Origin of the sequence: Phocaeicola sp. RTP21198st1_B8_RTP21198_201120 (assembly GCF_040929485.1) — a bacterium.
In the GTDB taxonomy this organism is placed as follows: Bacteria; Bacteroidota; Bacteroidia; order Bacteroidales; family Bacteroidaceae; genus Phocaeicola; species Phocaeicola dorei.
The window spans coordinates 1-54468 of sequence record NZ_JBCOCI010000009.1 but is presented as its reverse complement, the minus strand read 5'-3'; the positions used below and the strand labels follow the sequence as shown (position 1 = coordinate 54468).

The window sequence follows — 54468 nt, the reverse complement described above, 5'->3', positions numbered from 1 at the left end:
CTCTGAGGCCAGATGCAGTTTTATCGGACCGCTATAGGTGGCTTGAAGTTCAGCGTAACGCTCCCGGAGGTGCAGTGTGGTGTTGGGCATATCTTCCATGATATGCGGTGTAAGCCATACGGATTTTATGCCCAACTCTTCATACAGGCGCAGTATTTCCAATGCTTCTTCCATCGTCTGCACACCGTCGTCCACACCCGGCAGAATGTGCGAGTGACAGTCGGTAAAATTCTTGAATATACCGCTATCTTTCAGCGATATACGTTTCCTGAATGGCCACACAATGATACGAGTATTTTTATATAAAACATTTTATTTTTTTTAATTAATAATCATCCATTTATCCCCACCCTGTTTTCCGTCGGAACCTTAGTGGTATCCTGAGCCGTAACCGTAGTGATAACCATATCGATAGCCATAACGGTATCCATAGCGACCGCCACTTCCCTCGGTCCCGTTCAAGATCAGGGACATGTTCTTGTATTTTTTCTCCTCGTAGATTTTCTCCAATTCAGCAAGCATACTCCGTTCAAGTAATCCTGCACGAACTACGAAAACGGTACGGTCGGCCAGTTTCTCAATAATTTGCGTGTCGGCCACCAGTTCAACGGGCGGACAGTCGATCAGCACATAGTCATATTGCTCCCTTACAGTATCGATTGTCTGCTTTAACCGCTCGTCGAACAATAATTCCGTTGGGTTAGGAGGAATCGTTCCCACGGGTAGTATATCCATAGATTTATGTTTCGGATCGGGTACGATGATCTCATCCAGATTATCGATACGACCTCCCAGATAGTCGCTCAATCCCTTGTCAGGAGAGTCGATATAGGATGATACAGAGGCGTGGCGCAGGTCTCCGTCGATTACCAGCACTTTTTTTCCTTTGATGGCAAGGCTCACGGCGATGTTCATGGTCAGAAACGATTTGCCGCTGCCCGGATTGAATGAGGTCATGATGATGACATTCGAAGTCTTGTCCTTGCCGGTCATAAATTCCAGGTTGGTACGCAATACGCGGAATGCCTCGTTGATGATGTCACGGTTGCCCTCCTTGACGATAACGGCCTTGACTTCCTGCGGTTTCTTTCCTAATATCCCTTTTTTCTTTCTTGTGAACAGCGGAATTTCACCGATGAACGGTATAGTCAGGTTTTCCAGGTCTTTCCTTCCCCGTACACGGGTATTCATATTCTCGCGCATGAAGATAATGACTATCGGAATGAGCAGCCCCAGAGCGAATGCGACCATAAAGATATTTTTATGCACAGGGGATGTCGGCAACATGCTGCCGTGTGGCGGGGTAACAATGCGGGTATTATAAGCCGTGAACGCCTGTGAGAGTTCGTTCTCTTCACGCTTTTGCAACAGGAATAGGTAAAGAGCTTCCTTTACCTTCTGTTGGCGCTCCACCGAAAGCAGGTACTTGGCCTGTGTTGGGTTGGCCGCTATACGTGATGTCGTCTGTTGCTCCGTCTGCCGCAAACTTTTTATCTGCGAATTCAAGGTCACTATCTGATTGTCGATAGATCTGATTATCGCCCCACGCATGGATGCCAGAGCCTGATCCATATCCACGACCAGCGGATTTTCCGTGCTGCTGTTCGCAACCAGACTGTTGCGCTGCAACAGTTGCTTGTTGTATTCGGCAATCTGCGATTCAATATTGGCGCTTTCAATGCCGGAGTTGGCCGGAAGCAGTTGGGTACGGTTGGCATCGTTGGCTAAATAGTTCCGGATGTAACGGGTCATATAAAGCTGGTTGTTCAGGGACAGGATCTGCGCGTTGGCCGCACTGCTTTGAGCCATATACATACTCGATGCCGCCTGCACGTCGGGCAACAGATGTTCTGACTTGTAAGAGGAGATATCCTCGTCCACATTTCCCAGTTCCCGTTCGATTACGCCCAGACGCTCGTTGATGAACATTGAGGTGCTGACAGCGATCTGGTTTTTGTCCTTCACCCAATTCTCGTTATAAACGGAAATCAACATGCTCAATACATCTTCTGCCCGCTGTGTGGAGTTATCCTTGAATGACAAGTCTATGACTGACGCTTTCTCGCTGTTCAATGAAACGGACAGATTGGACGAGCAGGAGTTGACGGCGTTATACAGACTGGATTTGCCTACATATAATGTATATGCCTCGCCTTTCACGTAATTGGGTGTTGTATGGATAATGATTTTTCCCAATGGCGTAGTGATGGAGTCGAGCAAGCTTCCCTTTACGTCCTTTTCTTCAAGATCTGTCCCGTTACGTATAAAGTCGGATAGGTATAACGTACCGTCCGGCTGTATTTCCAACGTAAAACCGGCTGATTCATTCTCAGGCAAGTCATTTATCGTTACATCCACCGGTAATGTCAGTCCATAGGCTACCTGACGGTGGAATTTTCCCCGAACGAAGTAATTCATATCCAGACGCAACCGTTTAACCACTTCGGTCATTAAAGACGGTGATCGAAAGGTGATGAGTTCGTTATTCACATTTGTACCGGATTGAAACAGCCCGAACTCCGAGAAGGATTCCAAATCCGAGGAGACCGACTTGCCTTTGGAATCCTCTTTGATCAATACCGAAGCGGTACGTGTATATACGGCAGGAGTGCGTAACAGATAGGCAGTAGCGGCACCGATCGTTACCGCTAAAGACAAGACGAACCACTTCCATCTTGCGAGGTACAGGTATAACAGGTCCTGTATTCGCAGGAAATCATCCTGCTGCCCCGGTTTTATATTCTTTTGATTTACGGTCATCATATCTGATTCTATATTATTTTACAATCAACACGGTAATGGTCGTCAGCAACGAGGCCAATGACATCCAGAAAGAGGCTGAGCGGACGTTATTGCCGTTGACGGTCGCCTGCCGTGCTTTCATTGAGTTGGGTTCCACATAAACGATATCGTTCTGCTGCAAATAATACACAGGAGAGGCATAAAGGTCATATCCCGAATTCAGGTTGACCTGATACAGGGTTTTTTTCCCGTTTTCCTCCCGTTGTACCAGCACGTTTTCCCGTTTCCCATAGACGGTAAGGTCCCCGGCCATGCTTAAGGCCTCCAAAAGTGTCAGCTTGTCCTTTTCGATATTGAAACGTCCGGGGGTGGCAACCTCGCCCAACACTGAAACGGTCAGGTTCATAAACTCCACTGTAACAACGGGGTCTTTCACGAGATTCTTTGAAACCAATTCCTCTTTTATATACGAGGCGATCTCCGCGCGTGTCATTCCTGCCACATGGATATGTCCCAGCACAGGAAAATCAATATCCCCATCCTTATTTATTGTATATCCTGATATTCCCTGACTATTGGATGTACCTGATGTCGTACCAATCTGTCGGGATATGATCGGAAGGTTGAAAAGGTTCATTAATAAGGGGTCTTTGCTGTTGACCTGTATGGAAATCTTGTCTTCTGGACGTATCCGGATTTCCAGCGGGTTCAAGACTTGCTCTGCGGTACCCCGTTTCAGGTCCGTGAAATAAGCGACTTTCGGTGTGGCACATGATCCCAATAGAAAGGCCACGGTTAATAAGGATAAAATGTATCTGATTTTCATATTTATTGATTTTTATTTGTTGGTTTTCTGTTCCGATTGAAGTTGTGCGATAGATTTTGTCAGCCTGATGTTGGCGAGAGTCCATATCAATATATCACCCAAAACGATCCAGTTCACATTGAGATAAAGGGACAGAAGAATATTGAGCAGTATGAATATAGTTGACACGGAAACAATGATGATCATGGTATTGCGCTGCTTTATTCCGAGAGCAAGCAGCTTATGGTGGATATGGTTCTTGTCCGGCAGGAACGGGTTCTTTCCGTTGCGTACCCGATGCAGGTAAACCCTGACCACGTCACAGCATGGAACCAGCAAGGGTGAGAAGGCCAGCACCATCGGATGTACATTTCCTGTATTATCGTCTAGTCCGCACATGGTCAGTTTGAGACTGAGGAAACAGAGCATCATGCCGATGGTCAAACTGCCTGTGTCGCCCATGAAGATCTTCCTTCCGTGTTTGGCGTTCCCGAAAACATTGTAATAGAAGAATGGTACCAACACTCCCAATGTGGCAAACGCCAGCATGGCATAAACATACTGATGGAGCATAAAGAAAGTCAGTCCATAAAATAGGCAGGCGATACTGCATAGCCCGGAAGCCAGCCCGTCAATGCCGTCAATCAGGTTGATGGCATTGATGATGAAGACCACGATCAGGATGGTCAGGGGATATCCTAACCATAACGGCACCGCATGGATGCCCAGAACACCGTATAGGTTGTTGATATATACCCCACCGGCAATAAGCATCACGCCGCACAGAATCTGGATGACAAACTTGGCACGATAACGGATACCGATCAGGTCATCGGCCATGCCAACCAGATATAGTACCATGATGGAGCAGAAAGCAAAAGCCAAAGAGCACACGTCGTTCCCGATTTCGGACAATATCTCCGAATGTCCCAGCACCATATTGATTCCTAGCAACAGGGCTATGGTGAAAAACACTACCGGCTTGAATGCGATACCACCCAATCGGGGCACCGCACAATGATGTACCTTCCGCTCATCGGGAAAGTCGAACAATTTCTTACGGAAAGCGATTAGCAGAATCTGGGGAATGACGATACCCGCACAGAGAACACAAAGCAAAAATGCCAGTGAACAATTTACAATCCAAAAATACATATATTCAAATATTATTTTATTTGTGTAAGGCCACGAGGAAGGGGAACTTCATCATCTCCTTTTTGTGTCATCTCTCAAAATTTGTCACAATCGGAATCATTGATGACTTCAATCAAATCGGGATGAACTTCTACCGATATACCCATAATCCCTTCAAGCATCACAACCACCCGGCGGCGACGTTTTCCTTTCACCCGCATGAATACGCCCTTTACTCCATTGAACTTGCCACCGTAAATACATATGTGGGTACCTTTCCGTATGTCAATCTCTTCCGGTTTATAATAAATAGTGTTTTCTTCATACTGCGAGGCAATCTTGATAAAGCTCTCCATTTGCTTATCCGGCACCACGATATATTTCAGTCCCGTGCTTTTCTCCCACATCATGAATTGTAAGAAATTATATTTTTTTTTGAAATCCGTGATCTGTTTTCGGGAAGCATGCACGAAGACGAGATTCGGGATGACTGGTACAAGCCTTTTGGATTTCACTCCGTGATAGACCCTTACGGCATAGTGTTTCGGTATGAAATACTCTAGACCATCCTTGCCTTTGAGCATCTCTTCCGCCTTTTTCTCGTTTTTATAAGCGCTCATGGCGAACCATTGGATTCTAGTTAGATCTTCCCTTGTGGTTATGGGAGTACTCATTCGTCGTGTGTTTTTTAGTTATTACGGCAGGTCAAGATATACCCATAGTTCATCCCAACTTATGTATTGGTCTGTATTATAGTAATTTATGTCTTTTTTGGCTGTCATATCAACCATTCATGCCGTCTTTTATCTTGCCGCATTCCTATTTTTCTCCATAAGAGAAATAGAGGACATAAATATTTAACATATATAATTGATTTACAGGGATTATTCGCTGTAAATACAATCTAGTTTACTCAACATTTGTTATGTAACCACGACATTTAACGAGGTGGCTATTAAGGTTTTTCTTTGTTTTATGCTATTATGTTCAATAATTTATGTATTTTTGCATATTCAAAACATTTCTCTTATGGAGAAAACCGTCATTTATTCAATCTTTTTCAAGCAAGAATTTTGTACTTTCACGGGGCTTTTTCCTTTCTGAATCCATCTTGTCATACAACTGAAAGTATAGGGTATATACTTGTTCATTATATTCCTATGGCATTCGTATAGGAAATTTCTCCTATTTTCGGTGTTTCTCTTTCTGAGAGAAATGGGGTGATTGGTATTTTGATGTATATCAAATATTTATAAGATTGGTATAATCAATTTGCTCAACAAATAATCAGTTTTTTCTAATCATACCTCTTATTTTTTATGGTATGACTAATATTTTTCTTCTGATTTTTAGTGTTTTTTGTGTTATCTTTTGTACTTTTGCATTTACAAATCTTTCTCTCAGAAAGAAAACTTCAATTTGTATAACATAATTCCAACTTATTTTTTGTCAGATAAATAAAAATAATAATTGCCATAGAATAACAGCGGGCCGATTGGGCACGTATGCTGAAACCTATGGCGTAAACTGTTTTATAATGTGAATTAAAGTGTATTTAAAATAATACTGTTCGCTTTATCCACTACGGAGGTGTCTAACGATGCAAGATAAATCCGTGTAGTGCTTTCTGAATCATGTCCCATAGCTTCGCTGATGGTAGCCAACGGAATGTTTTTGCTTCTGGCGATAGAAGCCCAGGCGTGACGTGCCACATAACTCGTCAGCGGAATAGGAAGGCCGATTTGTTTTCCCAATTTCTTTAGTTTTGAATTCACCAGCTGGGCTGCATTCTTGTATTGTTTCCGTTCATCCGTTTTTGCGTCGAGAATGATCGGCAATAGATAAGAAGAACCTATGGTATCGTATTTATCTATGATTTCTTGCATGGGCTTTTCCCATTTGATTACTAGCTGTTGGTTGGTCTTTTTTCTGCGATATGATAAAAAACCGTTTTGCAAATTACTTTTCTTTAGATAAGCCATGTCTATAAATGACATCCCTCGGGTATAAAAACTGAACATAAATAGGTCTCTTGCATATTCCAAAGAGGAGTCGTGACTTAAATCCATATCGCGTATCTGTCGGATAATTTTGGCCGGAACTGCCCGTTTTACAGTTTTATCTATGCCCGTATATACATGTTTAAACGGATATCGCTGTATAACCAATTCTTTTTCTACGGCACGATTATACATGGCTCTGAGGTTTCTCATGTAATAGGAAGTACTGTTCGGACAAATGTCATTAGATTTTAGATATTGTTCATATTCCATCATCAGGTTGGAGTCTATATTGTCGAAAGGGATGTCTCTGCCTTTCTTTCTGAAATTCATGAATCGCTTGAAGCTATTGAGCGTAGTGGTATAAGTTTCTGTGGTGCGTATTTTACCTATTTGTCTCAATTCTTCAATGAGATTCTCACAAAATGACACAAAGTACTCGTTCACAGGAGGAGCGGAATAATATTCAATGATTTCGTCTGCCGTATATTTGTATCCAAGATTCTCAAATCTTATCATAATATCTTTTAGACGTGAGGTGTCTTCCTCAATACATTTTTTTAAAGAAACCAAATACCGATGCCGGTTTTCTCCTGTCTTTGCTGGTATGATTATTTGGGAATTGAAAATATCCCACTCGTCAGGATAAATCTTGTATCCTGAATTTATCTGCCTTGCTACACGATTATGAATTACTTGATAGAACAATGTTCCCGCTTTTCCTTCTATAGAGGAATGTCGATACTTTATTTTTAATGATGCCATTTTTTTGTTTAATTAATATTATATTCTCCAAAATAAATGTTTTGGCGTATTATATGTTTAATAACCAATAAATTAGATAACTGTTTGATTTTGATTATAGTTGGATTTATATTGATATGGCGAAATACTTGGCTATTATATATCAATGTGAATAATGTTGGATTTTATTCTTCTTTTATTTCCGTACTGCCCTTTTCCTTGTTTTCTGCCTCCCCTAATGTACGTTTTTTCATAGCCCCGTCTGAGAGCCTTTGTTTTTGAACGGCAAATTTATTTCGGTGGATGGATACGAAAGAGTTCCGGTCTTCGCCCTTTGTACCGAAAAAAATAACGCCGGACGGCTTCGCTGTCCCCAACATTTTTTGTCGTCCAAAACTTTTCTCAATCCCTCCTTCCTTCTTGTTGTGTGCCGTAAAAAAAAGGCTTATAAACTCAGATGGGGCATGAAAGCTCAAAAAAAAAGTCGGCAGAAAGAAAAGGTCATCCCGGAAAGGGGTTTTAAAAAAAGGTCTTTAAATCTAGCTGAAGCATAAAATTAGAAGTTTAACCCTTTAAAAATGTGACATATGATTACAGTGACGGAACAACTAAAGAATGTGTTTGAAGCCAACCCTTTGTACTCAAAAGAGGGGCAGGGGCTTAATGCGGAAGTCATCGCAAGGTTTTTCCTTCCTTTTTCTTCGGTGGTATGGTTGGTAACGGAAGCCGAACAGCAGGAAGACGGTGACTGGCTTTTTTTCGGTTATTGCCATATTCAAGAATGGGAATGGGGTTATGTGCTTCTTTCTCAAATTCAAGAGGTGAATGTTCGTGGGTTGACCGTGCAGCTGGATAAAGGACTGAAAACCGGTATAACGGTAAAAGCTTGCCTGAATTGATTAGAGAATAAACGGAGAGGGAACAACCCCTTTCCGCTTTCCAACCGGAATATTGAACTTAAAAACGGAAGTTATGGTTTACGAGACGAATTGCACGGAAATAACACAGGACAAATGGCGTGAGCTGATGAAGTACGGTAGAAAATGCTCCTATCGGCTGCTTACGGCGAGAATCAAGCGGGAATTGCCGGAATTATACCATGCGCTGGCTCTCCAGTTCTATAATCCTTATGCGGAACAGTGCAGGCAGACACCCACACATTATATATTGGTTCATTCGGCCATTGAATATTTTATCAGAAAACAATAAAGGACAAATGGTTATGAAAACAAAAAAGGTTGATAAAAAGAAAACGCTGGCTTATGCGGTGGCATTTTACTTTACGGATGTTTCCGTAAAGTTCATGATGGGGAATGCGATGTATGAGTATGTACATACCGTTTATGACAGGCGGTATGATAACGGTGGCTTTAATACGCTTGCCGTAGTCTATAATTACAAGAGGATGAAGTACGAGGTATTGGTCGTATCGGACGAGAAGGTAGGTGATAAGGAGATTCATATATTATAAGTTTCACAAACAGGGCTTTTGCCATATAAAAACGGCTTTTGAGATGAAAAAGTTATCGGCTTATACGGTTGCATCCAACTGCACCGACTTGACGGATATACGTGACGGCATCGCTGAAATACATGAAGCGATGAAGACTTGCGTTGAATCCGGGAAACATATCCCTTCATTCTATGTTTCCCGGTTGGCCAAACTGGAAACTAAAAAGAAGAAACTGGAGAAACGGACGCAGGTACACATGACCGTCACCATCCGTTTCTTTATAGATGATGATACCCTTACAATGGCAGTCAGGCATTGCCTTTTCTTCAAGCTGGAACCGACTCGGCAGAATGTGATGAAAGCCATCCGTGATGCGGTTCTTAATAACGGACGTTCCATTCTTGACTTTCCGGAAGCATGGGGAGAAGATCTTATGGATGTGTCTTTCTTTGATGTGGAGAATGCCATGAAGAAGCTGCGTTCCTCATTCGGCCTATAAACTTCATTGCATATTTTTCCGAAAGTAAAGTAACCGTTGGATTTTTGGCCAGCGGTTCTTTTTTCAAAAAAGAACCAAAAACTTTGAATACAATCTTTTTTCATCTTCTAACTTATGTATTCGGAAAAAATTCCATGGCATTCAGAAAAGGGATGATAGCGGTTTGGGGATTATAGGGTAGATTTGTGGGGTAAGCTTACAGAGACAGTTTTTATAGGCAGGTTCCGAAAAGCCTTTGAGAGAGTAGGAGAACATGAGTTATAATATATGGCTATAAGTATAAATGATAGACAATTGATTACACAATTTATTACTAATACTCAGAATTTGAATGTTAATTTACCTACAAATGGTGGAGGGTGTGCTAATTTAGTTAGAGGAATTATAGAACAGGCAACAGGAAAAAGAATTTCAGTTAATCCTTTTGGAGCTTCTTTAGAAAGTATGATACAAAAAATAAATACCTATCATGATTTAGCTAAATGTAATAATGGAGATATATTATATTTTGTGCATCTTCCTAATGCTGCTGTAAATTTACATCAAACTATTCATTATGCAATTTTTTGTAATGTTAATAATGCTGGTGTACAGAAAAATGTTATTGGGATAAATGGATTAGCAGATCTTTCTTTTTCTCCCACAGCTTATCATGGTGTTGTAGCATCTGTAATATCTCCGGGTAATTTTAATGGAGTAGGGCAGGTGATATATGATACTGTAGCATTCCCTAATATTCTTGGTGAATTGTATGTTATTGATTATGAATTGATATAGGAATAAGTTTCTTCGTTATTTTATGGCGTACAGTAGTATAGAAATAGAAAAAAACTGAAAATTGAATAGTAAATTTGTTTGCTCCATGTTACGTTTATTACCGCTTGTAATCGGGCTTTGCGCAGACTTTATGTCCTGAAGGCTTTTTAGTACCCCTTCCATTTGGAAGATTTTGACAGCAGCGATGAAGGTGGTGGAGGATATATCCGGCTGGAGGCTTTTCAGTGTGTTCTCCGATGGCTGATATCCTCTCATCTTCAGTTCCAGAATGGTATTGAAAAGTCATCATTTCGCATAGCCTTCATGAAAGCCTCCTCTTGTTCGTTGGCAATGTCCGGATTTGGATCGTATGCAGTTGCTTGCCGAACAAGAACAGACTTTTTATTAATGTAATAGTGTCGCTATTCGTCTGTTTTTATCTTCTAGCTAAAGGCAGTAACAACCGTTCCACAAGTTCTTTCTTGTTCTCAACGGGCATCTTGTTTCTGCCTTTGGCAATGACTTCAGCAGCCAAATCGCTTTTACGCCCGGCAATGTATTTCTGTCGCTTTCCGTTTATGAAGGCCTCGATACGGAAATCATGCCGGGTGTTTTCGATGATGTTGATTTCTGATACCAAAAAGCCATCCTCTGTCTCGTAGGGTTCGACAATGGTGGGCAGGTAGTGTTTCATGGTTTTCCCTATGATCGGAGATACCAAACCGGAAAGATGCTCTTCGATGCGGTCTTTCCAATAGTCATCGATTTGATGATTGGTGGCATAATCGTAAAAATGGCTGATGGCAAGGCTGACTTCTTCGATTATCCTTTTCGCATTCTTTATTCCGTTCTGTTTGGCAAATTGCATCAGGTCATCTTCCGTGATGTCGTTATCTTTTCCTGCAATGCTCATGGAGTGTGCGTTTTCGTATGCCGCACCGTCCAAATTGGTGGTGAATGTCATGTCGTAGGCTGGGGTGATGTGCCATGTGCCGTTTCTTTCCATCAGGAAAGAGAAATTCTTGATGTGGTCATCCACATTGCCGCCCATGATATTGAATACCGTCCTACGGTAGAGTTCGGACTGTTCGCTTGCCGGGATGTTCAGTTTTCGGCAGACTTCAAACAAATCCTCATAGCTCGTTGCATCCGGATTCATGGCAGCAAGTGTCTGTGTATGTATCTTCTCTCCGTTTATCCTATCGTAACGCTCCGTCAGGAAGTGATGTTTTCCCTCAATTTGAATGAGTCGGGAAGGCATCATCGTAATCCCGGCTTCCTTTGCCATCTCATAATATACCATTTCCATTTGCGTGAACGGAAAATCGTCCCCTTCTGCAAACTTCAATATGTAGTAGGTATAGCCCTCCGGTAAAGGGACTTGGCCGGAACGTATATCATGTGTCGTTTCATTGATGGCGATGATGGCTTTCGGGTGCTGCCCTCCGGCTGATGTACCTATCTCATAGATACTTTGCAGTTGCAGTGCTTCGTCATCTTGCACGGATATTTCCTCCCGTTCCTCAAAGATACGGCGTGCCAGTTGGTATAAACTCTCTATCTGGAGAGTGGAAGAGGATTCCAATCCAGGAGTGGCCGGGATGAACTCAAAGGCTCCCATTCCCCGTTTCCCGATGAAAGACAGTTTATCTACCGGTGTGAGTTTGCGCTTGGGGATATGGTTTTGTGCCGCCCATTGGTCGAAGACCATGTTACCCCACCGATCAGGCAATGAATCTGCCAAAAACGGTGGGAGACCTTGATAAGTCTTTTCTTTGTTTCCGAGTATGGGCATACCCTTTGCCGCCGGTCCTTTGACAGAAGCGGTCAGTGGGGCGATTTCCACTCCTTTCTTGATGAAATCCGGATGATAGTTGAAGACGGCTCTTTTGTTTCTTTCGTCCCAATAGAGCTTTCCGACTTCTTCTCCCCATAACATAACACTCACAACATTATTTTCCATGTCTTATCCTTTTCGGCTTTTTATTCATTATTCGTTCCATTGTATAGGCTGAAACAGGTATTTCCGGCATCAGATCATCCATCTGTTCCAGACAGTCCACTACTCGTAACAGGGCAAGAAAGTTGCCCATATTGATGTTATAGGCCTTCCCGTTCTCAAACTGGCGTAAGGTGATAAGGCTGACACCGGCTTTCTCGGCAGCCTCTTTTTGGGTGAGCCTATAGGTTAGCCTGTATTCCTTAAATCGTCTGCCCAGTTCCACTATGATTTCCGGATTGGCCATGGCTTGGGTGATGTGATTCGTTGTCATTTTACAAAGGTAAATATATTAATTGTTAAATCAAAATATGATATATAACAATTAATATATTTACTGTTATATTGAATTGTGCGCGATGTAGTTTGTGTGCTAATCCCCCAATTCCATGCTACGTTTATTGCCGCCTGTAATCGGGCTTTGCGCGGGTTTTATGTCCTGAAGGCTTTTTAGCATCCCTTCCATTTGGAAGATTTTGGCGGCAGCGATGAAGGTGGTGGCGGATACATCCGGCTGGAGGCTTTTCAGTGTGTTCTCCGATGGCTGATATCCTCTCATCTTCAGTTTCAGAATGGTATTGAAGTCATCATTTCGCATAGCCTTCATGAAAGCCTGCTCTTGTTCGTTGGCAATGTCCGGCATATGGATCGTATGCAGTTGCTTGCCGAACAAGAGCAGGTTTTCTCCGATAAAATCGGCGTGTTCCGGCTTGACCCCGCAATCCTTGGCAGTCTCATGCCAATGCGATACGGTTTCCTGTATCTCTTCGATAATCTGTTTGTGTTTCCGGATACCCATGTTCTCACCTACCTTTTGCAGATCTTCCATCGTGAAATTGTCTTGTTTGCCGTTGAGTGACAGCTGGTGGCGGTTCGTCCATTTGCCGCCCGGTGTGTATGAGTAGCAGAGGTCGTATGCTGGGGCCAGTTTCCACTTCCCTTGTCTATCCATCAGGAAAGATAAGTTCTTGCTATGGTCGTCATGGTTCCGGCTCATGACGTTGAACACCATTCTTCGGTATAGTTCCTCCTGCTCTGGATAAGGGAGGTTCATCTGCCGCATGATACGGAATATCTCTTCGTATGAATGGCGTTGGTCACGGTCATAGTGGGCAAGCCCGGCCAATGTCTGTACATGGATCTTCTCTCCGTCTTCCATACGGTCAAAACGTCGTGTCATAAAGTGATATGACTCTTTTTCCTGAAGTAACCGGCATTCCATCATATCGATACCGCAGGCTTTTGCCATCCGGTGATAGGCATATTCGATATTTCCTATTCCTTGTGGATTGTCCGTTATCTGCGTGTGTTCGCTGTATTTGCCGCCATCAAATTTCAACAGCCAATACCCGAATCCTTCAGGAGCTTTTACCTGTCCGGAGCGTACCTCTCCGGTAATATCGTTGTAGGCGATGATGGCCTTGGGCTTGGCACCTCCGGCAGATGTTCCCACTTTCAGTATATCCAGAATGTTTCTTCCTTCCTGGCGCAGTTGGACCTGAAAAGCCATTCTGTCCGTGAATACGGATTTGGCAAGCTCAGTCAGTTCCTCGATATGGAGCACTGATGATTCGTTCATGCCGTTGATTGGCGAGGACGGCTCAAACTCCAGTGCGCCCATGCCACGTTTGCCTACATAGCAAAGCCTGTCTAAAGGGGTAATCTCTTCTCCGGACAATCCCTTGCTGGCAAACCATTCATTGATGATCTGGTTTCCGAAAGTGTCCGGCAGTGAATCGGCAAACAGGCCGGGCAACCCCTTGAAACAGTCGGTACGGTTTTCAAGGAACCGGTAGGGGGTGTTCCTGTACTGGCTGATGGGCATGATGATGGGAGAAATGTCAAGACCGGAGCGGATGAACTTCCGTTCATAGTCGAACAAGGCGGCATTGCTTTCCTTTTCCCAATAGAGAGAGCCTACGCTTTCTCCCCATAGCTTTACATCTACTATCAAATCATTCATGGTTATCTTGTTTTAAATGGCGTACACGGTAGCGTTTCTTTCCTTGCAGTTTTTTGAGCTCTATCGGGCTGACCCGGATTTCCGGTACCAGTTGCTCCAGGTTCTCCAGCAGGCCGAGCGAGCGGAGTACGCTGATGAACAACAGCAGCGATACCGATTTGCCCTTCTCGATGTTCGCAACGGTCAAGGGGCTTACACCGGAAGCCGTTGCCAGTTCTTCCTGCGTGATATGCTGCCTGATACGTGTCTCTTTGATGCGCTGGCCGATTCTCATCAGCACAGCTGGATTGCTCATTTCATTCCACATGGTTGTTCCTTTTTTGCAAATATACAAATAATCCATGTAAATATATAGATTAACTTGAATATATGATGTTAATCTATATGAATACAATGATTATAGTTGCTTTATCGGCTGTTTTTTTCTTTGAACTAGGATGAAAACTGACTAAAATCACAATGTGTTGTGAATATGAAAGAGCTAGGAAAGATGATTAAAGAGTGCAGGAAGAGTTTGAAGGTCAATCAGCTGGAACTTCTCCGAACTGGCGGGCGTGGGCATCAATACGCTGGTGGCCATCGAGCGTGGAGAAGGCAATCCTAAATTGGCTACTGCTTTCCATTGGAGTTGATTAAAGTGCGGAAAAATGTATAAGATTGCTTCTATTATCTGTTTATTTTAGTATATTTGTGCTTTAAATAAGTGCGGATAAATGTATTATACGCTGTTTTTACATGTATAAAAATGCTGTTTGTAGATGAAAAGATTTGTTTTGCAACAACTTATAGAATGGAAAAACCGTGAGGATAGAAAACCTCTGATTTTAAATGGTGCCCGACAAGTTGGGAAAACATGGCTGCTCCATGAGTTTGCCAAACTTGAATACAAAAAAGAGGCTTATGTGGTATGCCGTAAGAATAACCTTGCACGCCAGCTTTTTTCTCAGGATTTCAATGTTGACAGAATTTTACGGGGGCTGCGTGCGATGACTTCCGTTGACATTACTCCGGGTGATACGCTTATTATCCTTGATGAGATACAAGATATCCCGGAAGCACTGGAATCTTTGAAGTATTTTAAAGAGGAGGTTCCGGAGTATCATATAGCTGTGGCAGGTTCACTTTTGGGGATATCCCTTCATCAGGATGTGTCTTATCCCGTAGGGAAGGTAAATGTCATCAATATATTTCCTATGAACTTTGAAGAGTTTCTTGTCGCCAAGGGAGAAGAAGAAGCTTGTAAATTGCTTATGAGTGGGGATTTTGAAACGATAAGCCTCCTGCATGACAAATATACGGATCTCCTTCGGCAATATTATTATGTAGGTGGTATGCCGGAAGTTGTACTCAAATATGTAGAAACGGATTCCTTGCTGGAAGTCAGAAGAATACAGTCGGAGATTTTGCAAGGCTATGATCTTGACTTCTCAAAACATGCGCCCAAAGAACAGGTTCCGCGTGTCCGAATGGTATGGAACAGCATTCCTTCCCAATTATTTAAAGAAAACAAGAAATTCATTTACGGAGCTTTGCGAAAAGGTGCCAGAGCCAATGATTTTGAGATGGCCATTCAATGGCTTGTAAATGCCGGGTTGTTGTATAAAGTGCCTCGATGTACCAAACCGGAGCTTCCGCTTGATATTTATGAAGACCTGTCGGCTTTCAAACTCTATATGGTTGATTTGGGGCTTATGGGTGCTATGGTCAAGACAGATCCGGCCCAAGTCTTGATTAAAAACGACATATTTAAGGAATACAAGGGAGGAATGACTGAACAGTATGTATTGCAGCAGATGAAAAGTAAGGGCGTGTCACCGATTTATTACCATAACACAGACAATTCGCGTCTTGAGTTGGATTTTGTTATTCAACGTAATGCCCAAATGGTGCCGATAGAAGTGAAGGCCGAAGGGAATGTCCGGGCCAATTCGTTGACAGCATTACTGGGAAAAAGACCGGAATTGCATGCGGAGAGATTTTCTATGTTGCCTTATAAAGTACAGGGTAATCTTACAAATTTTCCGCTATATGCAATATAGGTGTATCCTTTTCCCATGCCGGTCATACCGTTAGAACTGATTGATAAGTATGATGCGTATGTTGGCCGGTATGTCTATCTTTGTGGCAATGAAAACAGAGAGAGGATTGATTTACGCCTTGTTTTCCGGGACGGAAAGGAGATTGGCACGGATGATCTGAATCTGTATTATAATTGATGTGACGGCTTGGATGTCCCCCGGATGAATGTTCGGGGGATTCTTTTTCTTTTGGGCGTTCCTGTGGGACGGTCGGGCTTTACGTTTCAAGTCCTCGCCTAAAGGCTGTGGGCTTTACTCTGCAATCCCTAACGCATGGCTGAAAACTCTTCTTGCCGGTGTTCTTCTTCTTCATACAGCCTCATGCGTTCTTGTAATGCTTCTTTTAAATTGTCGCTTTTTTTCAGTCCGAGTTTGGCACGTATGTTCGCTCGTTGGCTGGTTATGTTTCCGCTACTCCGATGTAATAATTCGCATATTTGGCTGACGGTCTTGTCTTGCAGTATTAAACGGCAGATGTTTAATTCGGACGGGGATAAATTGGGATATATTCTCCTGATTGTATCAAGTTTACTTTTTTCCTTTTTCTGGTATGCGGCAAGGGCTGTAAAAAGATTTTCTTTGGATTGTTCCCCTATTATGTTTAACAGGGAGCTTGTCTTTTCTTCCGGGTTATTCTCGCTTAACAACTCGGCGAACGCGAATAGTTCTTCCTTTTTCATTTGGAGACGTTTCAAAAGCATTTCCTCTTCCTCTTTTAGCAAGTTGCTACTTTTTAGCAAGCTGCTGATATTACTGTGTAAGGATCTTCCTAATAAGGGGATCATGGTGTATATGATGATGATCAAAGGCAGATAACTGTATAGGAACGGTTCGTCGGTGATAAGTGTGCAGATTGTATAGGAAGCTATGGTAAGGGAGGACAATAGGATGGAGATATTACTCATATAGGCACAGATGGAAAGCATGGTAAATAAGAGAGAGATAGTAATGTTACTCATTATCAATGCTCTTTGATAACTATATTCATATCCGCTACATATTGAGCAATAAATTATTTCGATAAAAATCTCGATATGTATGGCTATCAGTATAATGGAAAAGGTCGTGGTCAGATTTACTCTCTTTTTAAAATAAGCGAGAGTGCACATAATGATAAACAGGAATAATACGCTGTTAATATAATAAAACTGTTCATTGGGAAATGGAACTGAATATATGTATATGGGTGCGCATAAGACCAGCATGAGCAGGGATAGATGAAAGACTCGTTTTTGTTGATACGTTATTATCATTTCTCTTTCTTTTTTGTCGTAAGTTTGAGTTTTTATTGAACTTAGAAAAGAGGCGGCTTTTGTGCTGATTTTCATGTGTTTTATTGTTTTAAGTGTTATTAAGTATAATGTTTCCTGCAAAAATAACTGTTTTTTTTTTTTTTTTGTATGTTTAAGTACTTTTCTTTATGATGTTAAGTGTTTTTAATTGTTGTGTAAGCGTGATTGGCTGCTGTGGTAAGTGTTGTAGCTGTTGTGTGGTTGTCTTTTTAAGTATTTATAAGTTTAAAATACTTGTTTTTTGCTTTGGAGGTTGGTTTATAAGTGCATATCTTTAGCGGTTGAAATTCAGGGGGTGTAAAAGCCTGGGTTTGGATTGTCATATTAACAAATGATTAAATGACGAAAAGATGTTTTTTTTATATTAAATGTGTATTGTTCGTGCTCGTGTTGAGTATAAGCGGAGAAATATCCGCTCAGGAGAAGCGTGATTCGGTAAGGATCTATTTTCATCAAGGAAAGGTAAATATAGATACATGTTTACTTGACAATGGGAACGAGATGGAGCGGTTTGCTAAAATCTGTTCCGCATTGAACGACTCCGTCCGTCTTATCAGGAAAATTCAAATAATAGGAGGAGCTTCCCCGGAAGGAGGGGGGCTGTTGAATGGAAGGCTGTCTGAAAAACGAGCAGAGGTTTTGTGGCGGTATATATCACCTTATATAAAGATTCCGGTATTGGAGAAGGATTTTCATTTTTCGGGAAGCGACTGGAACGGACTTATAACGATGGTGAGAGCGGATGTGAATGTTCCGGAGAGGGAGGATGTCCTTCGTTTGTTGGAGAAGATCGTCCGTTTGGAAAACCAGGACAGCCCTTATTTGGGGGGAGAACTGAAAAGACTGAAAGGGGGGAGGCCATACTCATATTTGTATAAATTCCATTTTCCGAAACTTCGTTCGTCGATGGTGAAAATATGCTATGATAGTGATCCGATAAATCCCGTCAGAGATACGGTATATATACATACACGTGATACGTTGTGCATCCGTGATACCGTTACCGTCATAGCTCCGGTAAAGAAACGGCCGTTTTGCATGGCGGTGAAAACAAACTTGCTTTATGACGCTGTTTTGATACCTGACATCGGGGTTGAGTTCTGTTTGGGGAAGAACTGGTCTGTGGCCGGGAATTGGATGTATGCCTGGTGGAAAAGTGATCGGAAGCATAATTATTGGCGTATCTATGGGGGAGATGTGGAGTTGCGCCGCTGGTTCGGTCGGAGAGCGGTGGAAAAACCGTTTTCCGGGCATCATGTCGGATTGTACGGGCAGATCGTCACCTATGATTTCGAATTGGGTGGGAAAGGTTACTTGGGGGATAAATGGAGTTACGGGGGAGGCGTGGCTTACGGCTACTCGTTACCTGTGGGACATCGGTTCAATGTGGATTTCACGTTGGGAATCGGCTACCTTGGAGGATCGTACAAGGAGTACATCCCTTTGGACGGTCACTATGTATGGCAGACCACTAAAAACCGCCGCTGGTTCGGCCCGACCAAGGCGGGTATCTCTTTGGTGTGGTTGATCGGGCGGGGGAATTATAGCCGGAAGAAAGGAGGCAGGCAGTGATACGGATACGCTTTAGTCTGGTGTTCATATTTTTATGGATAGGACTGACGGCTTGTGAGCATAAGGATTTATGTTACGATCATCCGCACTTTGCCACGGTGCGGGTAATATTCGACTGGACCAAGATTTCCAATCATGACAAGCCTGAAGGCATGAGGGTCGTATTTTATCCGACCGACGATGAAAGCAACACGTGGATATTTGATTTCCCCGGAGGAGAGGATGGGGAAGTGGAGCTTCCCGAGAATGATTACCGGGTAATTTGCTTCAACTACGATACCGACGGGATGGTTTGGAAAGAAAACGGCAGTTACACGCTTTTTACTGCCGATACGCGTGATGTGCAGTCGCCGGATAACCGGACAATGGCTGTCACCCCACCTTGGCTGTGTGGCGACCATATAGACGAAGTTATCCTCAAGGACATTCCGGGAGGAAGCGCGGAGATAGTACGGCTGACTCCCGTAAACATGGTATGTCACTACACGTATGAGGTGAACGGTCTTCGGGGACTGGATAGGGTGGCGGATTTGCGGGCCGCTCTTTCCGGCATGTCCGGCTCGCTTAACATGTCCGCCGACAGTTTGCCCGCCGGTCTTTCGGAGAGCCTGCTCTTTGATGGAATGGTTTCACGGAATCAGATTATAGGCGGATTCTATACGTTTGGACATTCCGCACTTGAAGGAGAGCCCAATGTTTTCCGGTTGTATCTCAAGAACCGTTCAGGCAGCATGTCTGTATTGGAACAGGACGTGAGCGGCCAAGTGCATGATGTCCCGGTAGTGGGGCATGTCGGTGATGTGCATCTGGTGTTGAATTTTGATTATGAGGTTCCATCCGAGCCGGGAAGTGACGGTGCGGGATTTGATGTGGACGTTGATGATTGGGATGATGTGAATATGGATATAGTGTTGTAATATGAGTTTATTAATTATATGTATCAATTTGATTTATTTTTATTTATGAAAAAAAGTACAGTAATGCTTTGGGCAATCTTTGGAGCTCTACTCATGGGTTGCTCAGACGAGGAGATTGCGAATGTGGAAACCTCCTCACGGAATGCGATTGGTTTTAACGTGTTAAGTAATGCGGCGGAAACGAGGGCTACCCCTACTACCAACACCAACTTGAAGAACACCGATTTCGACGTGTTCGCTTTTACGGCGGATGGTACTGCCTTCATGGGAAAGGTAGACACGGATTTTGGACATGACGGAGTGAATATCGTGTACAATAATGGTAAGTGGGATTATAAAAATGCGAGCGACCTTCGTTATTGGCCTACCGAGGCTTTGGACTTTTACGCATTCAATCCCGGAACGGTTGATGAAGCCATGCAGTGGAGTTATATGTGGGAAGCCACCAAGGATACTCAAAAGATAACTTATTCCTGCTCCGATGAGTATGGATCTGGTATCAATGCTCATGAAAACTACGACGTGATGTATGCCATAGCCAAAGGCCAGACAAAAGACAAGAACAACGGAGTAGTGAAATTTAACTTCAAGCATATTCTGTCACAGGTCGTATTCAAAGCAAAGACCGAATACGATAACATGCAGGTGAATATAAAGGACATCAAGATTTTTAATGTAAAAATGGGCGGCGTCTACACATTGCCTGCGACAGCCGATGGAACGGGAAGTTGGGCTGTGGGTGATTGGCCTGAAAGCTCTACAGGAGGAGGTTTTATTACCGTAGTGCAAGGCAAATTCATCGAGGTCAATAGTAATACCACAGCTACCGATATTTCCGAAAAAACTCCTATGCTGAATATACCACAGAAGCTGACAGCATGGAAAGTTTCCGAAGAAGCCACCAATACCAAGATAAAAGCCGACGGTGCGCATCAATGTTACCTGTCGATCACCTGCAAAATCCAGCAGTCCGGAGGTTATCTGTTGGGTTCAGCAGATAGTTACGGAACAATTTATGTTCCGTTCGGAGATACATGGGTAGCGGGCAAGCGTCATATCTACACGTTGATTTTCGGTGGTGGTTATACTGATCAGGGAGAGGCTGTGTTGAATCCGATCCAGTTTGATGCAGAGACAACAGGCTGGGTTGATGCAAATAGCAACGTAAACGTTAAACCTTAAACAAAAAGTTTATCAATATCGTACCCGTTGGCAGGTTAAACATACGCAAGATTAATCCCGCCAACGGGTTCTTTATAGGGAATCGCATTTTCAATATACTTTTTGATGTGTAGGGGTGCTTTTTGCGTACCTTTTTCCTGGAGAATTTCTTTTGTGGAGTGTTTGCCCTGTATATTCCCGATACGCTGTTATAGCAGGGAACTGTTTTTATCCAAGTAGTCAGATATAGCCTCTTGCAATACCGATTTTAGCGAATCGCCTTTGCGGATCGCGATCAGCTTTAAGTTCTGGTGATAGGTTTCGTCCATGACAAAATTACAATGCACGGTTTTCGCTTTCTTCGGCTTTTGAGCCTCTTTTTGCCCGGCCGTGGATTGGATCAGGCTGTCTAATCCCCCGGTCAGCCCGGCCGACATACTGTTTTTTAAATCGTTCTTCTTTGCCATATGGTTACTTTATTTCTGTTAGCAGTTCGTTACATACCTTTTCGTAGTCCTCTGCCCCGGCAGATTTGGGGGCATAGTGAAAAATATCCTGCCCTTGTGTCGGGGCTTCGGCCAGCGTAATGGCGTTGCGTATATGGGTGCTGAACACTTTGCCCTGGAATGTTTCCTGTACCAGTTCCGAAACGCTCTTGTTCAGGTTCTTTCTTCCGTCGTACTGGGTTATCAGAACCCCGGCTATCGAAAGATCCGAGTTCAAACGTTGCTGCACCTTGTGGACGACCTGCATAAGTTTGGCCATTCCACGCATTGCCAGGAATTGAGCCTGAACCGGGATAATCAACCGATCCGAGGCCGTCAGTGCGTTAAGCGTGAGCAGCGACAGCGAGGGGGGACAGTCGATCAGGATATAATCGAATTTCTCCTTTTGGCCCTTGATAAGGTGGGCTAAGATAAGCTCCCGTCCGGCCTCGTTGATTAACTCCGTTTCAACGGCCGAGAGATCCAGGCAGGAGGGAACGACGCTAAGGCCGTCCTTATGCTCGTAGATCGGCAGGTCGTATTCGCCTTTCATCGCACCGTAGATCGTTTGGGGAAGCTCCGCAGAGAAGCCCAGCGATTCGGTCAGGTTGGCCTGCCCGTCAAGGTCGATCAAAAGAACCTTGTACCCTTTTTGACGTAACGCACCGCCCAGGTTGATCGTGGTTGTGGTCTTTCCTACTCCCCCCTTGTGATTCAATACGGAGATTACTTTTGCTTTGCTCATAAATTCAGTTTTTTAAATGGTTGTCATGTCCGCAACATATAGTCAAAATACTAATATACTAAAAGACTAAAAGTAGTATTTTCGTTTTTTGCGTGTTTTTTGTACCGATCGGGGAAGCGTACCGAAATAAATCCTGTTTCCGTCTTTCGGTACGTTTTGTTTCTGTACCGGAATTAATCAAAGATTAGAATAACCATAAATGTTTTTATACGTTAATCATACGTATGTATATATGTATATATTTGTTTTGAGTATCTTTGTGTGCTATGAATAAAAAATAAAAGACATGAGCACTTATTCGTATAAAAATCCGAAGTTTATAAATTCCCCTAAAGGGGTGGTTGAAGTTGTAGAAGTGATTTATGACGGCAAAGATGATCCGGCCTATTCACTGGCTATTATTAAATGGGAAAATACCTATAAATTAGGTATTCGTTGGAACATCGCTTATAGTGAATGGGACGATTACCGCAAACAGAACGGGCAAGATGAATGTATAGGTAATCCACAGTCGAGAGGTATTCCCACCTGGTTTGTTTTGCCCGATGATATGATGTTTAGTGAGAAGTTCAGCGGTGCGATGCAGAGGCTTGATGAATTAAGAAAAGGTAAATAAGTAATGGAACAGGGAGAAATCATATTATACCAGCCGGATGAAGCGGTCAGGTTGGAAGTGAGGCTGGAAGATGAAACCGTTTGGCTGACACAGGCGCAAATTGTGGATCTTTTTCAATCCAGCAAAGCAAATATAAGCGAGCATATAAAAAACATATATGATCAGAAAGAATTAGAGGAAAGTTCAACTGTTCGGGATTTCCGAACAGTTCGACAGGAAGGCAAACGGCAAGTGATGCGCAATCTGACTTATTACAATTTGGATGCGATCATATCCATTGGGTTTCGTGTCAATAGTAAAAGAGGTATTTTATTTAGGCAATGGGCGAATAAGGTTTTAAAGGACTATCTTTTAAAAGGGTATTCCATTAATAAACGTTTGTCAGAACTTGAAAGGACTGTCGCTCAACATACCGAGAAGATAGATTTTTTTGTGCGTACTGCCTTGCCCCCGGTCGAAGGCATTTTTTATAACGGCCAGATTTTCGATGCGTACAAGTTCGCTACCGATCTGGTAAAGTCGGCCAGGCGTTCGATCGTGCTTATCGACAACTATGTGGACGAAACGGTCTTGCTCATGTTGAGTAAACGCAGCGTCGGTGTCTCGGCCACCATTTACACCCAGCGTATCACGCAGCAACTCCAACTTGATCTTGACAGGCATAACAGCCAGTACCCACCTATCGACATCAGGACGTACCGGGACAGTCACGACCGTTTCCTGATCGTTGATGAAACGGACGTGTACCATATCGGAGCCTCGTTAAAGGATCTGGGGAAAAAGATGTTCGCTTTCTCAAAGCTGGATATTCCGGCGGCTGTGATTACTGACCTGTTATAATATCCTTTGTCTTATGAATGGGCTGTCGCAAAAGAAAAACCCGTTCTTGATGAACGGGTATATCCTTGACTTGGTTACGTGTTTTGATAACAGAGGCTTTACCAAGCATTACAATGCAAAGATAGTAATTATAGGTTAATTAGCGAATTTCTTTTTTGGATAGATCCGGAAATAATGCCTCCTTGAAAGAGGTGGATAAGGTGATTAAAACAATAGATAAGGAAGAACAAAAGCAAAAGGGATGAATGTGGTTATTTATTCACGTGTAAGCTCGCAGTCGGCCAGGCAATCGACCGAACGGCAGGTTGTCGATCTGGAGAGGTTCGCAGCCGGACGGGGGTACGAGGTGACGGCGGTCTTTGAGGAAAAGATAAGCGGACGAAAGGCCAATATCGAACGCCCGGTTTTAAGCCGTTGCCTGGAATACTGCACAGATCCGCAGAACCGGGTGGATATGTTGTTGCTGACCGAGATCTCACGCCTGGGGCGTTCAACCCTGGAGATCCTAAAGTCACTCGATACGCTGCACACGCATAAAATATGCGTGTATATTCAAAACCTGAACCTGGAAACGTTACGGCCGGACAAGACGGTAAACCCCTTGTCCTCTCTGATCACTACCCTGTTGGGGGAACTGGCCGCGATCGAACGCCAGGGGATCATCGACCGCCTTAATAGCGGACGGGAGTTGTACATCCAGAAAGGGGGCAGGCTGGGACGGAAGCCGGGAAGCCGGAAAACGGCCGAACAGAGGAAAGAGGAATACCGGGAGGCGATCGCCTTGTTAAAGAAAGGCTACTCGATCCGGAACGTGGCGAAGCTCACGGGAAAGGCCGTTTCGACGATACAACAAGTAAAAAAAGACTTCATTAGTAGCTGATTATCGGAACAAATATTGTATTTTTGCAACAAATACGAGTAAATGCACATAATTAAAAACGAGTATTTACACGTGTCTAAAAACGAGTATTTGCACGAAAATAATCAGAATCTAAATAAAAACGGTTATGGCAACAATGGCGGAGAAAATGGCGGCTTCACTGGAGGAATTAAGAAAGCTCCAGGAGAAAGACCGCTGTGTCGTCCTGCAAGGGACGGCCGAGATAGGGAGGACGCATTTAACCCGGCTGTTGGATAACGGCTGGTTGCAGGAAGCCTAATCCGAAGCCGTCTTTTGCGGCGGCATTTGAAAGACGTTCAAATGCACCGAATACTCGTTGTTGCTCATCTTCGGTCATGCCCGTACCGGTATCTTCAACGATAAGTTTCAGCAAACCGTTATCATAATCCGCTGCCAATGATACACTACCGTTATCCGTGAACTTGATGGCGTTTGACAACAAGTTGTTGCCGATTTGCAGGATACGTTCCTTGTCGGTCAAAACCACCGCATCGGTGTGGCTCTCCACTATCAAAGTCAGCCCCTTGTTCATGGCAATGGGCATGAACTCCGTTTCAAGAATATGCGTGATTGCGGAAATCCTGCAAGGGGAAAGGTTGGGTTGCTCCTTGCCGTTGTCCAGACGGAAGAAATCCAGCAGCGTGTTGAGCATCTCCCGCATACGCTCGGAAGATTGCCGGATATTATCCACATACATGGTGCTTTTATCCGCGCTACAACTTTTCTGCATCAGTCCGGCATAGCCTCATTTTGTCAATCGTATTTTTTCGTGGTAGAAGTAGTTTACGATGACAGGTTTGCCTTTTTCCGAGCGTCCGTATGGCAGATCGTTTATACGATACGGGAAGCCCTGCTCCTTGGCGTAATTTGAAATGTCCTGCTCCAATGCCTGCCAGTATTCAAGCCTTTTTTTATTGTAAATTTCCTCGTAAAGCGGTATGAGGTCAGGATACTTCTCACGGATATACGTCATTATCCCGCCTTTGAACTGCCCGCGTAAATTCAGGTTTTCAAGCCAGATTAAATCAGCATAATCTTTTACCTCCTCTATTATTGCCTTTACGTCTGTTATTCTGGGGAATATGGGCGAGACGAAGCATACGGTGCGGATACCTGCCTCGTATGTCTGACGCATCGCTTTCAGACGGCGTTCAATGCTTACGGCGTTGTCCATATCTGCGCAGAACTGCTCGTCGAGCGTATTGACAGACCATGACACAGTCACTTTGGGAAAACTCTTCAACAGGTCGAGATCGCGAAGGACAAGATCGGACTTTGTGCATATCATAATCTCGGCATCGCTTCCTCGCAGCTCTTCGAGCAGCCTTCGGGTACGGTGGAATTCTTCTTCATACGGATTGTAACCGTCCGTCACAGACCCTATTACAACACGTTCACCGTCGTATTTATGAGGATTCGTTATCGGCTTCCAGTTTTTTACATCTAAAAACGTACCCCACGGCTCGGTGTGCCCGGTGAACCGTTTCATGAACGATGCGTAGCAATACCTGCAGGCGTGGGGACACCCTACATAAGGGTTGACCGAATATCCTCCCACCGGCAGAGAGGATTTGGTCATTACACTCTTTACATCTATTTCCTTTATTGTATCCATATTCATTGTATTCGTCTGGTAAATTGTTCCGGCAATTCCTGAATCATTCTTTCGTCGCCCATAATCGGCAGCAAATCCTCTTTCATGAACACCGGTATGCCATGAGCCTTTGCCTGTTCTGCAATGCTAAGCACCCATTCGGGGCGCGAATATGACTTTCCTTTTCGGTTTCCGGTCTCTGTGCCTATGACAATCCAGTCAATTCCCTCGAAATCAATCTCGCCGATATCATCGAAGAGAGGTTCAAACGTGACATGGTAGTGTCGTGCTTTGATATTCTTTTTCAAATCATCAATCCTCCTTTTCTCGGAACTGCGCGTAACGGTCACGCCCATCCATACGTTCTCGTCGTCAGAGGAGAAACTGATTTTGTCAGGGCGCTTCGTCAGAAAGATATAGGCGTGCTGGGGATTGCTGCTGATCCGCTCGAAAATTTCTGCGTTCCATTCAGGCTTCCAATCGGAGAAATCGCTCATTCCTGTCATGAGCCACACATGAGGACGGGACGTATCGATGATGCGCAGTTTTCGTTCCATGTATTCAGGCACGGAAAAGTCGTCGGTAATGTGGAAACGGCGGCAGTTGTTACGGGCATAGCAGTAAGGGCATCCTATAGTGCACCCTACCACTATGTTCATGTTTTTTATCAGGGATTTAATGCAGACACTCATAACACAACTGTTTCTCCGTCCTCCGGGATAATCAGCCGGCTCATGTCGGCTTCGTGATGCGTTGCCTCATTGCGCAGAATTGCACGGGTGGTCTGGCAATGGTCGATGGCATCCATGTGTACGGCTATCAGCTTGATATGCGAAGGCAATTCGTCAAGTATCTGCATCACTTCGTTCTCGTCGGGGATGATAGGACCGTCCGTTTTGGAAAATTCGGGAAAGATTGCACCTCCGGAGTTTACCACGATATAGTCAGGATTGAACCGTTCCACGGTGTCTCGGATACATGCTTCCCATCGGCAGTCACCCATTATATAAACGGTCGGGAAGCCCTCGGCTTTTAGCACATAACCTGATACAGGTCCCATCATCTGCCCGATCTGCCCGAAACCATGATGTCCGGTCGTGCGGTAAATGGATATGCCGTCTATTGTTTTTATTTCTTCGATGGGTATCACATTTGTAAATCCGTCGTTTCTGATGGCGTCCGCGTCCTGGGGCTGAACGTAGAAAGGAATTTCTTTGGGCAAATGTGTGGGGACACTCGGCTCGTAATGGTCGATGTGATTGTGGGTCAGGAGCACCATGTCCACGCCTCCGATAATATCCTGAATAGGAATGGTGAGGTGTACCCTCGGTGTTTTATTCACACCGAGGGCCGATATCAAAGTGCCTTTGTCGGCTAAAACGGGGTCAATTAGCATGGTGTGTCCCGCATACCTGATTTTCAAGGTGGCATTGCGCACCAATTGTACTGTAGATGTCTTTTTCATGACTATATGTCTTGTTATTGATTACGGGTGCAAAGTTCGGAAGAATCCGGCGAAACATCTATGCCTGAAAAAACGGTAATTATGCCATTTTGATAAATGAAATTATTATCTTTGCAAAAACGACAAGGATATGGACGAGATAATCAACCCTGATCGACTGGTCAGCGTACCGTTCAACAAGACACGCTGCGGCGTGGATTTTTACATCAATACTGCCATAAACAAGGACATCGGACTTGTGCTGACAGAAAACAAGCGGTTTAAGACAGACTTCTTCAGCTTCTACTTTTTCCGTAAGGCAAACGGATATTTGCTACTGAACTTCCGCAAGATTGAACTGCGCGACGGCATGGTTCTCCTGCTTTCACCCCATCAGCAACAAGAGTGGCATGTAGATGAGACGGCGTTGGATTACACGTTCCTTATATTCCGCGAAGATTTCATGCGTACTTTTATCGCCGACAAGTTCTTCGTTTTTCGCCTTTTGTATTGTTACCAGACAGATACGCCGCCTTACATCAATGCCACACATGACGAAATGAAGGAATATATGCGGCTGCTCGGAAAGATTAAGTATGAGCTGATGAATCCAGTGTCCGATACGTACAATATCATTGTTTCCTTACTATATTATCTTTTGCTGATTATCAATCGTACATACGCTGCCGCCTATTGCTTGCCCGCTGAAATTGCTAAAAACAATTTCGCTTTTCGGTTCAAGGACTTGTTGGAACAGAATATCCGCACCCACCAGCGGGTGCAGGAATATGCAGACATGCTTCATGTCAGTCGCATCACACTCAATAACTCAGTAAAAGCCCAATTCGGAGTATCAGCTACCCATTTGATAAAACAACGTCTGCTTGAGGAACTGAAGAACGAATTGCTATTCTCCAACCGCACTGTCAGTGAAATGGCGGATGATTTCAATTTCTCTGATCCGAGCCATCTCATGCGCTTCTTCAAACAGCAAACAGGCAAAACATTTACTCAGTACATGACGGATTACAATAAAGGCATATACGAATAACTTCTTAATATAGTCGATAGCGGCTATCGAAATATGGTTGTTGATGTTCAGGCGTTTTTGTACTGCATGAACCATTTTACGATTTCTGGATCTTCGTGCGAGCCGAGTAAGAAAGGCTTGTCGGTATCCAGCGTCTTTATCCGTGCCATGTCGTCGGCCGACAGGGTGAAGTCTAATATGTCGAGATTCTGCTTCATGCGTTCCGGTTTCACAGACTTAGGAATAATTATGCACACTGATATTTATCGCGCCCGGACAGGTGTTCGGTGCGGAAGATGACGGCATGCAGTTCCAACCAGATGGCTACCTGCTTATGTTCCATCCCGACCTGCTGCGGAATACACCTCTCGGGCGGATAATGCGTGAATATTCGTTCTTTTCCTACGAGACAAACGAGGCATTGCACCTTAGTGTGGAAGAACGGCAAATCATCATGGATTGCTTCCACAAGATTCAATATGAATTGAACCATCCGATACACCGTCACAGCAAGAACCTCATCACAGACAGCATCAAGACGTTCCTTGATTACTGCACACGTTTCTATGACCGTCAGTTCATCACACGCGACAACCAAAACCGAGACATCCTCGCAAGATTTGAGCGGTTGCTTGACGAATACTTCCATGATGGGGCTGCTAAACGGATAGGCTTGCCCACTGTACAGTATTGTGCAGACAAGCTCTGCCTCTCGCCCAACTATTTCAGTGATTTATTGAAAAAAGAAACAGGTTCAACCGCCCTGCATTTCATTCATGACAAGTCTATTGAAATAGCCAAGACGGAACTTGCATCTACAGACGACACCGTTAATGAAATCGCCTATAATCTCGGTTTTCAGTACCCGCAACATTTTACCCGACTGTTCAAGAAAGAGGTAGGTTACACTCCGAATGAATATAGAGCGCAAGTGTCGTGAGAATTGGATTAGTACAGAATATTAGAACCCAACACCTCTCTTGCGCTTAACTTTCTTCCTTCTGCGAAGTATATCCACCATTTCCTGATTGGCTTCCGCATCAGCAGTGTTATAAGATGAGCCACTGCTTTTTAGCAATCCCCAAGAGCCGTTGAACAACTCGCTTTGTGCCGTGCCGGACGGTGCGCTTGGTGTAGCCGTTTCATATATTCCGGCTGTTATTCCCATACGTTCCCTGCATCTGTTGTGCTGCAAAGCCGCGTCAATCTTGGAATAACTGAAACGCCTGTCCACTTTGGAGCCGTTGAAATGGTAGCCATTCATGGAGAATACAACACCCTGCACCTCGCTGGTCTGCCCCTTATGCTTGAAATGTACTTCCACTCCCTGCCGTTTCAGGTTGGCGATAAGCACGTTCCAGTTGCCGCATCTGCCGACTTCCATTTTGATGATGTCGTAAAGCGCATATTTCGTCCTGTCTGGCTCTTTCAGGCGGTTGCGTTTGACATTGTCCTTTCCGCCAGCCATATGCAAGCCGTATTTCAAGGTCAATTCCTTGCAGATGCGGGTACTGCGCAGACGCTCGTGCCTGTCCGATATGGTATTGCCGTTGTTGTCTATGCGGTTGAAAGCAATATGCACGTGCGGATGCTCCTTGTCGAAATGCTGGGCGATGAAGAACTGCGTATTCTTGATTCCCATCCGTTCCATATATTCAAGCGCGATGCCTGCCATGATACGGTTCGTCAGCCGTAACTCATCCTCTTTGGAAAAACTCAACGCGATATGTCCGACAGGTTTTGTCACCTTATCGTTCATCCGTGACTGGGCATTGAAACTCATGGCGATAGTTTCCAGATTTTCCATAAACAAGCCTTCGCTTGCTACTATCTGCGTATCCTTCTTCTTGTCGATGATGTAATCCACCGCACCCTTGAAGTCGCTTCCTTTTACGATTTTCGCCATCATATCCCTATCTTGGTTATAAGTTCATGAATCCTTGCCACTGCCACCTTGCAGTCCCACCGTTCATCGTGGAAGCCTCCGGCGTTTGCCTTACGCGCAAGCTGGTTGAGATTGTTAGCCATGCCGCAGAGTTGGCGGATGTATCCGGCATGTTCCTCCGACAGCCGTTCTTTCACATGACCGTTACGGAAACATTCCCTCATGTACTCGCTTGGTGATACGCCCGCCTCATGCGATCGTGTCAGCAGGCGGAAGTAGTCGGCTGCCGTCATTTTCACTGCGATACGGTATTTCAGTTTCTCGGTTGCTGTTAATTCTTTGTATTTTCTTACCTGCCTCAAATCCGCAACTAAGCCCTTCAACGTCCTTCTTGCGTGTACACGTCCTCTCATTACTGAATTATCAGATAAATTGAGGCAGAAACACCCACTTCTGCCTACAACATCCCCTTACCCCACAATGCGACTTGAGACAATACGCAGTATCATACCCATAAGTTGTAGGCATTATCCAAAATCAGTCTGGAAAACATCTGCGTAAGCATTATTACAGGTATAGATGTTCAGCACATACCGCCTTGATGTCCTGATCCACTTGGCTGGTACAGAGATAAACCTGAAGACAAACGCTTTTATGCGACTTGTTGCATTGAGCCCGAACTTCTTTACGTCAAGTCTTTGAATAATGGCCTTGTAAAAGTTACGGATAAGTGCTGTAAGAAGAAGGAACACTGTGTTCTCTGCCATGAAGGATTTGGGCAATCTGTCCCACCCGAAACCATTGTTCATATCATCGAAGATACGTTCCTTTCCTCCACGAAGGTTATAGAACTCGACAATTTCTCTTACGGAAGAATCATAGTCGTTAGTCAGGATACAACGGTATGTGTATTCTCCTTCCCAAAAATCCTGCACACCATCCATCCGTTTCTGTCTTTGAATCACAAGTCGATATGCCTTACCTTTCCACTTCTCAACAAGGATAGAGTTCAATTCAAACTCAATGCCATTGATTTCCTCAGTTTTCCAGCCTTTGAGAGCAAAGGTGTCATTGTAGATCGAACTGCAGCGGTTAGCACGGATATAGAAGGACTTGCAGTGTTTTTCTATTTCCTCCACGATTTCCTCGGAACATGATCCACAATCAGCTCTGAAGCGATTGATAGTGAGCCCATTCTGTTCAAATCTCGCAAAGAACCTCTTCAGCGTGTCCTTCTGATGAAAACGAAGGTTTTCGTTAAGCCAGATGAGCAGAGCTAAGTTTACTTAAGCTCTGCCATGGCGAGAAAACGTGCCATGAAATGGAACTTTTGTGTTACCATCGCTATTCTCAATGCCAACAATCAAGTCACCAATAACCGCCACGCCAGGGCGATAACCAGAGAACTTCTTGTATGTAGGCTTTGCATCATACTTCTCACCCTCTTTCAGTTGGTCAGATGCAAACATACAATTGAGCAGTAAAGTATTGAGAGTGTCAGCCGTGTTGAAATCGTAGTTCTTACCCGTATCTGATGTGTATGAGATGTTTTCTTGCGTCAGTTCCTTTATCGCTCTGAGGATAGTATCAGAACTACAAGTATGAAGTGTCGGATGAAGCGAGAGATGGTTCATCAAATGAGTAGTGACATCCTCAATACATGAGCCACCACAGAAGTAGATACTCATGAGAGAACGGATGATTTCGCTGTACTGATAACCTAACGATCTACACCTTAGACCGAGGGTTGAGTCGATTACAGATGACAATGTGGAGTCAAATTGCTCATCAGGTAGGGCGGAAGGATTTCGAGGAATTTGGACGACGCATAGGGTTGGGCAATAAATTGATAAAGCGTGAGCTTGATGAGTTTGTCAAAGAGAAACCATTGGTGCAAGTATTGATAGACCGTTCCTTTTTATCGGAAGAACTGAAAAAGTAATATAGGATGTCTATGGGGTACAGGTGTAAGATGCTTTCTTTCTGATGAAGGGCGGATAAAGCATTCTTCAGGAAAGTACTTCTCCTTTTCCCATACCGGTCATACCGTTAAAACTGATTGATAATTATGACGCGTATGTTGGCCGGTATGCCTATCTTTGTGGCAATGAAAACAGAGAAAGGATTGATTTTGTAAGTATTATCATGGCAAAAGAACTGATTCGTGTCCCTAGGGTGCTTGGGGAAAGCTATAATTCCGTGCTGATTGAACGGTTGTATGAGGCAGGTGGAAATGTCATGCTCGATCTGATCATATACCTGGGCAGCTATCACCTCAAAGACTTGTTCGGGACTTCCTGGTTCTCCGTAGAAGACTTCTGCCGTAAGATGGGGTATGACCGTACCAACTTGCAGCGCAAGCTGGATAGCCGGCAGCTCGCGGCCATGTTCGGAAAGAATATGCAGCCGGAATATGTATGTACCGACACGGCAGGACAGAGAATCAGCCATCCTATCGAGACGGTTTTTGAGGCGGCTCTCTATAAACTGGGATTGGAGAACCTCTGCTATCCGACCATTGGCGAGGATGGCCGTACATCCTATAATTTCGTGCAGATCTTGAAACGTTTCGACATAATGACCGATTTCAAGACGAAGAAGTCAACGAAAAGGCTGTACTCGGCAGTGGTAAGCCCGGAGATAAAGAATTTCATGTTCTCGCTCTATAACCTCTTGGAACTTCAGGATTACCGTAGCCTGCCCAGCCGTTACCGCTATTTCTATCTGGAACTTTCCAAGATGGTTTACCTGATCAAGTATAAGACCACCAAGAATGAGGCTCCTTTTTATGTGCTGACAGTCGATCAGCTGGCTAAAAAGCTCGGCATAGAGATTGCCGAACCCAAAGACCGGAAAAAGAAGGTCGCCTCGATACTGAAAAAGATGAATACTTACCTGAAATATACCAATTTCAATTTCTCTTTTGTGAAAGGCGATCATGAGAGATGGGCATATACCGTGTTGTTCTCGTTTCCTAGGCATACGCTGCACTATTTTGATGAAGGACAATATGCTGTCGTGGTGAAGAAATTCTATAAGAACCTGCTTGGGCTGTATGTCGAGATTGCCTACCCGGACACGGATATGGCTGTCAGGAGGAAGAAGATCAAAGAGGTGGAGGAAGATGCCGGACTGTATAAAGAGTTCCTTTTATGGGCAAACTCCCCGGAAAGCGTAGAAAAGAAGAAACAGATATATATCAGTGATTTCGTGGCTGTATTCGGCAGGTTTCCGGAAGGATGGGCACAGGAAGAGTTGGAGAGTGCCAATGGAACGGAAGTTGCTCCTGCTCCTGAAGAGTTCATATCTCCGGAGACGGACGGGGCGGTGAACATGGACGATCCAGCTGTGTAGAACCGTCCACGTTTCACGGTTTTTTATAGAATTAGTTGTGTAGAAGTGTCCCTATTGGGGTGATTAGATGTGTGGAGTCATCCGCTTTGCCTGTTTTAGTTGTGTAGAAGTGTCCCGTTTGTTGCTTCTAGTTGTGTAGAACCGTCCACTCCTTTTGCTTTAGTTGTGTAAAAGCGTCCGGTTTCACTTGTCAGCTGTGTAAAACCGTCCACCCGTTAATGAAGGGAATAGGTAATCCCTGTTTTTTTTATATGTCGGTATATCAGTGAAATAAAAGAGAGAAATTTTTAAATAAAAGGTATCGGCTGTGTAAAACCATCCACCAAAATACATAATAAAGACCTAAACTCCTAACCCCTTTAAATATCCCCAAAGCGATAACATAGAAATGACTGGGAAAATAAATTTTCCCTTCACATGCCCTATACGTACTTTCGGAAAAAGATTTTTCGGAAGTATGTGTTGATTTTCACGCTTTTTTATATGATTGGAAGGCGGTTCTGTTCATCTTCTGTATCCGAATTAGTTTTTCAGGGCGTTCCCTTCTGACCGGGCTATTCGTTGCAAGTCCTCGTTACCCTCCAGGCTTTTCCCTGCTATCCCTAACGCTCTACGCTCCGGCTATGCCGGAAGAGAGGTATGATGATTTTTTCCTGAACTGATAGGAACATTGCGAAGGTAGGCGTGGCCGGAACGCCCGATATTGAAAAGCCAAATCTCCATCCTCCCATTCCGGGAGGTAGTATTTACCAGTTCAATCCCGTTCTGATCCGTCTTTCCCGCTTTCTCTTCAATGCACTGTTCCCAATCAGTTGAGGAAAAATTTATGGTTGGGGCGACAAGCGATGTTTGCGAGTATTAATCTTTTAATTTTTGGCAGTATGAAAACGAAGAGAACCGTATTTGAAGTGAATGACGTTTATCGGGTGATGGAAAACAGCGAGTTGATTTATACCTTGACGAACAGTGAGAAACTGAAACGTGAAGAATATAAGTATGAACAGATGGAAATAGAAGGGTTGTGCTTGTCTGATGTACTGGAAACACTAACACCCAGCCGTAAAAAAGTCGCTTATGCGGCGATTGAGCTATATAAACGGCTGAAAGAAGGGCAAGTTGAAGGTCCTGCGCTTTTATCCAGCAATAATGTTTATAAAATGATGCATCCTGTTTTGTGCGATATAGCTACTGAAGAGATGTGGGTGCTGTTGCTGAACAGTTCGTCCAAACTCATCCGTAAAGTCCGTATCTCATGCGGCGGGATAAATACCGCCCCTGTGGATATACGGGTTATCATGAAGCAGGCATTGTATTATAACGCCGTATCTTTTATCATGGTACATAACCACCCATCAGGAGCACGCAAGCCCAGCAGTGCGGATGACCGCTTGACGGAAGCAGTTAAAAAAGCCGCTGAAACATTAGACATCCGTTTGGTTGACCATGTGATTGTGGCAGGCAATAACTATTATAGCTATGCGGACGAGGGAAGATTGCAAAATAGGTAAGGTGGACGGGAGAAATCCCGTCTGCCCGGGATTTCGGCTTCGGGGTTCTTTTTTGGCAGTCACCCCAAAAAAGAACCAAAAAAATGCTTCCCGGACTATCGGATGCGACATCGTAAAATACGCAAAGACGTGGCTTTTCAGAATAAATACATATCTTCGCGCCAAAGGTGATCGGAATGAATGTATTTTCTACTTTTGATACAGGCGTTATGGTGGCTCTCTTACTGGGCATTGAGTTTCTTAGAAGTGATATCCGAACGATTCTCTATTGTAAAAGGAATGATCCCAGGATTCTTAAGAGTTGCTTATATACGCTGCTTATATTATTGACCAGCCTTTATTCTATTGTGGCCGGAGCCATGCTTCATCCGGAACCCGTACCTGTTTATGAGTTGATACCCGGTTTTCAATATGGGGTTTATGGCTTTTCTTTTTCGTTTATATTGCTCGCTGTTGCATGTCTTTATCGTAAAACATTACCTTTTGTCCTTTTGGGCTACGCTATGATATATGTGATCGGTGTATTGATACCACTACTTAGGTATGTAGTGTCTATGATGGATTATTTCACTCGCACAAGGGTATAGCAGGTTAATTTCTTGATTGTATCGGATTGCCCTTTCTGTGGGCTGCCTCCCCCGGCTTCTTTCCTCCGATCCGAGTCCGGCTTTTTGCTCGGCAAAGGTTTCGGGATTCCGCAAATGGCAAGTTACGGCCATGCGCCTTTACTGTATGGAAAATAACGATGAAGAAGTGTCTTCCCGACATTTTCCATAAGTGAAACTTGGCTTATTGCTTGCAATCCAGACCTTGATATGCCGAAAAAAGGCTCAGAACTCAGATGGGGAATGACATCAAAAAAAAGGTCGGCTGACCAAAGACCTTCCCGATACAAAAAATGAAAAGGTCTTGAATCTAGCTGAAGAATAAATCAGATGTTCAACTTAAATAATGCTAATATGGAAAATTTGATTACACAAATCAACAAAGAGAGATTGGTTAATAGCGACACAGCTCTTATGATGAAGGAATTATACTATTACGTGCCTTGTGAGTATTGGTATGACAAACAGGATAGGCTACGCACCGATATTGAGGGAAGGAATACCCCGATGTATATGTGCGAGTGCCCGACACTGGCAGCATGTATCCAATGGATGATACAGACTCGTGAATATACGTTTCAAACAGAACAAAACGTGGCGGTCTGGCATGTGGTTGTGAGGGCTGGAGATTATGTGTTGTATGACTCCGAAAGTAATGCGGACGCTTTTTGTTGTTTGGAAGAAGCATTGGAAAAAGCGGTACAGGAGTGCATGGAGTTATTGTATTAAAATTAAAAAAAATCAGTCCCCGTGAAGGGGACTTTCCTATAATCTTGCTGAGAGGTGGAATTGCAGACGATCTTTGAGAATCATCTTTGAAGGATGGGCAGAGGTTTATTCGTTATTTGTTATTTTTGTTCTCGGATTTCAGCGCAATTCCATTCCTTCTTAATAGGCGATATACTGTTCCGCTACTGCCTATGTTTAATATTTTCTGTATCTCCCTTACCGGCGTTCCGGATTCATAGAGTTGGATGCAGCTTTTCTGCTTGGCGATGTTGTTTTTGTTGATAAGTGTCTTTCTGCCGAATTTGACACCTTTTTCCTTGGCGATTCTTCTGCCTTCTTGGGTTCTCTCATAGATAAGGTCTCTTTCAAACTGAGCGAAAGCACCGAGAATGTTGTTCATCAGTTGGCCGATTGCGCCTTCCGTACTGATGTTGTCTTGCAGTGAGGTGAATTGGATGCCCCTATTCTTGAAATCTTCCAATAGCGTAAGGATATTCTTCAGCGAACGGCCAAGCCGGTCCAGCTTATATACGACAAGTGTGTCGCCTTCCCGGAGAAAGCTCAGGCAGGCATCCAGTTCCGGGCGGTTTTGTTGACGTCCGGTCATTTTCTCAGAGAAGATTTTCTCGCATCCGGCAGCCTTCAACGCTTCCAGTTGCATATCCAGATGTTGTTCCTTGGTGGAAACACGGGCATATCCTATTTTCATCCTGTTTTCGTATTTAAATGTGTAATGAAGGTTTTAATTCTTCACTTTTTCAAATATGAAGACATTAATTCTTCATATTCCTCACGGCTGTATTGGTTGAACCCCTTTTGCTTCATTGCCAAAAGAAGCCTTTCCAGTTCTCCGATAGTCACTACCTGTTTGCCGATAACGGTAAATTGTTCCCATTCTCCCTTTTCGTTGAGCAGGTATTCCCGGTGTGCAAAACAGTAAAGAGAACCATCGATGTCATTCCGTTTCTGCCATTGACGCAGGTGCTTCAAACTGGTGAAATCACGGGTGACAGTACGTGGAATGGGAACCAATACGTCAATTTCCATCTTGAATTTTATATTCTCTTCCGCTTCTCGCATGGGTGATTAGCTTATTTCATAATACATCAATTATCGTATGGGCAGGAAGTTCCAGTTTGGAGAAAGCAAACATTTTCTTGCCCAAATCCTTTAGCGATGCCCCAATATGATATACTTCCGTATTATCAATGATTAAGAAGCGGTCATGACTACTTTTGTAGGTTCTAGCTTCAATGGGAGGATATTGGTCATTGTGTTTGTTTAAATCAAGTTGGAGCTGTGCGTTTATTTTGTGTATAAATAGTAGCTGATACTCCACTGTTTCGTTTGCTCAACATGAGTAACACGGATTCATCTACATAGTTGTCGATAAGCACAAGTGAGCATTTGGCAGACTTTATTAAATCTGTAGCAAACTTATACGCATCGAATATCTGACCGTCAAAGAATATACCTTCCACCGGAGGCAATGAGGTGCGTACAAAGAAGTCTATCTTTGCATCATGTTCAGCAATGGTTTTCTCTATTTGGAAGAATCTATTGTTCATTCTATATTCCATGTCATTGAGCCGTTGGTTTATAGAATAACCTTTCAATAAATATTCTTTTAAAATTTTATTTGCCCATTGCCTGAATTGCGTACCTCTTACGCTTTTAACTCTGTATCCAACTGAAATTATTACGTCTAGACTAAAGAACTTGACAGGCTTATCGGAATTAGCAATGTGCAAAAAATGCACATTGCTTTTCTCTTCCAATTCCTTTTCCTTAAAAACATTATTTATATGTTTGGTAATAACGGTTCTGTCACGTTGAAAAAGTTCTGCTATCTGCGCTTGTGTGAGCCAAACGGTTTCATCTTCTAAACGTACTTCCAACCTTACAGCTTCATCCGGTTGGTATAGTATGATTTCTCCTTGCTTCTCCATTATATGTTTCGCTTTTATTATATTGTTGCAAATGTACGAAAAAGAAACGTTATAAAGTCTGTTTTTTCCGTAAGTATTACCTTAAAAATTTGTTCCCTTTTTATTTTAATAAAACAGAAACATTCTGCTGTTTTAAAAATCAGTTATCTGTTTGCTATTCATAGTTAGGGTATCAAATAACTAAAATTCAAATGGAAACGCAAATCTATATTTTATGCAGATTTGTTTGTTAGAAGCGGAGAAAAGGACACAAGACATGATAAGAATCATAGGTCGGGGAGCGCCGCACGGCAAGGGGGGCACTAGCCTCCCGACGAGTGCAGCCGTTGGCCGGGTTATCGGTGAAAATGGAAAAAAGTTGGCTTTTCTTTTGGTATTGTTATAACTTTGTCTATATTTGTGTTGTGATAATCAATTTTAAAGTTATAACATTATGGTAACAAACATTATTCAGATTGGAAACAGCAAGGGGATAATACTTCCTTCCGAGATATTGAAACAGTTGCGTTTGTCCTTGAAATCGGCTGTGAGCATTTCTTTGGACGGGAACAATATTGTGATAAAGGCACAACCACGGCAGGGATGGGCGGAAGCTGCCAAACGTGCCCATGAGAATGGGGATGATGAGTTGCTTATCCCTGATGTGTTTGAGGATGAAAAGTTTGAGGATTGGACATGGTAGAACAGTATGGAGTGTATTGGGTAGAGTTAGACCCTACCCGTGGGGGTGAAATGGCAAAGACACGGCCATGTGTTGTTGTAACTCCTTCAGATTTGAATATGTACCTTACAATAGTAGTCATTGCTCCGATAACCTCCACCATAAGGAACTATCCTTACCGGGTTCTGTGTTCTGTAGCCGGGCGTGATGGGGAGATAGCCACGGATCAGATTCGCACGGTGGACAAAAGCCGGCTGAAAAGAAAGATTGGAGATTTGAATTTCAGTGAGATAAAAAGACTGAAGGAAGTGTTTCATCAAATGTTCTGTGAATAATGGAAAGTGTGCAAATAACAGGTTATGTAGCGTATTCAAAAAAGATATTATGAAGCCAACTACTTATATTAATTGGGACGGTCTGAAAGACATTCCATTCTTCTACTGCGATACAAAGGAAGATGAAGAAAACAAGGATTTCGACATCTATTACCAGGGCAAGCTGGTGTTGCATGACTACAACCATTGCGGACACTACCTTTACACTGCTGCGCTGCTGTTCAGTAAAATCAGAAACATTACAGCCGACTGGGTGAACCTGCATAACCTTTGGATTCTGCGTGATTGCGTGCGCGAGAATTACAATCACGGCATAGGAGTGGACGACCTTATTTTCGGAGAGAATTTCGATGGCAAGAACCTCGATACACTCACACCGCTTACCAAGAAACGCTTTGATTATTTGTGTAAGCGGATTAAGGAACTTGACCCATACGCAACAATTTAACACTTCATTGGGCGAAGGCAGGGCTTGCTGCGGATGCCAGACTTTAAATAATCCATTGGATTAATTATCTTTGCACGCTAATTTTCAAATTATAAAGAAATGACTAAATCGGAAATCGTAAAGGAAATATCTGCCAGAACCGGCATCGACGGCAAAGCGGTGCTTGCTGTTTTGGAAGGATTCATGAACGAGGTAAAGACTTCGTTGGGTAAGGAGGAAAATGTCTATCTTCGTGGATTCGGTAGTTTCATAGTGAAGAAGAGAGCGCAAAAGACAGCTCGGAATATCTCTAAGAATACTACTATGATTATTCCGGCTCATAACATACCGGCATTTAAACCGTCTGACGAATTTTTGAAAATGGTAAAACAACAGAACGCATAATAGGTAAACACAATGAAAGATCAGTTACGATTATTGAGAGACTGTATCAATAATGATCGTCCGGCAGTTGTCTTTCAGGGAGACGATTTTTGCGCTCCTGAGATTTTGGAAGCAGCAAAAGAAATTTATCGTAAACATGGTTGTTCCGAAGAATTTCTTTTTGACTGGCAGCTGCTTATCAATGAGGTGAAGGCTTACCAGTTAGAAAGTCCGGCAACTGTCAAATTGCCGAAACTCTCCCCGACAGAAACGGAACTGGTGCGGGAAGAGATGACTAAACGCTAAAAAATATTCTCGTTTAATACGCACCTTTTATTCTTCAGGCAGCGTATTGAACGGGATGGGATTAAAATGTTGGCGAACCTGCTTTTTTCGAAAGTTCCTGCCAATAGTTGAAGTCACTCGGTGAAAGATGCTCTTGCATCCAGTCACGCATACCAATATCGTTTCTTTCGTTCACATATCTCGTAAACGGAATCATTGTCTTACATGCTTCAAATCCAAGCATTCTCATATGGCGTGAAATGTTGGGAGGAAGACCTTCCAACCACTCTTTATAATACATTATCAATCTGTTTTCTTGGATTGGAACCGCTTGTTGGTGGTAAATATAGCTGGCGTTTCCGATTCTAATATCTCTGGCCTTATTTTCCCGTTCTTCTTCAGGTAGCCGACTTAAATATTCAGCTTGTGCTATTCTGCATTTGGAGTTTGGATGTTCCATGGTATTTTATATAATTAAGACTCTTCAATGATACGGTTCATCAAATCACATATTTTTTGGCAGCTATGACGGTCTGCGCAAGCAGGATAGGGGCATTTCTCAAAGGATGCCTGATTATCCGTAACTATGAAACCTCCGGAACGACGTACATAACTTACCGGATGAAAATAAATATCTTCCTTTTTCGGCCTATAAGTACATAGTCTTATAAGGCTGTTCAGCTCTTTGCAAATTTGCTCACATTTTTCTTTGGGATAATGTGGCAAATCACTGAATGCTTCGTAGGGGACAAAGGCAAATGCTTTGTCATCCCACATGACAGGTGTGTAATTCTGTACCATTTGTTATTTGGAATAAGGATGGCTGGCAGATTCCGTATTTCTGTATCAGTTAGGTAATCCGTCACTATTTAAGTGCGCCTGGGCAAACTCCCGGAGGTTCGTTTCGGCAATGCACTTTTCATAAATCTCATCCAATACTTCTTGCATATTTTCTACTTTATTGAATTTTAAGGGGCTGCCGTTTGTTGCGGCTTGCCTTTCCAGTTGTTCGATGATACTGGGAAATATCCCACGCAATAAACCGACGGTAGCTACGGCTGTAGCTGGTTCTACCTCTATTGTAATCTTTTTCTTTTCCATATCGTTGTATTATGTTATCAAAAGTAATAATTATTAGGATATTGGTAAGCATTTCTTCTGAAAAACTTTTTAAAGATATTGTTTTAAGATGACATACTGTGTTTTTGCGTTCACGCAGTATTCTTTCCCACCCTCCCCTTCATCGGAATGACTGTTCTCATTTCCGGTTTACCCGTAGTCATCCGCTATGCGGCTGATTATGGGCAAACCAGAAAAGAGAAGTTCCAAACGTGGGCGGGATTGCAATGGTCATCATCCGGAGCTTCGGCATTGCCGAAACAACCTCCTTCTTCCGTATTGCAGCCCCGTCCTTTTACCGTTTGTCCCGGCAGTCCGTTGCTAACCCGTTCCCCCCTGCCACTTGTGGCAGGGAGATAGGAATACGGTTTTGCAGGCAAAACCGTATGGCTTGTTTTACTTTCCGTACTGCCCTTTTCCTAGTTTTCTGCCTCCCTTAATGTGCGTTTTTCATAGCCCCATCTGAGACCCTTTGTTTTTGAACGGCAAATTTATTTCGGTGGATGGATACGAAAGAGTTCCGGTCTTCGCCCTTTGTCCCGAAAAAAATAACGCCGGACGGCTTCGCTGTCCCCAACATTTTTTGTCGTCCAAAACTTTTCTTAATCCCTCCTTCCTTATTGTTGTGTGCCGTAAAAAAAAGGCTCATAAACTCAGATGGGGCATGAAAGCTCAAAAAAAAAGTCGGCAGAAAGAAAAGGCCATCCCGGAAAGGGGTTTTAAAAAAAGGTCTTTAAATCTAGCTGAAGCATAAAATTAGAAGTTTAACAATCCCAAAAAACAACGAGTTATGTCACGAGTACACTATTTAGAAGGAGATTATGAACAGTTAGTTATTAATGAAACGATAGACGGTCTTTTTTCCAGTTATCGTATAGACCGCAATTCATTGCCAAAAGGATTTTTCCTTTATGAGATTAGATGGGATGACAGCTTATCTTCATTGGCAGAGATTAGCCCCTCTGTGGTGGTGAATCATGCAGGTTCATTCATTACAAAGTCACCCCTTGAATTTGATGCAAACAATAGCATACGGATAACCTATACCAATTTTATCGAGTTCTGCCAGTTTGGTGAGTGGGCTTATGAGAAACTGGCTGTATTGGATTGTAATTCCGGTAATGTTGCGGTGATAAGCCCAGACAGGAGATTGCAGACCACTGAAGAGATTGAGATTTTTTTGAGTGGGCATTGTGGCTATCATCTGAGTGAGATTAATTGGATGGTGATGAAAGGCGATGTGCTGTTTTTGAACGAGAACGATTTTTAATGAGTATAACCGTAACTGCCTCTTGGAATGGGGCAATTACATAAAATATTATAAGTATGAAGTGGATAGATAAGATGGTAGAACGCATTACCCGAAAAGAAACTGCTTTAAATGACCACTTTTGTGTAAATCGGCATACGGTTGTATGTCAGAGTGGTATGACTGATTATGTTTCTGTAACGATTGATAATACCGATGGTTTTGATTTCGATTTTTGGACAAAACAACTTTGTTTTGAGAAGGACTGTAAATATCGCTCGGAGATAAAAGCGGCTTTTGATAAAATCTATGGCACAAGGAATATAGAATGTTGTGAATAATGAAGTCAGAAAAGTATGATACCAAAGGAGATAATGAAACTTTATGAAAAGCTTGCTTTCAGTCGGGGATATGAAGAAGCCTTTCGGGATTTTTTGGATGTTTGTCTTTACTATTTGTCTGTCGGGATGTTGGCGGAGGATTATCGTAGAGTGGAAAAAAGATATAAGCCATATGAAATGGAACTTTTTGTTCAAATGTTTTATAGGGTGTCTGAATATTCGGAAGGATTTTGCGATGTCTTGGGAGATATGTTCATGGAGTGTGTCAGTCATGGGAATAACGGACAGTTCTTTACCCCGATACACGTTGCTGATTTGATGGCATGTATGGGGGGAAATAGGCTGAAACCTAAACAGTCGGTCTGTGATTCGTGCTGTGGTTCCGGCAGGATGCTACTTTCCGCTGTAAAAAAATGTGCGGAAGAGAATGATGGAGGAAGGCTTTTTTGTTATGGCTCGGATATAGATTTGATTTGTGTAAAGATGACCGTTGTCAATCTGATGATGAATAGCGTACCCGGTGAAGTCGCATGGATGAATACATTGACAATGCAGCATTGGAGAAGTTATCATATAGATTTACAGCTGATAGCCGGAGTATGGTTGCCTATTTTAAAGATAACGGAAGCAGGTGACACTTCTTTTATTAGGAAACTTGAAAATGCAATGGAGGATAATTCTGAATTGAAGAGGTCGATTCAGAGCAACGCAAGGGCTACGCAGCTGACTTTTGATTTTTGACAAGATAAATATGTAAAAAGGATTTTGGTATGAAAGCAATAAGAACAAAAGAGGTGAATGAGAACGTCAAAGCGGCGAACAGTTGTTTGCGTAAAGCGAAATGGCAGGCTAAGGAATTGGCTGTTTTTACAGGTGAAGTAGTGCGTCTGATGGATAAGGAAGGGCATTCTCTACAAGGGTTCTTTAATCGGGTGGAGTTTGTTCTGGTGGACGGCACTATTAAATTCCGTGTAGTTATAAATCCTATTCTTGAATGTGAGAACTGTATAATGGCTTCTTGCCATGAAGACTATCTTTATGAGGTGGTCTCGGTGGAAAAGTTTACCTATAAAAATTATAGGTATCATTTGTAATGATATTGTATTTTAATGATTATAAACTGATTTATATTATAACAATGATGGGCAAAATTAATAATATTCCCGTTTTGAATGAAGATGTTATTCGTTTGGTTGTACTCAATGAGGAAATTATTGGGTATATCTATCCACGAAGGACTTCTTATGTGGTGGCATTGGAGATAAAGCCGGGACGTACTACCTCTTTGGCTACATCTGTCAATAAACAATGCATGGTTTTGTTGAGTGATAAGGTTCGTTTGGCCACGGAACAGGATTTCGATGATTTTCATATATGCTTTGATGGTTTCAGAAATAACACTATGTATTGTTATAATCAGGGAACGGAACCTATATACCTTCAATGAAGCACATTCTCCCTTCTTTTGGATTAGGGAAGGGAGGGTATTTTGCTGTCCGCTACTTTTTGGCAAGCACCCCAAAAAAGTAGCAAAAAACGCTTGGAGTTACTGGTAATCCCATTAATTTGCGTTCACGCAGTATTCTTTCCCACCCTCCCCTTCATCGGAATGACTGTTCTCATTCCCGGTTTACCCGTAATCATCCGCTATGCGGCTGATTATGGGTAAACCGGAAAAGAGAAGTTCCAAACGTGGGCGGGATTGCAATGGTCATCATCCGGAGCTTCGGCATTGCCGAAACAACCTCCTTCTTCCGTATTGCAGTCCCTTCCTTTTACCGTTTGTCCCGGCAGTCCGTTGCTAACCCGTTCCCCCCTGTCACTTGTGGCAGGGAGATAGGAGTATGGTTTTGCTTGCAAAACCGTATGGCTTGTTTTACTTTCCGTACTGCCCTTTTCCTTGTTTTCTGCCTCCCCTAATGTGCTTTTTTCATAGCTCCATCTGAGATCCTTTGTTTTTGAACGGCAAATTTATTTCGGTGGATGGATACGAAAGAGTTCCGGTCTTCGCCCTTTGTCCCGAAAAAAATAACGCCGGACGGCTTCGCTGTCCCCAACATTTTTTGTCGTCCAAAACTTTTCTTAATCCCTCCTTCCTTATTGATGCGTGCCGTAAAAAAAAGGCTCATAAACTCAGATGGGGCATGAAAGCTCAAAAAAAAAGTCGGCAGAAAGAAAAGGCCATCCCGGAAAGGGGTTTAAAAAAAGGTCTTTAAATCTAGCTGAAGCATAAGTTTAATTTTAATAGATAAAAGACTATGGCACATCAGAGTAAATATCCTAGTTTAGACAGACAATGGCATAAGATGATGTTTTCTTTCTTTGAGTATCTTCCTATGCAATATCGGCAGGCAACGGAAAGAGAATGGCAAATTCGTAAGATGATATGGAGTTTTAAGGATGGAAAAGCTTATTTGAATATAGCTTGGATGATAGCGAATAAGTTACATCAAGTTTTTGGTGATGATGTTAAGAATATTGTTTTTGCTTGTGTTCCGGCTTCTTCCGCTGATAAGAATGAACTTCGTTATAAGGGGTTTGCTTCGGCTGTGTGTAAGTTTTCAGGTGCTATCAATGCGTATGAACATATACGTGTCAGTGGAGATCGTTTGGCTATTCACGAGAAATTTGACAGCAAGTCGCTTCAAAAAGTACAAGTGATAGAATTTGACAAGGACTTTTTTCGGGGTAAGAAAATCTTGGTATTTGACGATATTTTAACAAAAGGGTTTTCGTATGCTCGTTTCGCATGTCAGTTGGAAAAAATAGGAGGTGAGGTTTTGGGAGGTTTCTTTTTAGGTAAAACAGTTGTCCGTATGTTATAAGATGAAAGAAAAAGAGAGTTATATAGAGAAGCAGAAGGATATCTTTGGAGATACTACTTGGTTCACTTATCGTTATGAGGTGAATGGAATGGTGTATGAAACTTCGGCAGGTTCGTTGGATATATGTAGAAAGGCACGTGATAAATGGATGAAAATGATGTCCGTTGCTTTTACCGGTCATAGAACGATACGAACAAATAAATATGCTTTGTCCGTATCGTTGAATGAAGAGGTACGTTTCTGCTATGAGAATGGAATCCGTTTTTTCTATATTGGTTGTGCGGTTGGATTTGACATGATGGCTGCTCATACCGTACTTGAACAAAGGAAACAATATCCCGATATGGTTTTGGTGGCGGTTGTTCCTTATGTCGGGCAAGATGTGTATTTCAACAAAGAGGACAAACAGAGGTATGCTGATATTTTGCGCCAAGCCGACAAGGTGGTAGTTCTATCCGAATATTATTATGCCCAATGCTATGCCCACCGTAATGATTACATGATTTCACACGCCTGTAGGCTGATTGCCTATTGGGATGGAAAATCTGCCGGAGGAACTTCTTATACGTTTAACAAGGCACAAAAAAAGAAATTGGTGATATACAATCTGTTTTGATTCAGATTGTATATCGTTGTTTTCCAGCGGTATGATCAAACGTGGCGATGTCATACTGTCTGGTTGCTGTAAGTGCTAATACTTCCGATGCAAAAGAGAAAGACACAATAAATATGAAAAGCAATGATAGATGAATTTTACTTAATTGTTTTACCTTTGTAAAACATTAGTGTCCCATTAAAATTGGGACGAATTAAAAATTAAATAAACTTGGCCCATTTGGTCCGAATCGTTCTTTGTCATTTTGAAATTTAGTTTTATCAAAGAGGTCTCTCAGATGAGTCTTATCAGTCAATGAGATGCTCAGTATTTGTAACACTTCATATGTACTTCTGTTCAGTTGCATATCGTGTTGAATGATTGCCACCAAACAGTAAGCGCATATAGCAGCATATATCTGTATTCGAACAGCATTCTCTGTAGTTCCCCAAAATCTTTTGATTTTAAGGTGCTGCTTGAGCCATTTGAAAAACAGCTCTACCTGCCAGCGATTTTTATAAAGTTCAGCAACTTGAAGCGCAGATATATGCATCGCATTGGTTATGAATGTAAATTCTCGTTCTTGTTCTTCATCCCAATATTTAACCAATCTAAGTGGCTCTGGATAATATTGTTTAGGATAGAATCCTGTCAGAAATACACTTGCGTCTGAAAGCACATTCTTAGGCAGCCTACGTTTCCATTGGATGGATTTGTACCCGAGATTCTTTTTTGCTCTGACAACAAAGTAGGCTTCAATTTGATGAATTTTATACAGTATTTTGAAGTTGTTATAACCGCGGTCAAAGATGTAATAAGAGCTTGGTTCATAAGGAATTTCAATCATAACTTTAGAATCGTGTACGGATGCTTCCGTGATATGAAAGAATGCAGGAATCTGTGTTTCCACATCATATAATGTATGCACTTTGATACCACCTTTCTTTTTGCGGAATTTTGCCCACCAAAAGACTGAAAGGCACAGGTCAATAGTAGTCGAATCGAAAGCATAAACGTTACCGCCAAGTTTGAAAATATGATTAGCACACTTTTGTCGTGCTTCGCTAACCAGGTAGTAAGCATATTCTTCAAAGATGTGATAGTCTCTATCTTGATTTGCTCTTGCCAGCGATGACTTTGATACATTTTTACCCATTCCTAAATGATAACATTTGGAATGATGAGCTTCAAGAGCAACTATCAAATCTCGCAGACTTTCACGATTAGAAAGTTGACCAAACATCAAAGCAAGTAGTTGATTCCAGCAGGTGAAGTGCTTCACATATTTATCACCATCATACTTGGTGACTATGCGGTTAAACTTACTTCGATTCAGAAATGAAGCCAATTGAGCGAAAACGTATTTGTCTTGGAACATATGCCATCGGATTAATCTGATGCAAAGCTACAAATTCAAGTCCGTTCGCTCGGAAAATCGCTGTAACTAACTAAATTTCAAATATTTCAAAGAACTCTTTTAGATTTTAATGGGACAACAATGTTTGTAAAAGGTAAAACAATATGCGTTTTTCAGATACAGAGAACAATATGACCTTTTGCATAGGTGTGTGTTGGTTAGGAACTCCAAATATGGAGTCGTTGCAGAAAATAATGATGAACTTGAATATTATTGATAAGGATGGAAACAATGGAAGCTAATGAACTGATGCGATATGCCTATGAATTACTGCAAGGGCATTCGAATGAAGAATGTGCCCGAATATTAAGAGAAGTGGTGGCCGAGTGTCAGGTGTGTATAAAGAACTGTGAAGAAGGTGTTTTCGAAAATATGCTAAAGTAATAACAACAAGAATATGGAAATTACTCATAAAAATCAAGGAGAACTTGACTCAACCATGCTCCCATTCGTGATGAGAGAGCTGGTAGAACTGGTCATGAAGAAAAAGGCATTGCCTTTAGGCGATGCACTGTATTATATATATTCTTCCAAGTTGTATAAATCTTTGCTGGATAAGAGTACCAAGTTATGGTATTCAAGTACATTGTCGCTTTATGAAACATTGGAGAAGGAAAAAACAGAAGAAAAACGACGGTATAACGGTGACACGAAGATCCTGCTTTTCAAGATGTTCTGCATTGAGAATTATAGGGAGGAAAAGAAACAAAGTGCGGAAGAAACCTTGTTGTTGTTTTCGGACTATGGGGTTTTTGATTTTTTGGATGAGACTTTTGAAATGCTTCATACCCAAGACCCCGAATATATATTAGATACTATAACGACTTATATCAATAAAAGAAAATGAGACTATTTCATGGATCTACAGTTACCGTGAAACGCCCTAATATACAGAAAGGACGGAAGGCTACGGACTTTGGGAAGGGATTTTATACGACAACCAACTTTGAACAAGCAAAAAAATGGGCTTTGTTGAAGAAGAACAGGGAACAGAGCGAAAAAGCAATCGTCTCTGTTTATGAAGTTCCCGATGATATTCTTGATAGGGAATATCCGGTTCTTCGGTTTATGGGTGCAACAAAAGAATGGCTGGAGTTTGTTGTCAACAACCGCAGAGGAAGAGAAAACGGTGACTATGACCTAATAATGGGGCCTGTCGCAAATGACCAGTTATATGCGACAATTCGGCTTTATGAACAGAGAGTTGTTACGGCTGAAGCCGCTATTGAGATGCTGAAAGCGCATAAGTTGTTCAATCAGCTTTCATTTCATACGGTAACAGTCGCTTTGTTGTTGAAGTTTGTTGAATCAATTGAAGTGGGGTAAAGAATATGTGAAGTGAAAATAGGGGGAAGTTTATCCCCCAATGGTAAGGTTGTTTTTTGCGTCCACTTAGTTTTTTCCCACCCACCCTTTCAGCGGAGTGACTGCCCGGCAGTCTGTTGCTTACCCATATGTCCTAGCCTTTTAGGGCTGTAGATAGGTAGTTGGATATTTCGCTGCCAAATCGGCAGTCCGCTTCAATCGTTTGCTTGCTTTTCTCCGAGTGGAGCCTTTCTGCTTTTCCGGTGGTGTAATCTTCTTTTATTGGAAACAGGTGTAGTGGCTGTATGCCTGTGTGGTTATGTTCTCCCGCAGAATCCGCAAGTCAGTTCTTCCGTTGCAGCTTTTCATTTTATCGTGCAGTCACTTTTTTCGATACGTGGAATATGATATGCTTCATTCTTCGGCTTCATTTTTTTAAAAGGAATTGCAGATGTTTCTTCCGGTGTGTCGATAGGCGGCTGACCATCTTTTCGGGATGTGCCATGCTTGCTGTCTAACCGGTTGTTTTTTGCATCCTTTCCAAACCTGTTACTGATTTTCAAGTTTTGTCTTTTTCATATCATTTTTTAGGGAAGTCAAATCATTTTCCGTTGCAAATATAGATTGTTGCTAACCCCTTTTACGGGGATAAGGGGACGATTCACAAACACCACGTTGTTATTCGTCTGAAATCTTCCTTTTTTTGCCTTGCACAAAAAGCGTATTTAACCCGAATTATTCGTTGCCATCTTCACCAATAAAAAAGTTACAAATCTTCCTTTTTCCGGCCAGCATAAAAAGAGTATTTATATCTTTTTTCATGGTGTCCCCCAAAGCCAACAATCAGTTATTGCACTGTAAAATTGATTAATTAACTTCTAAAAAATCAGAGATATGAAAAAGATTGAAAATTCATTCGCAGTAACAGGCAGGATTTGTAGGGATGCAGAAATCCATTTATTCGAAATAGTAAAGGTTGCACACTTCTCTATTGTGGTCAGTCGCATAGGCAAGATAAATGAAGAAAAAACATTTGTTTCCTCTGTTATGAAAGTTGAAGCCTAGAGTAAGATGGAAGACCGCTATGCTTTTTGGATACTGCAAAAAGATGTACTGATTACCGTTGAAGGCTACTTTAAGCCGGAAGAATGGACGGATTCTAAAAGTGGGGAGAAACGTAACCGCATTGTGATGGTAGCTACTAAGTTCTACCCGACTCCGGAAAAATAAGAACCCCCGGACTAAAAAGAAAAAGCAATCAAACGATTGAAGCGGCACAAGGTCGCTTCAATCGTTTGCTAATGCGGCAGAAGATTATAAAAAAAGTGTTTCTTAATTTGGTGATTTTCAGATTTATCGGTATTTTTGTATCAAAAATGATACCTAAATATGTTTTTCTATGAAAAGATTATATGATACATATACAATATACGAATTTTCAGATGAATGTATTGTAAAGGAAATCTGCAAGAGAGTTAAGTCTATAAGACTTAGCTGCTGTTTTTCCCAGCAAGAATTTGCGGATAAGGCAGGAGTATCTATCGTTACTATTAAGAGAATAGAATCTTGTAAAGTAAGTGATATTGCCCTAAGTACATTGCTTAAGATTTTGCGTATAAGTGGAACTCTTGAAGGCGTTGTCGGTTTGGTTCCGGAACTTCCAGACTCCCCTTTCCTAATCAATGAAAAAACAGGTAAAAGAATACAAAGAATTAACGGTAAACGTAAGATGGTATGAAGAAAGAGCCGATTATAGTGAATGTATATCTGTGGGGGACTTGCATTGGCAAATTGAATTGGGACTTTGAAAAGCATTGTTCTGTATTCCAATTTACGGATGAATATAGGAAACAAGATTATGATATATGCCCTTCCACACACCCTAAGAGAACCCCTTTGTTTGCGTCTTTCTATGGGAATAAAGATAAATTATATCAAGGGCTTCCGGAATTTCTTGCAGATGCGCTTCCTGACAAATGGGGGGCTTCCCTATTTGACCAATGGCTCACGGATAATAATATAAAGGTTACGGAATCATTGCCTCTATTGAAGCTCTCTTATATTGGCAAGAGGGCTATGGGAGCATTGGAATTTGAACCGGAATTTAATGATGATGCCATCCATGAGTCAGTAAATATGTCATCATTGGCAACTTTGGCTTCTAAAATATATAATGATCGAGATGCTGCTGTCATATCACCGGAGGATAGCCTCACGATGAAAAAGTTGATATATCTTGGAACTTCTGCCGGTGGCATGCGCCCGAAGGCAGTGATTGCCTATAATCTCGAAACGGAAGAGTTTCGTTCCGGCCAGGTGGATTTGCCTGAAAATTTTAAGCAGTATATCATCAAATTTAAAGAAGCAGATGACTCTCCTACCACAGAGATAGAAATGGTATATAGCGAAATGGCAAAGGCGGCGGGAATCAACATGATGCCATGCTTCCTGAAAGAAATTGATGGAAGAAATCATTTCGTAACGGAAAGATTTGATCGTAAGAATGGAGAAAAGCTCTTTAGTCAGACCCTTGCGGCCATTATGCCGGGTGCAGATGATTATATGAAGCTGTGTTGGATAGCAGAGACTCTGAAACTTCCCCAGGAAGACAAAGATCAGATATTTATCAGAATGGTATTTAATTATGTCGCAGGTATATCCGATGATCATAATAAGAACATATCGTTTATCATGGATAAGGCAGGGGTATGGCGTTTATCACCTGCATATGATGTAATGTTCACGGCAAATACATGGGAAAATTCTTCAGCACACATTCATTCGATGGGCGTGATGGGCAAAAGGTCTGCCTTGACTACAAGTGATTTCGTCAACTTTGCCGAGGATTTTGTAGAGGAGCCCGAAAAGAAGATATTACAGGTGTTCGATGCTGTAAGCAAATTTCAATCGTTATGCGCCACGTATGGCATAGATAAGGCTATATTTGATAAAATCCAACATGTATTGGATGGATTGGTCACTGATGATTTGGATTTGCTGCAATTAACTTAAAGAACAGTAGATGGTGATAGTTGCTCCAGTCTTTTCTGGAACGGCTTTCTTTTCTTTTGAGATCTTTATACCCCTATTTGTTATTTTGGAGAAAGTCACATGTTTCCCACCCACCCTTTCAGCGGAGTGACTGTCCCCGTTTCAGGATTTCTCATAGTCACTCGCAGGCTCCGTGATTGTGTGAAATCCAGGAATGGGGAAGGCAAAGGAGAGAGGCATATCCGGTCTGCTTTCGGAGCTTCGGCCACATCGAGACAACCTCTTTCCGGCGGCTATGCCACTCTCCTTTTATTTGCCCGGCAGTCTGTTGCTTACCCATATGCCCCAGCCTTTTAGGGCTGTATATAGGTAGTCGGATATTTCGCCGCTAAATCGGCAGTCCGCTTCAATCGTTTGCTTGCTTTTCTCCGAGTGGATGCCTTTCTGTTTTTCCGGTTGTATAATCTTCTTTTTCCGGAAACAGTTGTAGTGGCTGTATGCCTGTATGGTTATGTTCTCCCCGCAGAATCCGCAAGTCTGTTCTTCCGTTGCAGCCTTTCATTTTATCGTGCAGTCACTTTTTTCGATACGTGGAATATTGTATGCTTCATTCTTCGGCTTCATTTTTTTAAAAGGAATTGCAGAGGTTTCTTCCGGTGTGTCGATAGGCGGCTGACCATATTTTCGGAATGTGCCATGCTTGCTGTCTGACCGGTTGTTTTTTGCATCCTTTCCAAACCTGTTGCTGATTTTCAAGTTTTGTCTTTTTCATATCATTTTTTAGGGAAGTCAAATCATTTTCCGTTGCAAATATAGATTGTTGCTAACCCCTTTTACGGGGATAAGGGGACGATTCACAAACACCACGTTGTTATTCGTCTGAAATCTTCCTTTTTTTGCCTTGCATAAAAAGCGTATTTAACCCGAATTATTTGCTGCCATCTTCACCAATAAAAAAGTTACAAATCTTCCTTTTTCCGGCCAGCATAAAAAGAGTATTTATATCTTTTTTCATGGTGTCCCCCAAAGCCAACAATCAGTTATTGCACTGTAAAATTGATTAATTAACTTCTAAAAAATCAGAGATATGAAAAAGATTGAAAATTCATTCGCAGTAACAGGTTTTATCGGTAAGGATGCAGAAATCCGTAGTTTTGAAACAGCAAGCGTAGCACGCTTTTCTATCGCGGTCAGCCGTGCAGACAAGACAGGTGAAGAAACCTCTTATGTTTCCGCTTTCATGGGGATTGAAGCCTGGAGAAAGAATGAAGCACTGGATTCCTTCGATGTATTGAAAAAAGGTGAGCTGATAACCGTTGAAGGCTACTTTAAGCCGGAAGAATGGACGGATTCTAAAAGTGGGGAGAAGCGTAACCGCATTGTGATGGTAGCCACCAAGTTTTATCCGGCTCCGGAAAAAGAAGAAGAAAAACCGGATCAGCCTAAACAGAAGGCTGTCTCTAAAAAGAAAAAAGCAAGCAAATGATTGAAGCGGCCTAGTGCCGCTTTTTTTTGCTACATATCCGAGAGTGTTTTTGCGTTCACGCAGTATTCTTCCCCACCCTCCCCTTCATCGGAATGACTGTTCTCATTCCCGGTTTGCCCGTAGTCATCCGCTATGCGGCTGATTATGGGCAAACCAGAAAAGAGAAGTTCCAAACGTGGGCGGGATTGCAATGGTCATCATCCGGAGCTTCGGCATTGCCGAAACAACCTCCTTCTTCCGTATTGCAG

At 42.7% G+C, this 54468-nt stretch carries 67 protein-coding genes and 5 pseudogenes (1 of these 72 only partly in view); 39 read left to right on the top strand and 33 right to left on the bottom strand.

The window, feature by feature from the left end; all coding sequences use genetic code 11:
- The 6 genes from AB5935_RS06625 to AB5935_RS06600 all read right to left on the bottom strand — a co-directional run.
- A protein-coding gene (locus AB5935_RS06625) for a tyrosine-protein phosphatase (protein WP_005868841.1) crosses the window boundary here: on the bottom strand, positions 1-282 show its 5' end (the start). The gene continues 435 nt to the left of window position 1, outside the view; only the first 282 of its 717 coding nucleotides appear in the window; the start codon lies at positions 280-282; the stop codon falls past the left edge of the window.
- 87 nt (positions 283-369) lie between these two features.
- Entirely contained in the window at positions 370-2760 is a 2391-nt protein-coding gene (locus AB5935_RS06620) for a GumC family protein (protein ID WP_368327371.1), read from the bottom strand.
- A gap of 16 nt (positions 2761-2776) precedes the next feature.
- Positions 2777-3568, bottom strand: a complete 792-nt coding sequence (locus tag AB5935_RS06615) for a polysaccharide biosynthesis/export family protein (protein WP_005868837.1) — start codon at positions 3566-3568, stop codon at positions 2777-2779.
- Positions 3569-3580: 12 nt separating this feature from the next.
- Positions 3581-4702 (bottom strand): MraY family glycosyltransferase, encoded by a 1122-nt coding sequence (locus AB5935_RS06610; RefSeq protein WP_005868835.1) that lies wholly within the window; start codon positions 4700-4702, stop codon positions 3581-3583.
- A 74-nt stretch (positions 4703-4776) separates the two neighbouring features.
- Complete coding sequence (locus tag AB5935_RS06605; protein WP_005868833.1) at positions 4777-5355, bottom strand: UpxY family transcription antiterminator; 579 nt, start codon at positions 5353-5355, stop codon at positions 4777-4779.
- A gap of 870 nt (positions 5356-6225) precedes the next feature.
- The gene (locus tag AB5935_RS06600; protein WP_005868829.1) at positions 6226-7446 is read right to left on the bottom strand and encodes a tyrosine-type recombinase/integrase; all 1221 of its coding nucleotides are present in this window, start codon (positions 7444-7446) and stop codon (positions 6226-6228) included.
- A gap of 566 nt (positions 7447-8012) precedes the next feature.
- Here AB5935_RS06600 and AB5935_RS06595 point away from each other — a divergent pair.
- The 5 genes from AB5935_RS06595 (at position 8013) to AB5935_RS06575 (ending at position 10154) form a co-directional block, all read left to right on the top strand.
- The gene (locus tag AB5935_RS06595) at positions 8013-8324 is read left to right on the top strand and encodes a DUF2958 domain-containing protein (protein ID WP_005868826.1); all 312 of its coding nucleotides are present in this window, start codon (positions 8013-8015) and stop codon (positions 8322-8324) included.
- Between the two features lie 73 nt (positions 8325-8397).
- Entirely contained in the window at positions 8398-8634 is a 237-nt protein-coding gene (locus tag AB5935_RS06590; RefSeq protein WP_005868824.1) for a hypothetical protein, read from the top strand.
- Positions 8635-8647: 13 nt separating this feature from the next.
- Positions 8648-8896: a hypothetical protein gene (locus tag AB5935_RS06585; RefSeq protein WP_005868823.1), complete on the top strand. Its 249-nt coding sequence runs from the start codon at positions 8648-8650 to the stop codon at positions 8894-8896.
- A 43-nt stretch (positions 8897-8939) separates the two neighbouring features.
- On the top strand, positions 8940-9377 hold the full coding sequence (locus AB5935_RS06580) for a hypothetical protein (RefSeq protein ID WP_005868821.1): 438 nt from the start codon (positions 8940-8942) through the stop codon (positions 9375-9377).
- Positions 9378-9644: 267 nt separating this feature from the next.
- Entirely contained in the window at positions 9645-10154 is a 510-nt protein-coding gene (locus AB5935_RS06575; RefSeq protein ID WP_007569216.1) for a hypothetical protein, read from the top strand.
- A 415-nt stretch (positions 10155-10569) separates the two neighbouring features.
- Here AB5935_RS06575 and AB5935_RS06570 read toward each other — a convergent pair whose 3' ends face one another.
- The 4 genes from AB5935_RS06570 to AB5935_RS06555 all read right to left on the bottom strand — a co-directional run bounded on the left by AB5935_RS06570 (position 10570) and on the right by AB5935_RS06555 (position 14438).
- The gene (locus tag AB5935_RS06570) at positions 10570-12096 is read right to left on the bottom strand and encodes a type II toxin-antitoxin system HipA family toxin (protein WP_005868817.1); all 1527 of its coding nucleotides are present in this window, start codon (positions 12094-12096) and stop codon (positions 10570-10572) included.
- Positions 12086-12406: a helix-turn-helix domain-containing protein gene (locus tag AB5935_RS06565; protein ID WP_005868815.1), complete on the bottom strand. Its 321-nt coding sequence runs from the start codon at positions 12404-12406 to the stop codon at positions 12086-12088. The genes AB5935_RS06570 and AB5935_RS06565 overlap by 11 nt, the downstream gene beginning before the upstream one ends.
- A 99-nt stretch (positions 12407-12505) precedes the next feature.
- Positions 12506-14095 (bottom strand): type II toxin-antitoxin system HipA family toxin, encoded by a 1590-nt coding sequence (locus AB5935_RS06560; protein WP_005868813.1) that lies wholly within the window; start codon positions 14093-14095, stop codon positions 12506-12508.
- Positions 14088-14438, bottom strand: a complete 351-nt coding sequence (locus AB5935_RS06555) for a helix-turn-helix transcriptional regulator (RefSeq protein WP_005868812.1) — start codon at positions 14436-14438, stop codon at positions 14088-14090. Before AB5935_RS06555 ends, AB5935_RS06560 begins: the two co-directional genes overlap by 8 nt.
- Before the next feature lie 129 nt (positions 14439-14567).
- Here AB5935_RS06555 and AB5935_RS06550 point away from each other — a divergent pair.
- Both AB5935_RS06550 and AB5935_RS06545 read left to right on the top strand, forming a co-directional pair.
- A pseudogene (locus AB5935_RS06550) lies at positions 14568-14727 on the top strand (helix-turn-helix domain-containing protein).
- 126 nt (positions 14728-14853) lie between these two features.
- Entirely contained in the window at positions 14854-16134 is a 1281-nt protein-coding gene (locus tag AB5935_RS06545) for an ATP-binding protein (protein ID WP_005868811.1), read from the top strand.
- Between the two features lie 305 nt (positions 16135-16439).
- Here the strand turns inward: AB5935_RS06545 and AB5935_RS06540 are convergent, their stop codons facing one another.
- Positions 16440-17501, bottom strand: a complete 1062-nt coding sequence (locus AB5935_RS06540; RefSeq protein WP_005868810.1) for a LuxR C-terminal-related transcriptional regulator — start codon at positions 17499-17501, stop codon at positions 16440-16442.
- A gap of 303 nt (positions 17502-17804) precedes the next feature.
- Between AB5935_RS06540 and AB5935_RS06535 the strand changes: the two genes are divergently transcribed.
- From AB5935_RS06535 to AB5935_RS06525, 3 genes are read left to right on the top strand one after another with little or no spacing between them, the layout of a single operon-like run.
- Entirely contained in the window at positions 17805-19037 is a 1233-nt protein-coding gene (locus AB5935_RS06535) for a DUF3575 domain-containing protein (RefSeq protein ID WP_005868809.1), read from the top strand.
- The gene (locus AB5935_RS06530; protein WP_005868808.1) at positions 19034-19954 is read left to right on the top strand and encodes a DUF5119 domain-containing protein; all 921 of its coding nucleotides are present in this window, start codon (positions 19034-19036) and stop codon (positions 19952-19954) included. The genes AB5935_RS06535 and AB5935_RS06530 overlap by 4 nt, the downstream gene beginning before the upstream one ends.
- A gap of 45 nt (positions 19955-19999) precedes the next feature.
- A complete protein-coding gene (locus tag AB5935_RS06525; protein ID WP_171030154.1) occupies positions 20000-21136 on the top strand; it encodes a fimbrillin family protein in 1137 nt (378 codons plus the stop codon).
- A 188-nt stretch (positions 21137-21324) separates the two neighbouring features.
- On the opposite strand, the gene AB5935_RS06520 is transcribed toward AB5935_RS06525, so the two are convergent.
- Positions 21325-21582 carry a hypothetical protein gene (locus AB5935_RS06520; protein ID WP_005648607.1) on the bottom strand — a complete coding sequence of 86 codons (258 nt, stop codon included), beginning with the start codon at positions 21580-21582 and terminating at the stop codon, positions 21325-21327.
- A gap of 4 nt (positions 21583-21586) precedes the next feature.
- Entirely contained in the window at positions 21587-22345 is a 759-nt protein-coding gene (locus AB5935_RS06515; protein ID WP_005868802.1) for a ParA family protein, read from the bottom strand.
- A 286-nt stretch (positions 22346-22631) separates the two neighbouring features.
- Between AB5935_RS06515 and AB5935_RS06510 the strand changes: the two genes are divergently transcribed.
- From AB5935_RS06510 to AB5935_RS06500, 3 genes are all read left to right on the top strand, one after another.
- On the top strand, positions 22632-22961 hold the full coding sequence (locus AB5935_RS06510; protein WP_005868799.1) for a hypothetical protein: 330 nt from the start codon (positions 22632-22634) through the stop codon (positions 22959-22961).
- Between the two features lie 3 nt (positions 22962-22964).
- Positions 22965-23801, top strand: coding sequence for a virulence RhuM family protein (locus tag AB5935_RS06505; protein ID WP_005868798.1), 837 nt, complete (start codon positions 22965-22967; stop codon positions 23799-23801).
- 241 nt (positions 23802-24042) lie between these two features.
- Entirely contained in the window at positions 24043-24681 is a 639-nt protein-coding gene (locus tag AB5935_RS06500; protein ID WP_007564634.1) for a recombinase family protein, read from the top strand.
- 274 nt (positions 24682-24955) lie between these two features.
- On the opposite strand, the pseudogene AB5935_RS06495 reads toward AB5935_RS06500, so the two are convergent.
- The 4 genes and pseudogenes from AB5935_RS06495 to AB5935_RS06480 form a co-directional block, all read right to left on the bottom strand.
- Positions 24956-25447: pseudogene (locus tag AB5935_RS06495) on the bottom strand (sensor histidine kinase); the annotation flags it as partial.
- Positions 25448-26323: a radical SAM mobile pair protein B gene (locus AB5935_RS06490; RefSeq protein ID WP_004329298.1), complete on the bottom strand. Its 876-nt coding sequence runs from the start codon at positions 26321-26323 to the stop codon at positions 25448-25450. It abuts the pseudogene before it with no gap.
- Positions 26320-26988 (bottom strand): radical SAM mobile pair protein A, encoded by a 669-nt coding sequence (locus AB5935_RS06485; RefSeq protein ID WP_004329299.1) that lies wholly within the window; start codon positions 26986-26988, stop codon positions 26320-26322. The genes AB5935_RS06490 and AB5935_RS06485 overlap by 4 nt, the downstream gene beginning before the upstream one ends.
- Positions 26985-27761, bottom strand: a complete 777-nt coding sequence (locus AB5935_RS06480) for an MBL fold metallo-hydrolase (RefSeq protein WP_004329300.1) — start codon at positions 27759-27761, stop codon at positions 26985-26987. The genes AB5935_RS06485 and AB5935_RS06480 overlap by 4 nt, the downstream gene beginning before the upstream one ends.
- Before the next feature lie 130 nt (positions 27762-27891).
- On the opposite strand from AB5935_RS06480, the gene AB5935_RS06475 reads away from it, so the two are divergent.
- Positions 27892-28791, top strand: coding sequence for a helix-turn-helix domain-containing protein (locus AB5935_RS06475; protein ID WP_004329302.1), 900 nt, complete (start codon positions 27892-27894; stop codon positions 28789-28791).
- Positions 28792-28838: 47 nt separating this feature from the next.
- On the opposite strand, the gene AB5935_RS06470 is transcribed toward AB5935_RS06475, so the two are convergent.
- On the bottom strand, positions 28839-29027 hold the full coding sequence (locus tag AB5935_RS06470; RefSeq protein ID WP_005775886.1) for a hypothetical protein: 189 nt from the start codon (positions 29025-29027) through the stop codon (positions 28839-28841).
- Positions 29028-29050: 23 nt separating this feature from the next.
- Between AB5935_RS06470 and AB5935_RS06465 the strand changes: the two genes are divergently transcribed.
- Positions 29051-29710: a helix-turn-helix domain-containing protein gene (locus AB5935_RS06465; RefSeq protein WP_004329304.1), complete on the top strand. Its 660-nt coding sequence runs from the start codon at positions 29051-29053 to the stop codon at positions 29708-29710.
- A gap of 21 nt (positions 29711-29731) precedes the next feature.
- On the opposite strand, the gene AB5935_RS06460 is transcribed toward AB5935_RS06465, so the two are convergent.
- The 3 genes and pseudogenes from AB5935_RS06460 to AB5935_RS06450 form a co-directional block, all read right to left on the bottom strand.
- Positions 29732-30679: a relaxase/mobilization nuclease domain-containing protein gene (locus AB5935_RS06460; RefSeq protein WP_005868790.1), complete on the bottom strand. Its 948-nt coding sequence runs from the start codon at positions 30677-30679 to the stop codon at positions 29732-29734.
- Positions 30676-31068, bottom strand: coding sequence for a MobC family plasmid mobilization relaxosome protein (locus AB5935_RS06455; RefSeq protein WP_005868789.1), 393 nt, complete (start codon positions 31066-31068; stop codon positions 30676-30678). Before AB5935_RS06455 ends, AB5935_RS06460 begins: the two co-directional genes overlap by 4 nt.
- 114 nt (positions 31069-31182) lie before the next feature.
- Positions 31183-32442: pseudogene (locus tag AB5935_RS06450) on the bottom strand (IS1380 family transposase); the annotation flags it as partial.
- Between AB5935_RS06450 and AB5935_RS06445 the strand changes: the two are divergent.
- The 5 genes from AB5935_RS06445 to AB5935_RS06425 all read left to right on the top strand — a co-directional run bounded on the left by AB5935_RS06445 (position 32424) and on the right by AB5935_RS06425 (position 36851).
- On the top strand, positions 32424-32597 hold the full coding sequence (locus tag AB5935_RS06445; protein WP_224201638.1) for a hypothetical protein: 174 nt from the start codon (positions 32424-32426) through the stop codon (positions 32595-32597). The pseudogene AB5935_RS06450 and the gene AB5935_RS06445 overlap by 19 nt on opposite strands.
- 203 nt (positions 32598-32800) lie before the next feature.
- Complete coding sequence (locus tag AB5935_RS06440) at positions 32801-34009, top strand: hypothetical protein (protein ID WP_005868786.1); 1209 nt, start codon at positions 32801-32803, stop codon at positions 34007-34009.
- Between the two features lie 881 nt (positions 34010-34890).
- On the top strand, positions 34891-35517 hold the full coding sequence (locus tag AB5935_RS06435; protein WP_368119382.1) for a RadC family protein: 627 nt from the start codon (positions 34891-34893) through the stop codon (positions 35515-35517).
- A gap of 176 nt (positions 35518-35693) precedes the next feature.
- Entirely contained in the window at positions 35694-36104 is a 411-nt protein-coding gene (locus AB5935_RS06430; protein WP_005868783.1) for a hypothetical protein, read from the top strand.
- A gap of 348 nt (positions 36105-36452) precedes the next feature.
- A complete protein-coding gene (locus tag AB5935_RS06425; RefSeq protein WP_005868782.1) occupies positions 36453-36851 on the top strand; it encodes a hypothetical protein in 399 nt (132 codons plus the stop codon).
- Positions 36852-36963: 112 nt separating this feature from the next.
- Here AB5935_RS06425 and AB5935_RS06420 read toward each other — a convergent pair whose 3' ends face one another.
- The 3 genes and pseudogenes from AB5935_RS06420 to AB5935_RS06410 all read right to left on the bottom strand — a co-directional run bounded on the left by AB5935_RS06420 (position 36964) and on the right by AB5935_RS06410 (position 38800).
- Positions 36964-37560 (bottom strand): recombinase family protein, encoded by a 597-nt coding sequence (locus tag AB5935_RS06420; protein ID WP_005868781.1) that lies wholly within the window; start codon positions 37558-37560, stop codon positions 36964-36966.
- Between the two features lie 41 nt (positions 37561-37601).
- A complete protein-coding gene (locus AB5935_RS06415) occupies positions 37602-37931 on the bottom strand; it encodes a hypothetical protein (protein WP_005868780.1) in 330 nt (109 codons plus the stop codon).
- 16 nt (positions 37932-37947) lie between these two features.
- Positions 37948-38800 (bottom strand): annotated as a pseudogene (locus AB5935_RS06410) (virulence RhuM family protein).
- A gap of 433 nt (positions 38801-39233) precedes the next feature.
- On the opposite strand from AB5935_RS06410, the gene AB5935_RS06405 reads away from it, so the two are divergent.
- The 5 genes from AB5935_RS06405 to AB5935_RS06385 all read left to right on the top strand — a co-directional run bounded on the left by AB5935_RS06405 (position 39234) and on the right by AB5935_RS06385 (position 40913).
- Positions 39234-39482 carry an AbrB/MazE/SpoVT family DNA-binding domain-containing protein gene (locus AB5935_RS06405; protein ID WP_005868778.1) on the top strand — a complete coding sequence of 83 codons (249 nt, stop codon included), beginning with the start codon at positions 39234-39236 and terminating at the stop codon, positions 39480-39482.
- A complete protein-coding gene (locus AB5935_RS06400; protein ID WP_005868777.1) occupies positions 39476-39796 on the top strand; it encodes a type II toxin-antitoxin system PemK/MazF family toxin in 321 nt (106 codons plus the stop codon). The genes AB5935_RS06405 and AB5935_RS06400 overlap by 7 nt, the downstream gene beginning before the upstream one ends.
- A gap of 49 nt (positions 39797-39845) precedes the next feature.
- Complete coding sequence (locus tag AB5935_RS06395; protein ID WP_005868776.1) at positions 39846-40244, top strand: hypothetical protein; 399 nt, start codon at positions 39846-39848, stop codon at positions 40242-40244.
- A gap of 99 nt (positions 40245-40343) precedes the next feature.
- Complete coding sequence (locus tag AB5935_RS06390; protein WP_005868774.1) at positions 40344-40628, top strand: HU family DNA-binding protein; 285 nt, start codon at positions 40344-40346, stop codon at positions 40626-40628.
- Positions 40629-40640: 12 nt separating this feature from the next.
- Positions 40641-40913, top strand: coding sequence for a hypothetical protein (locus tag AB5935_RS06385; RefSeq protein WP_005868772.1), 273 nt, complete (start codon positions 40641-40643; stop codon positions 40911-40913).
- A gap of 61 nt (positions 40914-40974) precedes the next feature.
- Here AB5935_RS06385 and AB5935_RS06380 read toward each other — a convergent pair whose 3' ends face one another.
- The 4 genes from AB5935_RS06380 to AB5935_RS28420 all read right to left on the bottom strand — a co-directional run bounded on the left by AB5935_RS06380 (position 40975) and on the right by AB5935_RS28420 (position 42391).
- Positions 40975-41352 (bottom strand): hypothetical protein, encoded by a 378-nt coding sequence (locus AB5935_RS06380; protein ID WP_005868770.1) that lies wholly within the window; start codon positions 41350-41352, stop codon positions 40975-40977.
- Positions 41353-41366: 14 nt separating this feature from the next.
- Positions 41367-41693 carry a hypothetical protein gene (locus AB5935_RS06375; RefSeq protein ID WP_005868769.1) on the bottom strand — a complete coding sequence of 109 codons (327 nt, stop codon included), beginning with the start codon at positions 41691-41693 and terminating at the stop codon, positions 41367-41369.
- A gap of 45 nt (positions 41694-41738) precedes the next feature.
- A complete protein-coding gene (locus tag AB5935_RS06370) occupies positions 41739-41993 on the bottom strand; it encodes a hypothetical protein (RefSeq protein ID WP_005868768.1) in 255 nt (84 codons plus the stop codon).
- A 197-nt stretch (positions 41994-42190) separates the two neighbouring features.
- Entirely contained in the window at positions 42191-42391 is a 201-nt protein-coding gene (locus tag AB5935_RS28420; protein ID WP_007564649.1) for a hypothetical protein, read from the bottom strand.
- A 410-nt stretch (positions 42392-42801) separates the two neighbouring features.
- On the opposite strand from AB5935_RS28420, the gene AB5935_RS06360 reads away from it, so the two are divergent.
- The 5 genes from AB5935_RS06360 to AB5935_RS06340 are packed head-to-tail and all read left to right on the top strand — an operon-like array spanning position 42802 to position 45048.
- The gene (locus tag AB5935_RS06360; protein WP_005868767.1) at positions 42802-43281 is read left to right on the top strand and encodes an LPD28 domain-containing protein; all 480 of its coding nucleotides are present in this window, start codon (positions 42802-42804) and stop codon (positions 43279-43281) included.
- A 56-nt stretch (positions 43282-43337) separates the two neighbouring features.
- Positions 43338-43601 carry a hypothetical protein gene (locus AB5935_RS06355; RefSeq protein ID WP_005868765.1) on the top strand — a complete coding sequence of 88 codons (264 nt, stop codon included), beginning with the start codon at positions 43338-43340 and terminating at the stop codon, positions 43599-43601.
- Positions 43602-43616: 15 nt separating this feature from the next.
- Positions 43617-44342: an N-6 DNA methylase gene (locus tag AB5935_RS06350; protein WP_005868764.1), complete on the top strand. Its 726-nt coding sequence runs from the start codon at positions 43617-43619 to the stop codon at positions 44340-44342.
- A gap of 29 nt (positions 44343-44371) precedes the next feature.
- Positions 44372-44695 (top strand): hypothetical protein, encoded by a 324-nt coding sequence (locus AB5935_RS06345; protein WP_005868762.1) that lies wholly within the window; start codon positions 44372-44374, stop codon positions 44693-44695.
- Positions 44695-45048, top strand: a complete 354-nt coding sequence (locus tag AB5935_RS06340; RefSeq protein ID WP_005868761.1) for a hypothetical protein — start codon at positions 44695-44697, stop codon at positions 45046-45048. The genes AB5935_RS06345 and AB5935_RS06340 overlap by 1 nt, the downstream gene beginning before the upstream one ends.
- A gap of 212 nt (positions 45049-45260) precedes the next feature.
- Here AB5935_RS06340 and AB5935_RS06335 read toward each other — a convergent pair whose 3' ends face one another.
- Positions 45261-45461, bottom strand: coding sequence for a hypothetical protein (locus AB5935_RS06335; protein WP_008782408.1), 201 nt, complete (start codon positions 45459-45461; stop codon positions 45261-45263).
- Positions 45462-45859: 398 nt separating this feature from the next.
- Between AB5935_RS06335 and AB5935_RS06330 the strand changes: the two genes are divergently transcribed.
- On the top strand, positions 45860-46426 hold the full coding sequence (locus tag AB5935_RS06330) for a phosphoribosyltransferase (RefSeq protein WP_005868760.1): 567 nt from the start codon (positions 45860-45862) through the stop codon (positions 46424-46426).
- A 1-nt stretch (position 46427) separates the two neighbouring features.
- Complete coding sequence (locus AB5935_RS06325; RefSeq protein ID WP_005868759.1) at positions 46428-47042, top strand: SLOG family protein; 615 nt, start codon at positions 46428-46430, stop codon at positions 47040-47042.
- A gap of 193 nt (positions 47043-47235) precedes the next feature.
- Here the strand turns inward: AB5935_RS06325 and AB5935_RS06320 are convergent, their stop codons facing one another.
- On the bottom strand, positions 47236-48399 hold the full coding sequence (locus tag AB5935_RS06320) for an IS4 family transposase (RefSeq protein WP_005868407.1): 1164 nt from the start codon (positions 48397-48399) through the stop codon (positions 47236-47238).
- 261 nt (positions 48400-48660) lie between these two features.
- On the opposite strand from AB5935_RS06320, the gene AB5935_RS06315 reads away from it, so the two are divergent.
- The 3 genes from AB5935_RS06315 to AB5935_RS06305 are packed head-to-tail and all read left to right on the top strand — an operon-like array spanning position 48661 to position 49764.
- On the top strand, positions 48661-48822 hold the full coding sequence (locus AB5935_RS06315) for a hypothetical protein (RefSeq protein WP_007564662.1): 162 nt from the start codon (positions 48661-48663) through the stop codon (positions 48820-48822).
- A gap of 13 nt (positions 48823-48835) precedes the next feature.
- Complete coding sequence (locus tag AB5935_RS06310; RefSeq protein WP_005868755.1) at positions 48836-49285, top strand: DUF3791 domain-containing protein; 450 nt, start codon at positions 48836-48838, stop codon at positions 49283-49285.
- Positions 49282-49764, top strand: a complete 483-nt coding sequence (locus tag AB5935_RS06305) for a DUF3990 domain-containing protein (protein WP_005868753.1) — start codon at positions 49282-49284, stop codon at positions 49762-49764. The genes AB5935_RS06310 and AB5935_RS06305 overlap by 4 nt, the downstream gene beginning before the upstream one ends.
- Positions 49765-50108: 344 nt before the next feature.
- On the opposite strand, the gene AB5935_RS06300 is transcribed toward AB5935_RS06305, so the two are convergent.
- On the bottom strand, positions 50109-50306 hold the full coding sequence (locus tag AB5935_RS06300; RefSeq protein ID WP_007564664.1) for a hypothetical protein: 198 nt from the start codon (positions 50304-50306) through the stop codon (positions 50109-50111).
- 331 nt (positions 50307-50637) lie between these two features.
- On the opposite strand from AB5935_RS06300, the pseudogene AB5935_RS06295 reads away from it, so the two are divergent.
- The 3 genes and pseudogenes from AB5935_RS06295 to AB5935_RS06285 all read left to right on the top strand — a co-directional run bounded on the left by AB5935_RS06295 (position 50638) and on the right by AB5935_RS06285 (position 52755).
- Positions 50638-50973 (top strand): annotated as a pseudogene (locus AB5935_RS06295) (single-stranded DNA-binding protein).
- 169 nt (positions 50974-51142) lie between these two features.
- Positions 51143-51481 carry a helix-turn-helix domain-containing protein gene (locus AB5935_RS06290; RefSeq protein ID WP_005868750.1) on the top strand — a complete coding sequence of 113 codons (339 nt, stop codon included), beginning with the start codon at positions 51143-51145 and terminating at the stop codon, positions 51479-51481.
- Positions 51478-52755, top strand: a complete 1278-nt coding sequence (locus tag AB5935_RS06285; protein ID WP_005868749.1) for a type II toxin-antitoxin system HipA family toxin — start codon at positions 51478-51480, stop codon at positions 52753-52755. Before AB5935_RS06290 ends, AB5935_RS06285 begins: the two co-directional genes overlap by 4 nt.
- Before the next feature lie 157 nt (positions 52756-52912).
- Here the strand turns inward: AB5935_RS06285 and AB5935_RS06280 are convergent, their stop codons facing one another.
- Together AB5935_RS06280 and AB5935_RS06275 are read right to left on the bottom strand one after the other, a co-directional pair.
- Positions 52913-53074 (bottom strand): hypothetical protein, encoded by a 162-nt coding sequence (locus AB5935_RS06280; RefSeq protein WP_005868748.1) that lies wholly within the window; start codon positions 53072-53074, stop codon positions 52913-52915.
- Positions 53075-53292: 218 nt separating this feature from the next.
- Positions 53293-53490, bottom strand: a complete 198-nt coding sequence (locus tag AB5935_RS06275) for a hypothetical protein (protein WP_007564676.1) — start codon at positions 53488-53490, stop codon at positions 53293-53295.
- A 331-nt stretch (positions 53491-53821) separates the two neighbouring features.
- On the opposite strand from AB5935_RS06275, the gene AB5935_RS06270 reads away from it, so the two are divergent.
- The gene (locus tag AB5935_RS06270; RefSeq protein WP_005868746.1) at positions 53822-54220 is read left to right on the top strand and encodes a single-stranded DNA-binding protein; all 399 of its coding nucleotides are present in this window, start codon (positions 53822-53824) and stop codon (positions 54218-54220) included.
- Positions 54221-54468: the final 248 nt, after the last annotated feature.

What these genes read in the sequence shown, in the direction of transcription:
- AB5935_RS06435 (WP_368119382.1), top strand. Translation starts at nt 34,891, where the DNA reads ATGAAAACGAAGAGAACCGTATTTGAAGTGAATGACGTTTATCGGGTG.
- AB5935_RS06455 (WP_005868789.1), bottom strand. Translation starts at nt 31,068, where the DNA reads ATGAGAGGACGTGTACACGCAAGAAGGACGTTGAAGGGCTTAGTTGCG.
- AB5935_RS06585 (WP_005868823.1), top strand. Translation starts at nt 8,648, where the DNA reads ATGAAAACAAAAAAGGTTGATAAAAAGAAAACGCTGGCTTATGCGGTG.
- AB5935_RS06355 (WP_005868765.1), top strand. Translation starts at nt 43,338, where the DNA reads ATGAAGTGGATAGATAAGATGGTAGAACGCATTACCCGAAAAGAAACT.
- AB5935_RS06555 (WP_005868812.1), bottom strand. Translation starts at nt 14,438, where the DNA reads ATGGATTATTTGTATATTTGCAAAAAAGGAACAACCATGTGGAATGAA.
- AB5935_RS06485 (WP_004329299.1), bottom strand. Translation starts at nt 26,988, where the DNA reads ATGAGTGTCTGCATTAAATCCCTGATAAAAAACATGAACATAGTGGTA.
- AB5935_RS06610 (WP_005868835.1), bottom strand. Translation starts at nt 4,702, where the DNA reads ATGTATTTTTGGATTGTAAATTGTTCACTGGCATTTTTGCTTTGTGTT.
- AB5935_RS06385 (WP_005868772.1), top strand. Translation starts at nt 40,641, where the DNA reads ATGAAAGATCAGTTACGATTATTGAGAGACTGTATCAATAATGATCGT.
- AB5935_RS06390 (WP_005868774.1), top strand. Translation starts at nt 40,344, where the DNA reads ATGACTAAATCGGAAATCGTAAAGGAAATATCTGCCAGAACCGGCATC.
- AB5935_RS06340 (WP_005868761.1), top strand. Translation starts at nt 44,695, where the DNA reads ATGATATTGTATTTTAATGATTATAAACTGATTTATATTATAACAATG.
- AB5935_RS06500 (WP_007564634.1), top strand. Translation starts at nt 24,043, where the DNA reads ATGAATGTGGTTATTTATTCACGTGTAAGCTCGCAGTCGGCCAGGCAA.
- AB5935_RS06580 (WP_005868821.1), top strand. Translation starts at nt 8,940, where the DNA reads ATGAAAAAGTTATCGGCTTATACGGTTGCATCCAACTGCACCGACTTG.
- AB5935_RS06575 (WP_007569216.1), top strand. Translation starts at nt 9,645, where the DNA reads ATGGCTATAAGTATAAATGATAGACAATTGATTACACAATTTATTACT.
- AB5935_RS06570 (WP_005868817.1), bottom strand. Translation starts at nt 12,096, where the DNA reads ATGGAAAATAATGTTGTGAGTGTTATGTTATGGGGAGAAGAAGTCGGA.
- AB5935_RS06600 (WP_005868829.1), bottom strand. Translation starts at nt 7,446, where the DNA reads ATGGCATCATTAAAAATAAAGTATCGACATTCCTCTATAGAAGGAAAA.
- AB5935_RS06510 (WP_005868799.1), top strand. Translation starts at nt 22,632, where the DNA reads ATGAGCACTTATTCGTATAAAAATCCGAAGTTTATAAATTCCCCTAAA.
- AB5935_RS06440 (WP_005868786.1), top strand. Translation starts at nt 32,801, where the DNA reads ATGGCAAAAGAACTGATTCGTGTCCCTAGGGTGCTTGGGGAAAGCTAT.
- AB5935_RS06360 (WP_005868767.1), top strand. Translation starts at nt 42,802, where the DNA reads ATGTCACGAGTACACTATTTAGAAGGAGATTATGAACAGTTAGTTATT.
- AB5935_RS06325 (WP_005868759.1), top strand. Translation starts at nt 46,428, where the DNA reads ATGAAAGAAAAAGAGAGTTATATAGAGAAGCAGAAGGATATCTTTGGA.
- AB5935_RS06490 (WP_004329298.1), bottom strand. Translation starts at nt 26,323, where the DNA reads ATGAATATGGATACAATAAAGGAAATAGATGTAAAGAGTGTAATGACC.
- AB5935_RS06405 (WP_005868778.1), top strand. Translation starts at nt 39,234, where the DNA reads ATGGTAACAAACATTATTCAGATTGGAAACAGCAAGGGGATAATACTT.
- AB5935_RS06380 (WP_005868770.1), bottom strand. Translation starts at nt 41,352, where the DNA reads ATGGAACATCCAAACTCCAAATGCAGAATAGCACAAGCTGAATATTTA.
- AB5935_RS06285 (WP_005868749.1), top strand. Translation starts at nt 51,478, where the DNA reads ATGAAGAAAGAGCCGATTATAGTGAATGTATATCTGTGGGGGACTTGC.
- AB5935_RS06595 (WP_005868826.1), top strand. Translation starts at nt 8,013, where the DNA reads ATGATTACAGTGACGGAACAACTAAAGAATGTGTTTGAAGCCAACCCT.
- AB5935_RS06370 (WP_005868768.1), bottom strand. Translation starts at nt 41,993, where the DNA reads ATGGAAAAGAAAAAGATTACAATAGAGGTAGAACCAGCTACAGCCGTA.
- AB5935_RS06395 (WP_005868776.1), top strand. Translation starts at nt 39,846, where the DNA reads ATGAAGCCAACTACTTATATTAATTGGGACGGTCTGAAAGACATTCCA.
- AB5935_RS06480 (WP_004329300.1), bottom strand. Translation starts at nt 27,761, where the DNA reads ATGAAAAAGACATCTACAGTACAATTGGTGCGCAATGCCACCTTGAAA.
- AB5935_RS06420 (WP_005868781.1), bottom strand. Translation starts at nt 37,560, where the DNA reads ATGAAAATAGGATATGCCCGTGTTTCCACCAAGGAACAACATCTGGAT.
- AB5935_RS06270 (WP_005868746.1), top strand. Translation starts at nt 53,822, where the DNA reads ATGAAAAAGATTGAAAATTCATTCGCAGTAACAGGTTTTATCGGTAAG.
- AB5935_RS06560 (WP_005868813.1), bottom strand. Translation starts at nt 14,095, where the DNA reads ATGAATGATTTGATAGTAGATGTAAAGCTATGGGGAGAAAGCGTAGGC.
- AB5935_RS06620 (WP_368327371.1), bottom strand. Translation starts at nt 2,760, where the DNA reads ATGACCGTAAATCAAAAGAATATAAAACCGGGGCAGCAGGATGATTTC.
- AB5935_RS06515 (WP_005868802.1), bottom strand. Translation starts at nt 22,345, where the DNA reads ATGAGCAAAGCAAAAGTAATCTCCGTATTGAATCACAAGGGGGGAGTA.
- AB5935_RS06425 (WP_005868782.1), top strand. Translation starts at nt 36,453, where the DNA reads ATGTTCAACTTAAATAATGCTAATATGGAAAATTTGATTACACAAATC.
- AB5935_RS06345 (WP_005868762.1), top strand. Translation starts at nt 44,372, where the DNA reads ATGAAAGCAATAAGAACAAAAGAGGTGAATGAGAACGTCAAAGCGGCG.
- AB5935_RS06320 (WP_005868407.1), bottom strand. Translation starts at nt 48,399, where the DNA reads ATGTTCCAAGACAAATACGTTTTCGCTCAATTGGCTTCATTTCTGAAT.
- AB5935_RS06315 (WP_007564662.1), top strand. Translation starts at nt 48,661, where the DNA reads ATGGAAACAATGGAAGCTAATGAACTGATGCGATATGCCTATGAATTA.
- AB5935_RS06565 (WP_005868815.1), bottom strand. Translation starts at nt 12,406, where the DNA reads ATGACAACGAATCACATCACCCAAGCCATGGCCAATCCGGAAATCATA.
- AB5935_RS06535 (WP_005868809.1), top strand. Translation starts at nt 17,805, where the DNA reads ATGACGAAAAGATGTTTTTTTTATATTAAATGTGTATTGTTCGTGCTC.
- AB5935_RS06400 (WP_005868777.1), top strand. Translation starts at nt 39,476, where the DNA reads ATGGTAGAACAGTATGGAGTGTATTGGGTAGAGTTAGACCCTACCCGT.
- AB5935_RS06615 (WP_005868837.1), bottom strand. Translation starts at nt 3,568, where the DNA reads ATGAAAATCAGATACATTTTATCCTTATTAACCGTGGCCTTTCTATTG.
- AB5935_RS06475 (WP_004329302.1), top strand. Translation starts at nt 27,892, where the DNA reads ATGGACGAGATAATCAACCCTGATCGACTGGTCAGCGTACCGTTCAAC.
- AB5935_RS06330 (WP_005868760.1), top strand. Translation starts at nt 45,860, where the DNA reads ATGGCACATCAGAGTAAATATCCTAGTTTAGACAGACAATGGCATAAG.
- AB5935_RS06350 (WP_005868764.1), top strand. Translation starts at nt 43,617, where the DNA reads ATGATACCAAAGGAGATAATGAAACTTTATGAAAAGCTTGCTTTCAGT.
- AB5935_RS06520 (WP_005648607.1), bottom strand. Translation starts at nt 21,582, where the DNA reads ATGGCAAAGAAGAACGATTTAAAAAACAGTATGTCGGCCGGGCTGACC.
- AB5935_RS06445 (WP_224201638.1), top strand. Translation starts at nt 32,424, where the DNA reads ATGTGGAGTCAAATTGCTCATCAGGTAGGGCGGAAGGATTTCGAGGAA.
- AB5935_RS06290 (WP_005868750.1), top strand. Translation starts at nt 51,143, where the DNA reads ATGAAAAGATTATATGATACATATACAATATACGAATTTTCAGATGAA.
- AB5935_RS06545 (WP_005868811.1), top strand. Translation starts at nt 14,854, where the DNA reads ATGAAAAGATTTGTTTTGCAACAACTTATAGAATGGAAAAACCGTGAG.
- AB5935_RS06605 (WP_005868833.1), bottom strand. Translation starts at nt 5,355, where the DNA reads ATGAGTACTCCCATAACCACAAGGGAAGATCTAACTAGAATCCAATGG.
- AB5935_RS06310 (WP_005868755.1), top strand. Translation starts at nt 48,836, where the DNA reads ATGGAAATTACTCATAAAAATCAAGGAGAACTTGACTCAACCATGCTC.
- AB5935_RS06590 (WP_005868824.1), top strand. Translation starts at nt 8,398, where the DNA reads ATGGTTTACGAGACGAATTGCACGGAAATAACACAGGACAAATGGCGT.
- AB5935_RS06280 (WP_005868748.1), bottom strand. Translation starts at nt 53,074, where the DNA reads ATGGGTAAGCAACAGACTGCCGGGCAAATAAAAGGAGAGTGGCATAGC.
- AB5935_RS06505 (WP_005868798.1), top strand. Translation starts at nt 22,965, where the DNA reads ATGGAACAGGGAGAAATCATATTATACCAGCCGGATGAAGCGGTCAGG.
- AB5935_RS06305 (WP_005868753.1), top strand. Translation starts at nt 49,282, where the DNA reads ATGAGACTATTTCATGGATCTACAGTTACCGTGAAACGCCCTAATATA.
- AB5935_RS06430 (WP_005868783.1), top strand. Translation starts at nt 35,694, where the DNA reads ATGAATGTATTTTCTACTTTTGATACAGGCGTTATGGTGGCTCTCTTA.
- AB5935_RS06460 (WP_005868790.1), bottom strand. Translation starts at nt 30,679, where the DNA reads ATGATGGCGAAAATCGTAAAAGGAAGCGACTTCAAGGGTGCGGTGGAT.
- AB5935_RS06375 (WP_005868769.1), bottom strand. Translation starts at nt 41,693, where the DNA reads ATGGTACAGAATTACACACCTGTCATGTGGGATGACAAAGCATTTGCC.
- AB5935_RS06540 (WP_005868810.1), bottom strand. Translation starts at nt 17,501, where the DNA reads ATGAAAATCAGCACAAAAGCCGCCTCTTTTCTAAGTTCAATAAAAACT.
- AB5935_RS06415 (WP_005868780.1), bottom strand. Translation starts at nt 37,931, where the DNA reads ATGCGAGAAGCGGAAGAGAATATAAAATTCAAGATGGAAATTGACGTA.
- AB5935_RS06525 (WP_171030154.1), top strand. Translation starts at nt 20,000, where the DNA reads ATGAAAAAAAGTACAGTAATGCTTTGGGCAATCTTTGGAGCTCTACTC.